The sequence below is a fragment of the Streptomyces sp. NPDC054841 genome, from assembly GCF_053611045.1.
The window spans coordinates 1-43803 of the sequence record NZ_JBSGZO010000024.1 but is presented as its reverse complement, the minus strand read 5'-3'; the positions used below and the strand labels follow the sequence as shown (position 1 = coordinate 43803).

42 protein-coding genes and 3 pseudogenes are annotated in these 43803 nt (G+C 69.2%); 33 read left to right on the top strand and 12 right to left on the bottom strand.

What is annotated here, in order from left to right; all coding sequences use genetic code 11:
• Positions 1-132 precede the first annotated feature (132 nt).
• The 6 genes from ACWGI8_RS05940 to ACWGI8_RS05915 are packed head-to-tail and all read left to right on the top strand — an operon-like array spanning position 133 to position 10356.
• Entirely contained in the window at positions 133-2823 is a 2691-nt protein-coding gene (locus tag ACWGI8_RS05940) for an ATP-binding protein (protein WP_453658880.1), read from the top strand.
• Complete coding sequence (locus tag ACWGI8_RS05935) at positions 2823-3179, top strand: hypothetical protein (RefSeq protein WP_453658879.1); 357 nt, start codon at positions 2823-2825, stop codon at positions 3177-3179. Before ACWGI8_RS05940 ends, ACWGI8_RS05935 begins: the two co-directional genes overlap by 1 nt.
• Before the next feature lies 1 nt (position 3180).
• Positions 3181-5967: a hypothetical protein gene (locus ACWGI8_RS05930; protein ID WP_453658878.1), complete on the top strand. Its 2787-nt coding sequence runs from the start codon at positions 3181-3183 to the stop codon at positions 5965-5967.
• A gap of 38 nt (positions 5968-6005) precedes the next feature.
• On the top strand, positions 6006-7115 hold the full coding sequence (locus ACWGI8_RS05925) for a C40 family peptidase (RefSeq protein WP_453658877.1): 1110 nt from the start codon (positions 6006-6008) through the stop codon (positions 7113-7115).
• Complete coding sequence (locus ACWGI8_RS05920; protein ID WP_453658876.1) at positions 7112-7759, top strand: hypothetical protein; 648 nt, start codon at positions 7112-7114, stop codon at positions 7757-7759. Before ACWGI8_RS05925 ends, ACWGI8_RS05920 begins: the two co-directional genes overlap by 4 nt.
• Positions 7735-10356 carry an ATP/GTP-binding protein gene (locus ACWGI8_RS05915; RefSeq protein WP_453658875.1) on the top strand — a complete coding sequence of 874 codons (2622 nt, stop codon included), beginning with the start codon at positions 7735-7737 and terminating at the stop codon, positions 10354-10356. The genes ACWGI8_RS05920 and ACWGI8_RS05915 overlap by 25 nt, the downstream gene beginning before the upstream one ends.
• A 267-nt stretch (positions 10357-10623) precedes the next feature.
• Here the strand turns inward: ACWGI8_RS05915 and ACWGI8_RS05910 are convergent, their stop codons facing one another.
• The 6 genes from ACWGI8_RS05910 to ACWGI8_RS05885 form a co-directional block, all read right to left on the bottom strand.
• The gene (locus tag ACWGI8_RS05910; RefSeq protein WP_453658874.1) at positions 10624-10860 is read right to left on the bottom strand and encodes a hypothetical protein; all 237 of its coding nucleotides are present in this window, start codon (positions 10858-10860) and stop codon (positions 10624-10626) included.
• Positions 10861-11288: 428 nt separating this feature from the next.
• Positions 11289-12404: a methyltransferase domain-containing protein gene (locus ACWGI8_RS05905; protein ID WP_453658873.1), complete on the bottom strand. Its 1116-nt coding sequence runs from the start codon at positions 12402-12404 to the stop codon at positions 11289-11291.
• Between the two features lie 227 nt (positions 12405-12631).
• Complete coding sequence (locus tag ACWGI8_RS05900) at positions 12632-12793, bottom strand: hypothetical protein (RefSeq protein WP_453658872.1); 162 nt, start codon at positions 12791-12793, stop codon at positions 12632-12634.
• Complete coding sequence (locus ACWGI8_RS05895; protein WP_453658871.1) at positions 12790-13053, bottom strand: DUF7848 domain-containing protein; 264 nt, start codon at positions 13051-13053, stop codon at positions 12790-12792. Before ACWGI8_RS05895 ends, ACWGI8_RS05900 begins: the two co-directional genes overlap by 4 nt.
• A 155-nt stretch (positions 13054-13208) precedes the next feature.
• Positions 13209-14072 (bottom strand): NUDIX domain-containing protein, encoded by an 864-nt coding sequence (locus ACWGI8_RS05890; protein WP_453658870.1) that lies wholly within the window; start codon positions 14070-14072, stop codon positions 13209-13211.
• Between the two features lie 389 nt (positions 14073-14461).
• Complete coding sequence (locus ACWGI8_RS05885) at positions 14462-14860, bottom strand: hypothetical protein (protein ID WP_453658869.1); 399 nt, start codon at positions 14858-14860, stop codon at positions 14462-14464.
• Between the two features lie 194 nt (positions 14861-15054).
• On the opposite strand from ACWGI8_RS05885, the gene ACWGI8_RS05880 reads away from it, so the two are divergent.
• On the top strand, positions 15055-16317 hold the full coding sequence (locus ACWGI8_RS05880; RefSeq protein WP_453658868.1) for an XRE family transcriptional regulator: 1263 nt from the start codon (positions 15055-15057) through the stop codon (positions 16315-16317).
• Positions 16314-16838 (top strand): N-acetyltransferase family protein, encoded by a 525-nt coding sequence (locus tag ACWGI8_RS05875; protein WP_453658867.1) that lies wholly within the window; start codon positions 16314-16316, stop codon positions 16836-16838. The genes ACWGI8_RS05880 and ACWGI8_RS05875 overlap by 4 nt, the downstream gene beginning before the upstream one ends.
• A gap of 331 nt (positions 16839-17169) precedes the next feature.
• On the opposite strand, the pseudogene ACWGI8_RS05870 reads toward ACWGI8_RS05875, so the two are convergent.
• Positions 17170-17490 (bottom strand): annotated as a pseudogene (locus ACWGI8_RS05870) (transposase); the annotation flags it as partial.
• Between ACWGI8_RS05870 and ACWGI8_RS05865 the strand changes: the two are divergent.
• A pseudogene (locus ACWGI8_RS05865) lies at positions 17458-17679 on the top strand (ISAzo13 family transposase); the annotation flags it as partial. The pseudogenes ACWGI8_RS05870 and ACWGI8_RS05865 overlap by 33 nt on opposite strands.
• Positions 17680-18427: 748 nt before the next feature.
• On the opposite strand, the gene ACWGI8_RS05860 reads toward ACWGI8_RS05865, so the two are convergent.
• Positions 18428-19366 carry a PhlD gene (locus ACWGI8_RS05860; RefSeq protein ID WP_453658866.1) on the bottom strand — a complete coding sequence of 313 codons (939 nt, stop codon included), beginning with the start codon at positions 19364-19366 and terminating at the stop codon, positions 18428-18430.
• Positions 19367-19775: 409 nt separating this feature from the next.
• Positions 19776-20438: an MmyB family transcriptional regulator gene (locus ACWGI8_RS05855; protein ID WP_453658865.1), complete on the bottom strand. Its 663-nt coding sequence runs from the start codon at positions 20436-20438 to the stop codon at positions 19776-19778.
• A gap of 782 nt (positions 20439-21220) precedes the next feature.
• On the opposite strand from ACWGI8_RS05855, the gene ACWGI8_RS05850 reads away from it, so the two are divergent.
• From ACWGI8_RS05850 to ACWGI8_RS05765, 18 genes and pseudogenes are all read left to right on the top strand, one after another.
• The gene (locus tag ACWGI8_RS05850; protein WP_453658864.1) at positions 21221-22210 is read left to right on the top strand and encodes a LuxR C-terminal-related transcriptional regulator; all 990 of its coding nucleotides are present in this window, start codon (positions 21221-21223) and stop codon (positions 22208-22210) included.
• A gap of 299 nt (positions 22211-22509) precedes the next feature.
• Positions 22510-22602: pseudogene (locus ACWGI8_RS05845) on the top strand (beta-ketoacyl-ACP reductase); the annotation flags it as partial.
• Between the two features lie 259 nt (positions 22603-22861).
• Complete coding sequence (locus ACWGI8_RS05840) at positions 22862-23008, top strand: hypothetical protein (protein WP_453658863.1); 147 nt, start codon at positions 22862-22864, stop codon at positions 23006-23008.
• Between the two features lie 1030 nt (positions 23009-24038).
• A complete protein-coding gene (locus tag ACWGI8_RS05835; RefSeq protein WP_453658862.1) occupies positions 24039-24593 on the top strand; it encodes a hypothetical protein in 555 nt (184 codons plus the stop codon).
• Positions 24594-24790: 197 nt separating this feature from the next.
• Entirely contained in the window at positions 24791-25126 is a 336-nt protein-coding gene (locus ACWGI8_RS05830; protein ID WP_453658861.1) for an SH3 domain-containing protein, read from the top strand.
• Between the two features lie 267 nt (positions 25127-25393).
• Positions 25394-26656: an MFS transporter gene (locus ACWGI8_RS05825; RefSeq protein WP_453658860.1), complete on the top strand. Its 1263-nt coding sequence runs from the start codon at positions 25394-25396 to the stop codon at positions 26654-26656.
• A 77-nt stretch (positions 26657-26733) separates the two neighbouring features.
• Positions 26734-26949 (top strand): hypothetical protein, encoded by a 216-nt coding sequence (locus ACWGI8_RS05820; RefSeq protein ID WP_453658859.1) that lies wholly within the window; start codon positions 26734-26736, stop codon positions 26947-26949.
• Positions 26950-27056: 107 nt separating this feature from the next.
• Positions 27057-27383, top strand: a complete 327-nt coding sequence (locus ACWGI8_RS05815; RefSeq protein WP_453658858.1) for a hypothetical protein — start codon at positions 27057-27059, stop codon at positions 27381-27383.
• The gene (locus tag ACWGI8_RS05810) at positions 27380-27913 is read left to right on the top strand and encodes a hypothetical protein (protein WP_453658857.1); all 534 of its coding nucleotides are present in this window, start codon (positions 27380-27382) and stop codon (positions 27911-27913) included. The genes ACWGI8_RS05815 and ACWGI8_RS05810 overlap by 4 nt, the downstream gene beginning before the upstream one ends.
• 103 nt (positions 27914-28016) lie before the next feature.
• On the top strand, positions 28017-28349 hold the full coding sequence (locus ACWGI8_RS05805; protein WP_453658856.1) for a hypothetical protein: 333 nt from the start codon (positions 28017-28019) through the stop codon (positions 28347-28349).
• Entirely contained in the window at positions 28346-28933 is a 588-nt protein-coding gene (locus ACWGI8_RS05800; protein WP_453658855.1) for a hypothetical protein, read from the top strand. Before ACWGI8_RS05805 ends, ACWGI8_RS05800 begins: the two co-directional genes overlap by 4 nt.
• Before the next feature lie 2 nt (positions 28934-28935).
• Entirely contained in the window at positions 28936-29508 is a 573-nt protein-coding gene (locus tag ACWGI8_RS05795) for an OmpA family protein (RefSeq protein ID WP_453658854.1), read from the top strand.
• Between the two features lie 183 nt (positions 29509-29691).
• A complete protein-coding gene (locus ACWGI8_RS05790) occupies positions 29692-30300 on the top strand; it encodes a hypothetical protein (protein ID WP_453658853.1) in 609 nt (202 codons plus the stop codon).
• 311 nt (positions 30301-30611) lie between these two features.
• Entirely contained in the window at positions 30612-31136 is a 525-nt protein-coding gene (locus tag ACWGI8_RS05785; protein ID WP_453658852.1) for an ATP/GTP-binding protein, read from the top strand.
• A gap of 14 nt (positions 31137-31150) precedes the next feature.
• Positions 31151-31861, top strand: coding sequence for an SAF domain-containing protein (locus tag ACWGI8_RS05780; RefSeq protein WP_453658851.1), 711 nt, complete (start codon positions 31151-31153; stop codon positions 31859-31861).
• Positions 31861-32694, top strand: coding sequence for a hypothetical protein (locus ACWGI8_RS05775; RefSeq protein ID WP_453658850.1), 834 nt, complete (start codon positions 31861-31863; stop codon positions 32692-32694). The genes ACWGI8_RS05780 and ACWGI8_RS05775 overlap by 1 nt, the downstream gene beginning before the upstream one ends.
• A 115-nt stretch (positions 32695-32809) precedes the next feature.
• Positions 32810-34201: a CpaF family protein gene (locus ACWGI8_RS05770; protein ID WP_453658849.1), complete on the top strand. Its 1392-nt coding sequence runs from the start codon at positions 32810-32812 to the stop codon at positions 34199-34201.
• Positions 34198-35163 (top strand): type II secretion system F family protein, encoded by a 966-nt coding sequence (locus ACWGI8_RS05765; protein ID WP_453658848.1) that lies wholly within the window; start codon positions 34198-34200, stop codon positions 35161-35163. Before ACWGI8_RS05770 ends, ACWGI8_RS05765 begins: the two co-directional genes overlap by 4 nt.
• A gap of 103 nt (positions 35164-35266) precedes the next feature.
• Here ACWGI8_RS05765 and ACWGI8_RS05760 read toward each other — a convergent pair whose 3' ends face one another.
• A complete protein-coding gene (locus tag ACWGI8_RS05760) occupies positions 35267-36427 on the bottom strand; it encodes an RNA-guided endonuclease InsQ/TnpB family protein (protein ID WP_453658847.1) in 1161 nt (386 codons plus the stop codon).
• 142 nt (positions 36428-36569) lie between these two features.
• On the opposite strand from ACWGI8_RS05760, the gene ACWGI8_RS05755 reads away from it, so the two are divergent.
• From ACWGI8_RS05755 to ACWGI8_RS05740, 4 genes are read left to right on the top strand one after another with little or no spacing between them, the layout of a single operon-like run.
• Entirely contained in the window at positions 36570-37460 is an 891-nt protein-coding gene (locus ACWGI8_RS05755) for a type II secretion system F family protein (protein WP_453658846.1), read from the top strand.
• Between the two features lie 30 nt (positions 37461-37490).
• Positions 37491-37706, top strand: coding sequence for a hypothetical protein (locus ACWGI8_RS05750; RefSeq protein ID WP_453658845.1), 216 nt, complete (start codon positions 37491-37493; stop codon positions 37704-37706).
• Positions 37706-38134 (top strand): TadE family protein, encoded by a 429-nt coding sequence (locus ACWGI8_RS05745; protein WP_453658844.1) that lies wholly within the window; start codon positions 37706-37708, stop codon positions 38132-38134. The genes ACWGI8_RS05750 and ACWGI8_RS05745 overlap by 1 nt, the downstream gene beginning before the upstream one ends.
• Before the next feature lie 16 nt (positions 38135-38150).
• Positions 38151-38639, top strand: a complete 489-nt coding sequence (locus tag ACWGI8_RS05740) for a TadE/TadG family type IV pilus assembly protein (protein WP_453658881.1) — start codon at positions 38151-38153, stop codon at positions 38637-38639.
• Between the two features lie 23 nt (positions 38640-38662).
• Here the strand turns inward: ACWGI8_RS05740 and ACWGI8_RS05735 are convergent, their stop codons facing one another.
• Positions 38663-38998 carry a hypothetical protein gene (locus ACWGI8_RS05735; RefSeq protein WP_453658843.1) on the bottom strand — a complete coding sequence of 112 codons (336 nt, stop codon included), beginning with the start codon at positions 38996-38998 and terminating at the stop codon, positions 38663-38665.
• Between the two features lie 36 nt (positions 38999-39034).
• Positions 39035-39568, bottom strand: a complete 534-nt coding sequence (locus ACWGI8_RS05730; RefSeq protein ID WP_453658842.1) for a DUF4262 domain-containing protein — start codon at positions 39566-39568, stop codon at positions 39035-39037.
• Positions 39569-39619: 51 nt separating this feature from the next.
• Here ACWGI8_RS05730 and ACWGI8_RS05725 point away from each other — a divergent pair, with 51 nt between their 5' ends.
• Positions 39620-40072: a pilus assembly protein TadG-related protein gene (locus ACWGI8_RS05725; protein WP_453658841.1), complete on the top strand. Its 453-nt coding sequence runs from the start codon at positions 39620-39622 to the stop codon at positions 40070-40072.
• Positions 40072-43455 (top strand): LysM peptidoglycan-binding domain-containing protein, encoded by a 3384-nt coding sequence (locus ACWGI8_RS05720; RefSeq protein ID WP_453658840.1) that lies wholly within the window; start codon positions 40072-40074, stop codon positions 43453-43455. The genes ACWGI8_RS05725 and ACWGI8_RS05720 overlap by 1 nt, the downstream gene beginning before the upstream one ends.
• Positions 43456-43803 lie beyond the last annotated feature (348 nt).

The window sequence follows — 43803 nt, the reverse complement described above, 5'->3', positions numbered from 1 at the left end:
GCGCCGGACTTGGGCCATGCCGCGCTCGTCCGCCCGCCGGCGCCGGGCGCCGGCTGCTCCCGCGGCGCCGGTGAGGCCGGTGTCGGGTGTGCAGCAGCTGCTCGCGCTCACCGAGCAGGGCGGGGGTGTGCGGTGAGGGTTCCGATTCGTCACATCGCCGGGCACCTGGTCTGGTCGACGCACGGCAGCGTGTGGAGCGTCTACCGACTGCATCCCGGGCCGGACGCGCAGGGCCGTCGCGAGGAGACCGTCCAGGGCACGTACGTGCCGGCGGCGGTCCGCGACGAGCAGCTCGCCAAGATCACCCACCTGATTCGCTCCCTGTCCGGGGCGCCGCGGTTGTTCGGGCTGTGTGCGCAGGTCGATCCAGGAGAGATCGCTCTGCGCATGATCGAGGGCATCGAGCCGGCCGAAACGGGTCCGGGCGAGGGCCCGCATCCGTGGGTGGAGAACGTCGAAGCGACGCTGGATCTTCTGGACGACCAGGAGATGCACCGCCGCACTCTTTGGCTGGCCGTGCCGCTGCAGACCGAGACTGTGGGCCTGCAGGTGTCGGCGTCGCTCGGCGCGGCGTGGGCGGAGCTGTCCCCGATGCTGGGCATGCGGCCGACGGCCGTGGCACGGCGCGAGGTGACCGCCTATCGCGAGCAGGCCTTGCGGGTGGAAGCCGCGCTCGCCGGCGGCATCGCCTTTCGTCCGGCCCGCCCGGCGGAGATCGTGTGGATGATCCAGCACGCCCTCCACCGCGGGCTGCCGGAGCCGCTGCTGGCGGAGGCCGAAGCCAGCGATCTGCTGGGCGGGCGGATCCGTGATGGCGTGCTGCGTTCCCCCAGCTATGCCGACCTCGGTCAAGTACGCCTGCAGGAAGGCGGCATCGGCCCCGCCCTTGACGATGTCGACGAGCTCAAGAACGCAGGCCAGATAACGCGGTCGGGCCGCAAGGCTTGGTGGCGGCTGAAGGCGGCCTCTCCGCTGCGGCGGCGCTGGCTTCAGGTCGAGTCCGACACCGGAGTGGGCTATCAGGCGCAGCTGGCGCTGGCCGAGTGCCCGCCCGCGGTCAGCCAGGGCGCCGCCGACCTGTTCGCCCAGCTGGAGACCCTCGACTTCCCCGTCGACTACGCCGTCGATCTCACCCTGGTAGCGGCTGAGAAGGCGCGGGACCAGGTGCGGCGCAAGAAGAACGAGCTGATCGACCAGGCCGACCAGTACGACGCCCGCCCCACCGGTATGCCTGCCTCGCTCACCGAGGCCGCCCGCGACTTGGGCGAGCTGGACGCACGTCTGTCGCGCACGTCGGTCGAGGTCGAGGTGCAGTCCGTCACCGTGCTGACGGTGTGGGGCCCGACCGCCGCGGTCTGCGACGCGCGGGCGCGTGCCCTGGCCGCGCTGCTCGGGGGCGCCGACTACCGAGCCGTGCGCCCGGCAGGCCTGCAGGAGGCTCTGTTCACTCTCGGGCTGCCCGGCACGGTGCGGCCCGGTGTGGTGCGGGAGTTCACTCAGCACCAGATCTCCGAGGACTGGGCCCTGGGCGGCGCCTTCACCGTGGGCGAGGTCGGAGACCCCAACGGGATGTTCCTCGGCATCGACCTGGACTGCGGCACCACCCGTCCCGTGATGATCAATGTGGCGGATGCGCCCAAGGTGGACGCTTCCGCCTCGATGGGCATCGTCGGGGATCTCGGGGCGGGCAAGAGCGTCCTGCAGAAGCTGATCGCGGAGGCGGTGTGGGCGCGCGGCGGCTGCGCGATCTGTATCGACCGCACCCCCGTACGCGAGTGGGCCACCTTCGCCCGCGCGGCAGCGAAAGGCCGCGTCCAGATCATCGACGCCGCCCGGGCCGAGGTGTCCATCGACCCGCTTCGGATGTTTACCGGCCCCGAAGGCCGCCACTACGCCCTGTCTTACCTCACCCTGCAGCTCGGCATCGGCCCGATGAGCACCAACGGCGAGGTCCTGCACCACGCCGTCGAGCAGGCCGCCGCCGGCGAGCAGCCGTCCATGCACCGCGTGCTGGAGGTCCTCGAGGAGATGGCCACGCGCGAGGTGGGCAAGCGGCAGGACGCGGCCGGCACCCTCGCTGGTCTGATCCGCGTCGTCGCCACCAACTCCCTGGCCCGGATGGTCTTCGACCCGACGCTGCCGCCGGTGCGGCTGGACGCCTCCAGCGCCTCCGACATGATCGTGATCACCACTGCGGGTCTGAAGCTGCCGCCGAAGGCCGCATTCGACAAGCCCGAGGTCCTGCACCAGCAGCCGCTGGAGGCGCTGATCGGCCGCGCGGTGCTCTACCTGATCGCGGCGATCGCCCGGCAGACCGCGTTCGAGGACCCCGAGCGGTTCACCACGGTGGTCGCGGACGAGCTGTACTGGCTGACCTCCTCCGCCGAGGGCACCGCCCTGATCCACGAGATCCTCCACGACGGCCGTAAGCACGGCGCCGGCCTGCTTGCCGCCTCCCACGACGCCGAGGAACTCGGCCCCGACCGCGGCCTGATGGCCTACCGCGCACTCGCCCGCACCGCCGATCGCGAGCGCGCCCGGCGCGGGCTGGAGTTCATCGGACTCGATGCGAACGACCCTGAGCTGCTCCGGCTGGTGACCACCGGCCTGTCCCCGGTGGGAAGACGCGGCCGCGAGGGCGAGTTCCTGCTGGCCTGCCCGCGGCAGAACACCGGCCGGGTCAAGGTCGGCATCCCCCGCATCGAGCGCATCACCACGTCCATCACCACCACACCAGGACGCCGCACGGGCACTGCCTCGCCTTCAGCGTCTGAGCCGCTTGCCGGTGCGGCCGTGAGTGCCCGTCCAAAGGACCACGTCTGATGACCTCTTCTTCCTGGGACCGCTCCCGGCGTGTCGCCGCGGCCGCGAGTGTCCTCACCGTGATCGTCGTCGCCGTCGGCGTGCTCCTCTTGGCACTCGGGGCGAGCGTGCCGGAGGCGTGGTGGCCGCGCGCCGGGCAGGCCTTCGCCGCCGACGCCCGCCCCGCGCACCAGGACCCGTGCGACCTGATCGTGGGCCCGGCCAAGGCGTACTGCGTGAGCGGCACCAGGGCTTCTGCCTCTGCAGAGCGCCCCAGTGCCGATGGAGCGGCGTGGAGGGTGGTGTCGGCCGGCGCGGGCCTGGCTGCCCTCATGGTGTGGCGGCACCGCAGCGCCGCTGGGCAAAGGCGGCGCTGAAATGTTCCGTCCAGACCGCGGCACTCTCCGGTCGGCCGGCTTCATCGTGATGCTCACCGGCGTGTTCGTCATGGTGAACAGCCAGGTCGTGTATGCGGCGAGCAGCAACAGCGAGACCGGAGACCTGCTCGCCCCGCTGAACATCACCTCCTCCGAAGGGGTGCCGATCAACGGGTACGAGCTGAACGCCGAAGGCGGCTCCATCGTCAGCTTCAGGACCCAGTCCCTGGCCTTCGCCCTGTCCGGGCTGTTCACCCTGATCCGGATGATGGTCGGCCTTTCAGGGTGGGCGATCGAGGTGGCCTTCCGGTTCCCGCTGCTGAAGATCCTCACCCGCCCGGCGCAGAAGGTCGCCGACACCTACACCAGCGTGGTCGTCGACACGCTCGGGCTGAAGGGTCTGCTGCTGGCCTGGGCGTTCGTGTTCGCCGGGTTCATGATCGTGCGCGGCCGCGTCGGCCGCGGTCTGGGCGAAATCTTCCTCACCCTGCTCATCGCCGCGTTCGCAGCCTCGGCATTCGTCCGCCCCGACACCCTGCTCTCCCAGGACGGCCCGCTGGGCCAATCCCAGCAGGTGGCTGCCGAGGTCGCCCAGCAGAGCGTCAACTCCTACGACTGGGGCGGCAAGCTCGCCAGCCGCGGACCCTGCTTCAACATGACGGGCGGGGCGGAAAGGGCGTGTCTGGAGCGCGAAGCGAACAAGCCGGTCGACGCCGCCGATGTTGCCCGACCCATCCAGGACTCGGTCACCAACGCGCTCGTCGTCAAGCCGTACATGCTGCTGCAGTACGGGCGCATCCTCGACCCGGCAAAGGCCTCCGACCGCAAGGCCTACGCCGTCCATCTGAGGTGGGTCTCTGGCGGCTACAAGACCAATGCCAAGAAGAATGGTGACGAGGACGCATGCAGCATCGTCAAGGGGCCCGCCAAAGAGTTCTGCCGCAGCGGCGACGACGCCAAGAAAGAGGACGAGAACAAGGACGATCCCTGCAGGCTGCTCCCAGAGCATGCGCAGAAGTACTGCCGCAATGACGCCGGCGCCGTCGACGGAGGTCTGCCTGAGTTCACTCCAGGCGGCGAGCTGCTGGACACCGTCAGCCCCGTGGTCAGCGAGGAGGACAGGGAATTCGCTGCCTTCCTCGCGGATCTCAAGAAGGCCGGGGAGGTAGGCAAGGCCAGCGCCGAGTACGCCAAGAAGCCCACGTGGTGGCGGGTCGGCGGGGTGGCGCTCCTGCTGATCGCCGCGCTGTTCATCTGCGGCATGTTGCTGTCGAGCGCAATCGTCCTGCTCGGCACCCAGGGCATCTGCGCCGGGGCCGCAGCCGCCGGCGGCGTCACCTTCATCGCGGGAATGCTGCCCGGGCCCGCGCGCCAGTCGGTGTGGAAGTGGCTCTCCCTGTGGGGTATCGCCGTTTTGTCCGTGGTCGGAATCTCCGCCTTCGTGCCGTTCTTCGGCATCGCCGTCGACGCCACCATCACCAACGGGCCCGACCTGATGGTGGAGCGAATCCTCCTGATCGACGTCCTCGCCATCGCCGGCGCGGCCGGGCACCGCAGACTCCTGACCGGCATCACCTCCTTCGGCCGGCGCATGGCCATGCGGATGCGCTACGCCAAGGTCGGCGGTACCCATATGCCCGGCGACACGTCCGAGCTCGGCGCCGCGCTCGCCATGAACTCCCCTGCAGCGATGGGCGGTTTCGGCGGCGGACTGCGCGCCTTCACCGGCGGCGGTGGCGGCCGGTTCGGGATGCTCGGCACCCGCCAGCGGCTGATGGGCGCGCTCACCTCGATGTTCGACGGCGCAGGCATGCCGGTAGACACCGGCCGGATCCTCGCCGACGCCACCGCCGAAGCCGGACGCGGTCTGGCCCCACTCACCGCGGCCGCGGCCGTGGGCGGGCTGGGAGCACGCCTCGGCGCGAAGGGCGCGCACTGGCTGCTGATCGGCCGCCGGCCGGACAAGGAACAGTTGGCCAAGTGGCGCAAGGTCACCGCCGACGGCGACCCGGACACAGGCGGCCCGTCGGGTAGCGGAGACGGCGGCACGGGGCCGCGTCGGCCCGGGGGCCCGGCCGACCGGTACCGCAACGAGGACGGGCAGGTCGTCGACCGCAATTCCGGCCGTGTACTGCACGACCAGAACACCGACCGCACGCTGCTGTCGACGCGCGCCCACAACCGGCTGGTCCGCTTCCGCGGGTACCGCATCCTCCACCGGGGCGGCAGGACCGCGTACGGGGCGACTGTCGGCTTGCCGGCCAACGTCCGCCGGGCACGGTCGGGCAGCTCGCGCTACTCCCAGGACGCCCGCCAGCAGGTGCGGGTGTGGGGCAACACGGTCCGCGAGGATGGCCGGGCCTGGGCGGACACGGGGCGTCATGTGTCCCAGGTCCTGCGGGAGAACACCGATGACAGCGGCGGGCGCGGCCCCTTCGTCAGCCGTCGCCTGCCGACCCGGCCCACGCCAGCTCACCGTCCGACCGGTTCCTCCAGTTCCACGGCCCGTACGCGGCCGGCCTCCGATCGGCCCAGCGCGCCGACTCCGGCCGCAGGCAGCACCGCGCCGACGTCCCCGACGCGGCTCGGGGGCGGTGCGCCCGGGCGTCCGGCAAGCCCCACGCCGACTGGGCCCGGGCCGACCTTGCCCGGAGGCGGCAGCACGAGCAGCAGCACCCGTGACGAGGCGCGAGCACGGTTCCAGGAGCTGATGCGCCGGACCGCAGCCGACGCTGAGCGACTGCGCCGGGAGCGGAATCGCCATCCGGAGGGCGGTGAGGGCGAGTGAGGCCGGCCCGGCGCCGCATGGCGCGGTGGGGGTGTGTGGTGGTGGTGTTGCTGTTCGCCGCCGTGTGTTGTGCCGCGCCGGTGGGGAACGCGATCAGCGCGTACGTCGCGATGAAGACGGGTGCCAAGGACGACGGAGGGATCGCCGAGGGTGGCACGGCTGCGGACATTCCGCCTCGGATGCTGCGCGCCTACAAGAACGCCGTCCAGCAGGTCGGAAAGCATGTGCCGAAGTGTCAGGGCATGCGCTGGCCGATCCTCGCAGGGATCGCCAGGGTCGAGTCCCATCACGCCGTCGGCCGCAACATCGCCGACAACGGGGACATTCGTCCACGCATCTACGGGGTGCTCCTCAATGGCTCCGGTGCCGGGGGCAACACCACCGTCTTCCCGGACACCGACAACGGCCGGTGGGACGGCACCGCGAACGGGGAGCGCGCTGTCGGCCCTTTCCAGTTTCTGCCCGCCACCTGGGAGGGCGTCGGAAAGGACGCAGGCGCCGACAAGACTGCTGACCCGCACAACGCCGACGACGCAGCGCTCGGCGCGGCGATCTACCTGTGCGGCGACGGCCGTGACCTGACCAAGCGCGCCCAGCTCAAGGCCGCGATCTGGCAGTACAACCACTCCAATGAGTACGTCACCAACGTGCTGGGCTGGATCGACCAGTACACGGCGGCCGCGAAGGACCCGAACCTGACGAGCGTCTCCGGGACGGTCCGCACGGTGATCGAGGCCGCGCTCTCCCAGCGGGGGGTGCCGTACTCCTGGGGTGGCGGCAACGCCAAAGGCAAGTCGTACGGCATCTGCTGCTCGCCGAGCGGGAAGAGCGGCGCGAGTATCAAGGGCTTCGACTGTTCGGGGCTGACCTTGTACGCCTACGCCAAGGCCGGCATCCAGCTGCCGCGTACGGCGGCCGCGCAGGCTGGGGTGGGCCAGCGGATCCCCGCCAGCCTCGGCAAGAGCGCCCTCAAGCCCGGTGACCTCGTCTTCTACGCCTATGCCCTGGGCCGCGACTCGACGATCCACCACGTCGGGATCTACGTCGGCGGCGGCCAGATGATCAACGCCGCCCGGCCCGGAACTGTCATACGCCTGGACGCGGTCGACGCGATGTCCGGCTTCGCGGGAGGAGCACGACTGCTATGACGCCGTCCCTGCCCAGGCCGCCGCGTCTGCTGCTGATCACCACCGTTGTCCTGGCCGTGACGGGGATGGCCTTGCTGTCCTTGCCTGCCGACGGCTCAAGTTCCTCCGCTGCCCCATCCGACCCGGTCGCGACCGTCCCAGCGACACGCTCAGCGATCGCTGCGGGCGCGCACCCGACGGAGGCGGACCCGCCCGCAGCCACCGCCGTCGCCTCGCCGACGGGGTTGGTCAGTGCATCGGCGCTGCCGCCGCACGGGGAGGGCGTTGCCGGTGACCAGGAGATTCAAAGAGCGCTGGAGGCGGCCTGGCCCGCCGACCTCGCCGCTGAAGACGAGCGGTATCTGCTCGCAGCTGGCCGTGAGCTTCTGCGAGCGGATGCCACCGGGATCGGCCGCGCGAAGTGGCCGGGATTCTTCGGCGACCCGGACCAGGCCATCGCGCCGGCATTCGCCTCCGCCCGCTTCCGCATCCAGGCCGCCATCGCCCGCCGCGAGGGTCGGGGCGACCGGGCGGTGGTGCACCTGGTGTGGGCGGGCGCCGACCGGGGCGGCACCTTCACCGACGGCCGCATCACCGACCTCTACTTCACCCGCACGACTTTGAAGAAGGGAGCCACTACGTGGACTTTGCTGCCCCGGCCTTGACCGACCGGGCCGATGAGACAGCGGCCAGTCAGGTGTTCGGCCTGTTCACCGACCTGGCAGGCGCCGTCTACTGGCTCTACGACCACTGGTATCTGCTCGCCCTGGCCGTCGCCGTGACCTGGGGCGTGGGCGAAGCGGTGGTCCGCCGGCTCGCGACGCGGGCCTCGGCCGAGCGGATGGCCCTGGAGCTCGTCCCCGTCCGGCACTTCGCCCCGGGCCTGGAGGAGATCTTCCGCCGCGGTGTACAGCTCGCCCGGGCGTCCACGGCCATGCCCTGGTGGGCGCCGCGCAGGGCGAAGGCGGTGCAGATCCGGCTTCGCGCGGACGGCTCCAGCCCGCTGCGCTACCGCATCGAAGGCCCGGCGGGGGGTGAACGGCTGTTGTCGATCACCCCCTTCGGGCCAGACGTCACCGTCAACCGGGTCCGGCCGATCGTCGACGAGCCGCGTCAGCACACCGTGAGGGCCGAGTTCATCCTGCGGGGCAAGCTCACCTCACCACTGCGAGAAGTGCCCCTCAACCCCGACCCGCTCCAGCCGCTCGTCGACGCCGTGTCGGACCTGCGCGCGGAGCTGGGTGATCTCGCCGAGGTCCGGCTCGACATCCAGCGCGCCCCCAAGTGGGCGCTGCGGGCGCGCCGCCTTCAGTTGATGGGCGCCGCGCGCCGCAGAGAGCGGCGGGAAGCCCAGCGCGCCGCCCGCTGGCTGCGGCGGGACGCAAGCGGAATTGAGGATTCCCTGGGCTGGCATTTGCAGCAGCTGTTCAAGGACAGGCCCGACGGAGGAGGAGCAGGGCGGCGGCTGGTCATGCCTCCGGTGCCGCGTCGGGTGGAGCCGGCTGAGGCGCTGGGCAAGCTCGCCGATGACGACCACCTCGTGCGGGTGCAGCTGCTCGTGATGTGCGCGTCGAACACCGAAGGCCGCGCGCAGGCGCGGCTCGCCCAACTCCAGGCCGCCTTCGACGTATTCGGCGGCCGCTCACGGTGGGCCATGCGGGGGTGGCGCCTGGGACCGTGGCGGGTGGGCGCTGACCACTGGCCCACGCGCCGTGGCTTCGAGCGCCGCTGGAATCTGGGGCACTGCCAGCCGCCGCGCGCGAACTGGGTCCGGCTGGAAGAGCTGACCGGCCTGCTCAAGCCTCCCACCACGCACTGCCGGATGCCGCTGCTCGCCGGCGACCTGCCCACCTTCGCCTACGGCGACCCTCAGTTGCTGCTGCAGGGCATCTACCGCGGCCCGGACGGCCGCAAGCGCCTGATCGCCACGTACGCCGAGGAGACGCTGTTCGAGGTCGGAGTCGGCAAAGCGGGCGGCGGCAAGACGGAGCGGGCCCTGGCACAGGCGATCGGCTGGGCGCATGCCGGCGGAGGGCTGATGTTCCTCGACCCCCACCGCGACTCCTGGCCGCGCGCCACCACGTTCCTGGCGCACGAGACCCTCATGCCCCGGATCGCGCTGATCGACCTCAACGGCCTCGGCCCCTCCGCGCGGGTGAGTTCGTGGAATCCCCTCGGCATGCACCAGGGCCAGGCGGCGCACGAGGTCGTCGAAGCGATCGCCGACGCCTACGCCTCCGCGCTGGGCTGGGACGATGCGACCGCCCCGCGCGCGATCACCATCCTGACCGCCGCGCTGGCCGTCCTGGCGGCGGTCAACGAGGCCGCCTGCCAGGCCGGCCGTGCCGAGGACCAGGCCACAATCTTCCACGTGCGGGCCCTGCTCAGCGATGCCGCCTTCCGCAAGGCAGCGCTCGCGGCGGTGGCGGGTCGGCTGGATGAGGAGACCCGCTCCTGGTGGCAGGTGGTGTTCCCCACCTTGCCGCCCGACGCATTCGCTGTCGTCGTCAACCCCATCGCCCGGCTGGCCGCCAACCCGGTGACCCGGGCGTTCCTCGGGCAGCCGGTCGGGGTCTACAACATCCGCGCGGCGATGGACTCCAGGATGATCGTGTGGGTGTGCCCGGGCGGGAACGGGCCCACCGACCGGCTGCTCACCGCGCTGCTCGCCCGCGACCTGCTGCGGGCGGTGCGTTCGCGCCGCGACACCCCAGAGGACCAGCGGGTGCCGTTCCGCCCGTACTTCGACGAACTGATCACGCTGACCGGGGCGGCCCCGGAGACCATCGCCGCCATGTTCGAGGACTTCCGCAAGTACAAATGCCAGGTCCACGGCATGACGCAGCTGCTGGCCCGCCTGCCCACGCCGGTGCGGCTGTCCCTGGTGCAGAACGCCTCCACACTCGCCACCACCGCCGGGTCGAAGTCCGCGATCGCGCCCATCACCGCCGAGTGGGGGGACAACCCCAGCCCCGACCGGGTCGCCACCATGGAGCGTTTCGAGCACTACGTCTCCCTGAACGTGCACGGTCGCCGTGTCGGGCCGGTGCAGCTGCGCGGTCCGCATCTCGACGAGGTCTTCGCCGCTCAGGCCCGCCCACAGAAGGTCGGCGCGCTGGAGCAGGCCGCCCAAGCGAACGCCAGGGCACTCCCCCTTAGCCAGCTCACCAACCGCGTCGCCGAACAACTCGGCCGCGTCGTCTCCTTCCTCGCCGAGCACAGCCACGCCGACCCCGCCCCCACTCTGGAGGAGTACGAATGACCAGCGCCTCGAAAGCCCGTACGGAGGCGGGTACGACGCCCGCGAAGCACATAGCCCTACCGGGATGCGGGTGCCACTGGCCGGCTGGGAGTGAACTGGCCGAAGCGGTCAGGCTCACAAGAAACCACCGAGGGATCGAGCTCCTTGCCCGCCGCGCACCAGGCCTGACCCGAGCCCTGCGCGAGGCCCTGCTTGGGTGGGTGGGTTCGGCGGCTTGGCTCGCGAGCCTTCGATTCCAAGGTGAGGCAGGCCTGAGCGCGCCATAGGTCAGAGGGGCGGCGGGTTCGTCCACACCTCCGGGCCATCTCGCAGCCAGTCGACGAATTCGGCGTTGGCGAGTTCCGTACCGTCCGCATGCAGGCCCGCCCGGCGCAGGAACTCCACCAGGTCGTCCATCCCGTGCGCGATCCCCATGGTCAGGTCCTCGCCGTGGATGTGGGCGGTGACCCGCCGACCGCCGATCGGCGACACGGGATGCACGACTATGTGGACACGATCGGCCATGTCGCCAGCGTGGCATCGGGCTGGTCCGGACGCATTTCAGGGTCAGTCGGGGGCGGCCCATGCGTCGAGGCCGCCTCCGCGCCACTCCACGAACGCCGAGTCGGTGAGATCGACCGTATCCGGCTCCAGCCCTGCCCGACGGGCTGAACGCGCGGCCCATGATCAGGCCGTCGATGCGGACCCGTCGGGAGCCCTGGTCATCCGGTGGGTACACGATCACGAGCGGAGGGATCACGATTCCAGGGTGCCTCCGGCCCGATCCGTGCGCACTCGGGCAAGGCGCAGCCGCCCGCCGGTCGGGGTGCAATAGAAGCGAGCCCCCGCCCGCGTTGCGCACACCTCCCGGGACGGGCTCCGTCGCGCGTTCAGATGACACGAAAAAGCCCCGGCCAGCCGCGGGGGATCGGCGGGCCGGGGCGGTCTTGGGGCTACTTCGACCCAAGCGGGTCGAGTATCGGCGCGATCACCTGGCCGGGGCCGCGTAGCCACAGGTGCTCGCCCTCGGCGCTCACCGTGAGCCCGAACTGATCGGCGTCGGGCGAGCCGAGGGCGACATAGTCGCGGTACGTGCGCTCAATCTCGGCCCACAAATCACGCGGGCCGTACTCCCACACATCACCCGCGACCGCGGTCGCCGCCGAGCCGTCCGGGTGCTGCGCCCACACCTGCACGCCGGCCTGCCCCGTGGCATGCCACAGCTTCACGCTGGGCAGTCGGGCGCCGGCGTACAGGGCGAACCCGAGGTGCAGGATCGCGGGCATGGCGAGAGCAGTCCGGCGGATGCGGACGGTCGAGCTGTCGACCGGGGCGCCCTCGACGGCGCGGTGCGACCGCATCGGCATGTACGACGCGCCGCCATAGAAGCGGCCGGCCGCGGTGCCATCGTGCTGCACCGTGAGCTGCACCAGGGCGCCGCTCCAGAACTCGCGGGCGAGCGGGGCGACGATGACCCCGCCGGGCTGCACCTGGTCGACGTACGTGCGCGGGACGTGTCGCAGTGCGCAGGTGGCGATGATGCCGTCGAACGGGGCTGCCTTGGGCCACCCTTGCTCGCCGTCTCCACAGCGCAGGTTCGGCCGGTAGCCGGCGCCGTGCAGCGCTGCCTCGGCGTGCGCGGCGAGCGTGGGATCGAGCTCGATGCTGAACACCCGCTCGACGCCGAGCCGCTCGGATAGCAGCGCGGCGACGTGCCCCGAGGCGGTGCCGATCTCCAGCACGCGGGCGCCGTCGTCGACCTGCAGCAGCCCGAGCGAGCGGGCGACCATGCTCGGCTGGGAGTTCGACGACGTCGCGATGCCGGGCCCGCCGTCGACGCCGTCGTCGAGCTGAATCACGACTGGCTCGTCGTTGTGGATGAGCGCGAGCCGCTCGGCGGGCGAGGTGAGCGGCGCGCAGTGGTCGGGTTCCTGCCGCCATGCGCGGGCGGGGATGAACGGTTCGCGCGGTACGGCCTCCCACACCTTCCGCCATGTGTCGTCGAGCAGTCCCCGCTCGTGCAGTTGCTGTACGAGCGCGGCGTGCCCGCCCAGTTGGGCAGTTGTCACGTGATCAGTCCTCCGTGACCTTGCCGGCCCCGCTGCCGTCGGGCGACGGCGGGGTCGGCGGCGGCGTCCACGGCTTGTCACTCGGCGGACCCGCGTGCTTGCCGTTGTCGCTCATGATCTGACCTCCTGTAGTGGTGGGATCGTGCATGGATCGGCGGATGTGGTGCAGTTTGCCTGCCCGCACGGTCCGCCGGTACTGGCGGGCAGAGTTGGGGGCACCGATCCGGTCATCGGGCGGCGCGCCGGGCCTGATCGCGGATCGCCGCCGCGAGGGCGTCGAGGTCGCTGCAGAGAAAGAGCAGTTCGAGCTCGCGCTCGGTGACGTCGAGCGTTCTCGGCTGCTCGGCGGGGCGCTGCTCGCCGGTTTGCTGCTGCTGCGGGCCGTTCATGACGCGTCACCCCGGTACGGGTTGCCCGGCGCTGGGGTGACGCGCCAATGCGACGTTTGCACGGCCTGGTACATGCGGTGTGAGGGATGCCGGCCGGTGTGCTTCAACGCCCACAGCTCGGCGGGCAGTCGCTCGCCCTCGGCTGCTCCGGATGTTTCGCCGCACGTTCTGCAGTGCGCCTCGTACTGCTGCGCGGAGGGGCCGCCTGGTTCGGTGTCGACACCGAGGATCGACTCGGCCGCCGTGATCAGCGTGCTCACGATGCACGCTCCGGGGTGTCGGTACGTGAACAGGGGGGTGACGCCGCGCTTTGCTGCGCAGCGGCGGTGTGCGTACACCGAGAACCCGGGGCCTGATGCTGCCGGATAGTCCCGGATACACACGTCGGCGTCGGGCTCCGGGCAGAACGCGCAGTTCATGCGGCGTTGTGCAGGTCGTCGCTGGTGGCCCAGCCGGGAAGCATCAGTGCGGCCATCTGGCTGTGTGGGAGGGACTCACGGGCGGTGGCGAGCATCTCGTGGTCGCTGATTTTGCTGTGGCCGTCCTGGTGGGGGGAGGCGCCCAGCCCGTTGCCGTGCCCGATCGATGAACCATCCAGAGTGGCGAGGTCGGCCTCCGACCGGATGAAGTCGATCCGGTCCAGTTCGGGGACGCGGCCCTGCTCGATCTCACGTGAGGCGAGCGCCGCGTAGGCGTCCTTGAGCGTGTCGGCCGGCCGGGCAGGCGCCCGGAAGTGGATGCCGATGTTTTCCCAGTTCCCGCGGGTCACCGCCCACAACTCCAGGCTGCGGTGCGGGACTCCGACTCCGGTCTCCTCGGCGAGCTCGCGAGCGGCATGCCGGGCCAGAGCATTAACGTCCAACCTGGCGTTGCCCGTGGGCGGCTCGACCGTGCCGCCGGGCAGCTGCCAGCGCCCGGAGCCGATGGTTGACGCCGTCATACGCCCCACCAGCAGGTGATCGTCGTTCGTGGGACGGGCGACAGAGACGAACACCGAGGGCACCGACACACCGTGGTCGGGGTCCAGGCGCAGGACGAGGAGCCGGTATGTGGCGCGGCACCACGAAATGAGCAACGTCTGTGAGTCCTTCCACTCCACTCCGGTGCACACCACCACCGGCCCGTCGAACAGCGTTGGGTTGGCCGCGACCATCTCCTCCCACCTGTTGTTCATCGCAGCCATCTGGACGTCCGTGAGTTCAGGCGGCGCCGTCTCCACCAGGTGGAGGTGGCGGGCGCCGAGGAGCTCGACGGCGGGATTGGACGGATAGGCGATCACTATGACCTCCAGTTCGAGCCCGCAGGAGCGGGCTGTTCAATCGCTCTCGGCGGCGTGGGCGCCGGCCAGATGAGGCGCGGAGCCCGGCAGCTACTGCTCCACAGCGGTGGCGGCTCACGGCCGCGTCCCGCACCTGCATGCGCGGGCGGCGACGTCCGGCCAAGTGGTGGTCGACGTCGGGTCAGCCCAGGAGTCCGCGACACGCTCCGACGTCTCGACGTCGTGGCGGTCCAAGGCGCGCGCGTCCGTCGCCACCACACCAGCGGCGAGCGACGCCACCGGCAACATGAGGAGTAGACGCAGCCGGTCACCGAGGCCGAGTGATGGGGGCTTTGCGTGCCGAGGGGCAACTACGACCGGCTCAGCAATCCCGGCCCACCGCGCGCCGGTCATCGCCCAACCGACCCGTTAGCCAGTGGCGGCCAGGAGAACAGCACTCGGGCCCCGGACTCTTCAAGAGCGGCGGCCTCCGAGGCCCGGAAGTCGCAACGGGGGCTGATCGAGCTGGGCCACCTGACGATGACGGTGGTGATCTCGCCCCGGGCGGCCATGCCGCGTACGCGCTGCCAGCCCTCGCGCTGCTGAGGGTCAGCCGTCCCGTACGGGTCCGTGATCACGTCCACGAGGGTCAGGCCACAGGTCTCGGCGAGCCCACGTCCCTCCGCTTCGGCACGCTCAGCTGCCAGGGTCAGGGCGGAAGGCCTCCGCTCGGCACAGACGTACAGCACAGCGCCGGCTGGCGCGTGGGGAGTGCGGGGCTTCTCCTGGGGTGTGCTCGTCGTGGGCATAGCGGCCTCGTCGTGGTCGGGGACGGAGGTGCGGACCGCCCCTCTCACAGGACGGAGGGGCGGGCCGCTCACGTCCAGTCCAACGGCCGCGCGGCAGAAACAGGGAGGTAAAACCGGGTGCTGGTGGTCGCAGGCACCCGGAAATTTCCGCCCGCCACGCTCCACGCCGCATGCTGGCTGGCTACCGTGAGTGCGTGGCCGATAATTTCCGACTGAAGATCGCGATGACCGAACGCGGCTTCTCACAGCGCGAGTTAGCCAACGCTGTCAACGCGGCACTAAGCGACGCGGGCGAGCGGGACAGCGTGGCAGAGCGGACGGTGCGCACGTGGCTGACCGGAAAATCCCGCTGGCCCCACCGTGCCAAGCGGCAGGCGTTAGAGGCAGTATTCGGATGCACCGCAGAGGACTTGGGCTTCAATCCCCCGGACTCACCCGCACCGCCACAGGAGGACCCCGACGTGATCCGCCGCAAGTTCCTCGCTGGCGCTGGGGGTGCCGCCGCTGCCGCCACTGTCCCCCTCCTCGCCACCCGCCCAGCCGTCGGCACCTCCGACGTGATCAAGCTGCGAGCCCAGCTCGACACCCTCACCGCACTTGACGCCGAGCGCGGCGGACACGCCGCCCTCGAAAGAGCTGCTCTCGCCAGCGCGCGAGAAGCGGTCGAGCTACAGAAACGGTCCACGACTCAGCGCATTCGCCAGCGGCTGTTCAGCATCGCGGCCGACTTCACCGCCATCGCCGCATGGTCCTGTATCGACGCCCGGCAACTCGCCCAGGCGGACGTCCACCTCGACCGCGCCGTGTCCCTGGCCGGACTCTCCCAGAACTCATCCGTACTCATGCAGGCGTGGAACCTACGCGCGCTCCACGCCCGCCAGCGCAAGGAGTACGGCGAGGCAATCGCCGCCGCTCAGGCCGCCCAGTCCACGGCCATCACCCGCCGCGACCCGCTCTACGCCTCCCTCGCCCACGCTCGCACCGCGATCGGCCACGCCAACAACCAGGGCGACCGGCGCGCAGCACTGCGGTCGCTCGGCTACGCAGAGGAGGCCCTTGGCAAAGCCGACCAGGAGCAGCCCCGCCCGTCCTGGATCGCCTTCTATGGTCCCGCCGAGCTGTACGCAATCACCGCCATCGTTCGAGACCGGCTCGGCAATGCTGCGGACGCCGAAGCCGCCTCGTACAAGGCGCTCGCGACGCTGCCCAAGACCTACCGCCGGAACCGGGCGATGGCCACAGCCCGCCTCGCGCTCGCCCAACTCCACCAGGGCGACCTGGAACAGGCGTGTGCCACCACCGCGGACGTCTTCTCCATCATGGACGGCGACTCGCTCCCCGGACGCATCCGCTCACTTCTCGGCGACTTTCACCGAGACCTCATCACCCTCGCGCCCACCGCCAACGTGGCACGAGACTGGGCCGACCGATACCGGACCCGATGGAGCCCCGCATGACCACCGCAACCGGCCTGCGGCACTATTCCCACGACGACCTCCCCGCCATCCGGCAAACGCTGCTGGACGTGCACGCCGACGCCTACGCGCACGCGATGAGCGACCTCTTCACTCAGAGGTTCCCCTGGTTCGTCGACCACTGGGGCGGCCGCGAAGGGTTCGCATGCGTCATCGGCTACGACGGCACCGAACCGGTCGGCTTCGCCTACGGAGCCCCGGCCACACCGGGGCACGAGTGGTGGCGTGAGCACGTTGCCGATCCGCCCTCAGATACCTCGACGTTCTCCGTGTCGGAGCTGATGGTGCGGCCGAAATGGCGCAAGACCGGCGCCGCTGAGCGGCTGCACGCCGCCCTCCTGGAGGTCCGGCCGGAGGCCCTGGCGGTGCTGCTGGTCGACCGCGAGCATCCGAGAGTCCAAGCTCTGTACGAATCGTGGGGATACCGGAAGGTCGGCGAGCGCCAGCCGTTCCCGGACTCGCCTCGCTTCGCGGTGATGCTTCAACAGCTCGGCCCGGCGTAGCCACACCGCCCTCCGGCCTTCGAACATCTCTGACTGGAGGCCGCCCATCGCGGCGTCCAGTCCGGGCAGCACGACCATGGGGCCGTCGACCTGACGGTGGTCGTTCGACGTTGCCGTGATCAGTGGCTGCGACGGTTGATGTCGGCCTCATGACGCAGCGCCGAGGGTCGTTACACGGCAACTCGCCCCCGCAGAGAAACCGTCACCCGACTGCGGAAGCAGTACGCAGAGAGGGGAGCGACAGCGGCCAACTGGTGCTGAGCGTGGCCATCTATCGCTGAATGCCCTGTGCCATGAGGAATAGTCAAATCCTGGTGGATCGTGGGGTAGTTCAGGCTGCGTGAGCTTCGGGGCGTTCGACGAGTTCGCCTCGTTCGAAGCGGGCCCCTGCTCTTACGAGGGCGACGAGGTGGGGTGCGTTCACGGCTCGCCAGCGGGCCTGGGCGGACTCGACGAGCTTGAAAACCATCGCCAGGGCGGCGGCCCGGGAGCCAGCCCCCTTGGTGACCTTGGTCCGCAGACGGACGGTCGCGAAGGTCGACTCGATGGGGTTGGTTGTCCGCAGGTGGATCCAGTGCTCGGCGGGGAAGTCGTAGAACGCCAGCAGCTCGTCCTCGTCATCGACGATCTTCTTGACGGCCTTGGGGAACTTTCCCAACTCCAGTGCAGGTTCTCGGTGTTGTTGCCGCACTTGAACGAGCGGCAGCGGCGGCTGGCCCTGGCTACCGAGGCCCGGCTACTCGGGCACGGCGGCATACGGGCGGTAGCGCGGATCGCGCAGGTCAGCGAGACGACCGTGCGTCGTGGAGTATCGGAGCTGGAAGCGGGGGCCGGACCTCTGCCGGACGGCGCGACGAGGCCGTCGAGGTAGGCGTCGAAGTCGTCAGCGACTTTGGTGAAGACCCCCTTCGACAGGTATCCGGGGTGAGGGATGCCATGCACGAAGGCGTGGAGCTGGCCATACGTGGCCGGGTTCAGGTCCAGGAACAGGGTGTCGCTACCGCCGTTGCGGGCGATCGGGAGAAGGCCGGCCAGCGAGACCTCATTGGCAAGCCAGCCATCACGGCTGCGGCGGTACTCGCCGAGCAAGGTGCCCCAGCCGTATTCGCCATCGTCGTCGCGGCCGAGCTGGTAGAGGTCGTCGAAACTCTGGAAAGGCTCCGGTTCACAAGCAGGCAAACGTATGGAGTACGGGAGGCTCCCCCGCCCGCTGTCTCCAGGAACAAGCGGTACGAAGCAGGCAGCGGCAGCCCGATCTCCCGTTCGAGAACTTCAAGCTCACTGGCCTCGAACGGCCTGAACGGTCCCACGACCAGACGGCCCCGATACCACCGCGACAACTCCTCAGACACGGCCAGATTGTCGCACCCGGCAGCACCCCGAGGCCCTCCCAGCCCTCACACGCGGACAACTGCCTCAGCGGTGGGTTCGGAACACCCGACGATGACGACTACGTGATCGAGCGGCGCGGCCACAAGGTTTCTCGTGAGTATCTGGGCTACACAGAGACGGCTCGCCAGCTGGAGATACGCCTCTCGCGCTGCCACCCCACGAACCGTCCTGTGCGGCGGACCGGCACCAGGAGGGGATCACGTGCCGGCCGCCCATCGAGTGCGGGAGGCGGCGGCGCTGAAGCCGGGTCCGACCCCGAAGAGGAGCCCTTCGGCTCCCTTGGGTGGCGGGTCGTCGTGGGTGCGTGCCAGGATTCGTAGAACGGCCGGCCCGCCGGTGTTCCCGTCTTCCTCCAGGCAGGTGCGTGAGTGTCGCAGCGCCTGCTCGGAGCAGGCACCGGTCGCCACGATCAGATCCATGATCTTGGGGCTGCCGGGGTGTATGACGGCGAAGTCGGGGTCCCAGAGGTCGTCGCCCTGTCCCCAGGGGAGCATCGGCACCACCTTCGAGACGGCTTTGACCGCGGTGGGGGTGGAGTCGAAGTGGTAACCGGTGTGGTCGGCGCGGAGCTTGTAGTAGTCGACGGTGTCCCGTCCGTTGTCGCGGTGGAGGTAAGTCCAGGTGCTTTCGATAAACAGGCCGGGCTGCAGCAGCGGTTCCGTGCTGACGACGGCGGCCGCTCCGCCGTCACCGAACAGCATCTTGTAGATCATGGCTGGCAGCCCTGTGTCGGTGTGCTGGTAGACGCTGCTGAGGGCCTCCGCGCCGACAACCAGGACGTGCTGCCCGGGCTTGGCGAAGTCGGCGGCCATCCCCAGGGCATGTGCCCCTCCCGCGCAGGCCAGCTGGGTCATGGGGATGCGCATGACGGTCGCAGGCAGGCCGAGAGCGTTGGTGAGATGGACATCGAGCCCTGGGATCGCCAGCCCTGTGGCGTGGAAGGTGATGAGCGTGCCGATGTCCCTGGCTTGAATGCCCGCCTCGTCCAGAGCCCTTCGGGCCGCGCGCTCTCCCAGGGCACTGACGTCCGCGAACGTTCGCTCGTTGCGGTCCTTGAAGTGTTCGGTGCGGGACACCTCCTCCAGGGGCCGGACGAATCGTCTTCGCTTGACACCAACGGTCTTTGCGATTCGCATGATGGAAGCCATCTTCGGGTGCCCAGGATGAGCCCTTCTGATGTCGTCTGCTATCTCGTCGGTCGAGACCTGATATGCCGCGTCGACGATCCCTGGACGGTTGACGAATGCCACCGCGCCCCCCTCGTTGGTCTGCAATTTGAACGACCACCCCGAATTCCCGGGAGCGGACCGAACCCATCCTCTATGTCCGTCATCTCTCTGCACAATGAGCCCCAACTGACCGTCAGGAAAGAGACCTGTCCATATGGCCCGTCACGCGGAAGATAACGACATTGACGTGAAGGATCGCCTGAGACGCCACATCCCTGCAGCGCCACCAAAGCCGTGGCCGACGACGCTCCGAGCCCATCCCGCAAAGCATGGCAAGGAACTGCCCGGCGCCGGGCCTGGCGACGCTGACCGGACATCAGGCCGCTGCGGCCTGCCCTGGGTCGAACAGGATCGTCATGGACCGCGCTCCCGGTGAGCTGAGCGGCTGCGCAGCGATCATCGTCGCGAAGCCACGTCCACGTCGTGCGTGGTGCAGTGGCCTGCGGTCACCGTCCGGGTGGATGTAGGCGTCCTCCCCCCGCTCGTACAGTCGCCGTACCCGCTTGTCCTTCAGGATCCGTTCGTGGATGCCGTTGAGGACCGGGTCGTCGGAGTGGGCGGCGAGGGCGGCACGGAACTGGGGGATGACACGGGGCCCCCATTCGGTGTCCCAGTCCTCCAGGCAGAAGTCCCTCGCCTCGTCGGACAGGAGCATCCACTCCATGGTGTTCGACGGGGGTTCGCCGCTGGGGAACATCTCCGCGAACGCCGCGTTGTAGAGGTGGAGGTCGTAGCGCCGGTCGTTGACGTATGCCATCTCCCTCTGCCCTTCCAACGCTCGCTGCCATGCCGGCGGGACCGTCAGACCGGCGTCGGGGTTGAGCGGCAGAACCGGTTCGGTCCCGAGGAACGCCAGGTGGGCGTAGTTGTACTCGTTGTCCCCGAACCGGAGCACTCTCGCCAGTTCCAGTACGTATTCCGACGAGGGGCGCAGCGTGCGCGACTCGACCTTCTGGTACGTGCCGACGCCCCTGGCCATCAGGAGATCGACGTCGGTCTGGGTAAGGCCGGCGACTCTCGGCCCGCGGCGGCCGTTGGACGGTCGCGGCGGCAAGCCCACGTCTTCCGGCGCAATGGCCCGCCTGCGAGCCCGCAGCATCTGCTGCAGCACATCACCGTCACGCTGCACAACACGTCCCCCGTCCCTCTTGTTTCGTACATCCGGCGCCACAGGCTGCGCACGTGTCGGCGTCCGGCTTTGACTCCCCAAGCTCGTTGATAAGTTCATGACAGTTCCCCGTTGGTGTGGCTACGTCGGAGCCAGCCGCTCGGGGAGGGGGCGGCTCCCGAGCGGCCGACACGTTGATGCGATGTGGAGGTCGTCAGCCCCAGTTCGGATCCTCAGGAGCCGATGCCGGAGCCACGCCCCAGTTCGGGTCCTGCGGCGCGGCGACAACCTGCCCTGCCGGCACCTTGCCCCAGTTCGGATCCGCCAGGACTGCCGTGCTGCCCCCAGCGGCGCCCAACAGGACGGCGGCGGCCGCGGCTGATCCCGTGACACTCGCTAGTGCTCTGTGGAATCTCTTCATGGGTTCCCTCTCGTCGAAGCCCTCGTGCGGAACGTGCGCGATCTGCCTGGTCGACGCACCGCGCCGACCCCCCTGCTTCGCGCACACGACCGCACCTGGTAGCGCTGCAGCCCAACTTTGCCCTCGTGAGCTGCGAGAACGCCCCCATGTGTAGCTTCCATGGTCACCACGCCGGGAACAAGGTAAAACCGTTGCGTGCAAGCGAAGTTCGCCAACACGCAGGGGGTAAAACGTGTCGGATGGTACTGAAACGACGGATGCTCACGGGCCGACAAGGCTCTCCGACGCCGCGCGCGCCCTCTATGAGCGCGGCCGGCTCGAGCAAGGCAACCTTCACGCCGACCCGGGTGAACCCGGTCTGGACGAGCTGCTCGAATCGGGCTTTGCGATACCGAACATATGGGGCGAGAACCAGTACCTCCTGCAGGGCCCGCACCAGGTGTGGAGGGGCCGCGTGCACCGCGAGGTGGAGTCCATAGGCGAGGCCGTGAGGCGTATCCAGCGGCTGGGCGACCTCGTCGACACCATGCCCGACTGGGCCGTGGCCGGCGAGAGCGGCTTGCAGTTCCTGGACAACGTCGACCTGGCCAACGCGGAAATTCAGCGGGCGCTCAACGAGGCTCGCACGGAGGTATGGACGTCCCACCCGCATGACCGCGACGAGAAGACCATGACCGAGTCGCTGCCAGGGGACCTGAAACGCCTCGACCGGGGCATCGGGCTGCGGACGATCTACCTGGACAGGGCGCGATCACGGAAGGTACAGGCGGACTGGGCCGCAGAAGTGACCAGGCACGGCGCGGAGGTACGCACCCTGCCAGGAGGGTTCTTCCGAGTGGTCGGAGTCGATGACGCGTTCGCGGTCATCCCCGATCACAGGCCCGGACGCCTCAGCCGGACGACGGCATGGAAAGTCACCAACCCGGGCATGGTCGCCGCTCTGCGAGAGTTCTACAGCCAGCAGTGGTCGCAGGCCGAGCCGTGGATGGGCGGTCATGTGCGGCCGACGCAGGACACCGTGACCACGGCGATGCAGCGCAGGATCCTGCGTGACATGAGCGCCGGCAAGTCCCAGTCGCAGATCGCTGACCGCCTGCGCGTCAACGTGAAGACCGTGCAGAACCACCTCCGCCCGCTTTACGACACCCTCGGAATCGCCTCGGGCGACGCGTTTCGGCTCGGGGAGTTCTGGCGGGATACCGAAGAGCGTTTCCTCCCTTAGCCGCCAGACAGGGCATGGCCACTGGATGGGGGCAAAGTCAGCCTGCCCTACCTTTTAGGCGCCACCGATCAGTTGAAGGTTTAACATCAGGACCTGAATTACCGGAGATTAAGTTCCCGTTGTTAATGCTCACCGCGTCCGAAAGGATGACTTCCCGTACGCGAATACGATCATCCGAATGACGGGTGCAAACGCGGGCACGCTGCCTGCTGCAACCGTGCGCGACACAGCACGGGGGACCGAAGGGGCCTTCGTAGGGAGACGTGATGACACAGGCTCAGGGCAGCTCGGTCCTGGTAGAGATCGCCGCTGCCGTGTGCTTCATCGCTGACCAGCCCTACATCACCGGTGCTGTCATCCCTGTGGACGGCGGTGTTGCCATGGGGCACTGAACCGGTCGCCCCGGGGCTGGAAAGGCCCCGCCGGCGATCAACCAGCAGTGGCCGCCCCATGACGAGACGGCCACCGGTGACTCAGTCAAGCGAGTCAAGCCCACCAGCGACAGAACCATCCAACTCTGGGGCGCTCAACAAGGCGTGACGCAACCACGCCTTGCACAGGATAGGCATGCTCCGATCCACACGGCACCGCCTTACGTGAATCGGCTGCATCCTGAACGCAGCAGCTCCCCATGTCCGAGGGGAACTAACCATGCTTTCTCGACACCACGCCATCGCAGCTGCCGGCATCAGCCCGGCAGAGGCCGCCGCCCTCGCCGCCCCGGGCTCCGAGTCGGTCAAGAGGGACCCGACATGGCACGACGAGGACGACGTCACCAGCGGTCCCACCTGGGCCTAGCACAGGCGACGGCTGGGTGAGCCTGGGCGACTTCTCCGCTCAGATCGACCCATCCTGATACCGCCACCATGCTGGTTCGCCCCACCACAGCGCGGGGCGCCTACAGCCTCGCGGCACACCGGCGGGGGAGGCCCTCCCCCGCGGGTTGCACGCGAGCCTGGCCGAGAGGCCGCCGCCGTTCATCCCTCTCGAACGTGCCATCGGTACAGCCCGTCCTCCATCCCCCTGCAGACGGGCACTCGGCCCAGCGGGGGTGCCGCACCCTGCCGCGGCACCCCCGCTCAATTCGAAGCAACAAGGACTGGAGGGTTAGGGCGAGCCGCGAAGCTCGCCACTGGACCTCCCGGCTCCCGACAGCTGTTGCGACCAGCTCCGGAAGCCGAGCACCACCGACCAAACAACTGATGACCGTCCCTCTCGCAGGAGGAACGGCCACCAAAGCCTCGCCCGGAGGCAATGCACAACCCGGTGATCAAGGACCAACTCGACACTGGGGTGCTCCAGCTGGTGTGTGCGACCACGCCGGCCGCGTACAGGATAGACCTGCCCACCGCCGGGCCGATAGATCTCCCGGCAGTTGGACTGGCTTGTCATGGACGGCACAGGGGCTCCCCGTTTCCCGAGGGGAGCCCCCTTTCGTGCTTTCTCTGTGCCGCCCCGCACTCACCGCAGGCCTGACCGCGGTCAGCGCTGCCGTCGCCCTCACCTGCACGGCCACACCATCCACAGCCCTTGGGCATCAGCCCGCGCTGAAATCTTCCGCTACATCAGCGCAGGCGTCTCCGACATCGACTCAGGCACTGCCAGGCCCTCGCGCTCGACGTTCGCTTCTGGATCCGCCAGCGCGCTGAACCGGGACACCGCGGTCAACGACCCCGGCTGGGACTAGCGCTCACTGCCCCGCTGCGCGCCACTGAGGCGCCGACGACCCGATCACACCTCAACGCCGCAGAAGCGCTGCGACATGGCGCCCATCAGCACGCCTTCGCGCGCCCTATATGCGCTGAATCCACCGAAAGGCTTCCCTGGCATGTCCAATTTCACCCGCACCGTCGCCATGGCACTCGGCACCGCAACCGTCGCCAGCGTCACCCTGGCCACCGCAGCCCCTGCCCAGGCCGCGACCCCGGCCAAGCAGTGCAAGACATCCACCCGGTCCTTCGCACTGCCCGGAAAGCCGTACGTGACCGTGAAGGCCACCATCTGCATGCAGCGCACCGCCATATCCGGGCGCTACCGCTACTACGAGACCTGGCTGAGCGCAATCAGCTGGGACGGCACAAGCGGCTTCATCGGCGGCAAGCGGTTCAACAGCCTCGAGGTCCTCTCCCGCGCCGAGCACGGCCGGACCATCGTCAAGCCCTGCTCATACGGCACCTGCGAGTGGCGCGACATCGCCTCGTACATCAACAACTCCGAGAAGGGCAGCAAGACCTTCCCTCGAGGCGCGTCCGGCTACGGCGTCGTCTTCGTCAAGACCAAGGCCCCGAACTGGACCGGGGACGCGACGGCCAGCTGGGACGTCGCCGACGACGGCATCGCCACCAAGAACTGGGACCTGGCCGACACCCGCGCCGTGTACTAACCCGCCGCCAGATCACGGTTCAAAGCCCTCCAGCCGAGCCACTTCCCTCTGCTGGCCGACGCGGCCAGTCGAGATCGCCAGCGCCGCGACCTCCTGATGTCCAGGCACGGCAGCCGCAAACGGGAGGCGTCGCCCGACGACCCTCCGTCCCGGCCACGGGCCGGGCATCACCCGACCCAACTCATCAAGGAAGACACATGCGACGTCTGATGCGCAGGGCCGCCACTGCAACCGCCGCCACGGCGCTCCTCCTCGGCGGAGGAGCTATGGCCGCATCCCCAGCCAGCGCCGTGGGCTCCTGCACCAAAGAGATGGCCGACTACACCGGCTGGGCCTCCACCACCGTCAACCTCCGGTCCGGGCCGGGCACCGGCTACGCCTCCCTCGGTCTGCTGCAGGAGGACACCAAGCTCACGGTGCGCTGCTGGCGGTCGAACACGTGGGCCTACGTACAGGTCAGGAGCGGAGCCAATGCCGGCAAGTACGGATGGGTGAGCCTCCGCTACATCGCCGTCCAGATGAACCCCTCCTAGGTCGCCGTCAGCGTGCGGCCGACCTCCAACGGAGGGCGGCCACGAGGTCCGGCTGGCTTGAGGGGCTTCCCCGCCTCCGCCAGTCGGTCACCGGCCGAGACGCGGTGAGCCGTTCAATCCCCCTCCTTCCTCGCCCTCTTCGGGCGGCCACTCGGCACTTCGGGGGTGCCGTGGTCCCCCCGGCACCCCCGATGACCCCGGCGCCCGTACTGGTCAGACGCCGAGGCCGCACCACTGAAGACCGCCGACCTCTTCCTGGAGCGCCCCGTGTCCACCACCGCTCTGCCCGTGACACTGCCCGCCGTACCTGATCGCTCGCCCCGTACTTGGCCGCGCTCGATCTGGGGCCTGCTCGCCGTTTCGTTCCTGGTGCGCGGCTGCGGCTACGTGTATCCCTTTCTGGCGTATCACGTGTCGGACCTCGGCTTTTCGACCGCCGAGGTCGCCCGCGTGCTCGCCGCCTTCGGTGTCGGATGGCTGTTGGGGCAGCCGGCATGCGGCTGGCTGGCGGACCGGTTCGGCCGCCGGGCGACTCTCGTCGGAGCGATGGCCACGGCGACGCTCACGCTGCCGTTCCTCGCACATGCCGCGTCCGCGCCGACGGTTCTCGCCTGCGCTGCAATCGCCGGGGCCGTCTACGATGCGCCCCGGCCGATCGTGACAGCGCTCCTCTCCGACCTGATCCCCACAGACGAGGGCCGGGCCGCCGTCGACGGGCTGCGGAACTTCGTCATCAACGCTGCGGCAGCGGGGACGGGGTTCGCCGGCGGACTGCTCGCCGGACGAACCGGTGTTGCTCCGCTGATCTGGCTCAACGCGGTGGCGTGCGCGCTGTGCGCCGTGATCGCCTGGCGGTTCCTGGACGACGCTCGGCCGGCCCGCGACACGTCCGCCGCCCGGCCCAGCCACCGGGTCGCGCTTGGGGATGTGCGGCTGTGGCTGCTGACACTGGCCAGCCTCGCCGCCCTGATCCCGGCCGCCGGAATGTTCCAGTCGCTTCCCCTGCTCATGTCCGCCGACGGTCTGGATGAGGCGGCGTATGGATGGACGCAGCTCGCCAACGGGCTTGCGGTGCTTCTCTGCACCCCGATCCTGACTCCCTGGCTCAGCCGCAAGGCGGCCCTCGGCCCGATGCTCGCGCCGCTCGCCAGCAGCGCCGTGGCTCTCAGCACGGGAATGACGGTCGCCGGATACGCCTCCACCACTCTCGGATACAGCGTGACGGCCGCGCTGTTGGTGCCCGGAGAGATCGTGTTGTTCGTGGCCGCGGGCAACGTCCTTGTGTACCTGGCACCCACGGATGCACGCGCCACCTACGCCGGGGTCTGGGGGGCCACGCTCGCCGCGGCGGTGATCCTCGCCCCGCTGTTGACCGGCTGGGCGCTCGGCCAAGGCGGGGGCCGGTTTGCCGCGGTCGTCACGGGAGCGACGGGCCTGCTCGGCGCCGCGCTGATCCTTCCGCTGGCCGCACTGATGCACCGCCCACTTGTGCAGCCAGGCCCCCAACGCCTTCCCCAGCCCGCTACCTGAACCGCCTCAGCACCCCCGGCCCCCTGCACGTCGCTCGACTCTCAGGACTCACCCGCACAGGAGTGCCCCTCATAGCCATGCTCACCACCCCCGTGGTGCTGTTGCCCCGTTCGTTTCGGACCAGTCTTGTCGCCGTCGTCGCGCCGGACGACGACACCGTCCGCGGCCTCATGCCGGGCGGGCTGCTCCTCATGACCTGCAAGGCGAAGTACAAGGCGGACATCCCCGGCGGCTACACGGTCCACAAGGGGCCGGTCGAGGGCTGCTTCTCCACCAACTTCATCCCTTCCTGATCCGATCCCCGATTCCGCCCCAGATCCACGACCGCGAGAAGGAATCCGATGCCCCTACGCCGCAACCAGCCCCCAACTCAATCTCATCCGTCACGAGGGGGCGGAGGGTGAGCTCCACCGTCATCCGTCTGCCGACAGCGGACCAGGCTCTGTGCGGTTTTCTCCGTAAGCGGATCGCCGAGGCCGATGCCTGCGGCTGCCCGGCCGAGCAGAAGGCCTTCGCCGGCGTCGCGGACGTCCTGACCGAGTTCGAGGAGAAGCACCCGCGAGTGGCTCAGATGGGCCACGACGATTTCTTCGTCGCGCAGATCGACACCCTTCGCTGGGTGCTGCCCTGCATCGCCGCCGAGGCGTTCTCCGCACACGCCGACTTCAAGCCCATCTTCCGCCCGTACGCACCGATACCGGCCCACAGCCAGGAGGCCCGCTCATGACCGCTCAGCCCTTCCCTTCCCAGTACCCGACCCATGCCGGGCCCTGCGGCTCCGCGTCCACGCATCCAGCCGGACAGCCCGGCCCACCTCAGCACGGCCACGTACAAGCTGGCCTGCCCAGCTACCCGGCCGCCGCGCCGGGGTGCCGGGTATGCGGGGCACTGGACATCGCAGACGTCACCGTCCGTGCCCACCAGGGCCTGCTCGTCCTGATGCGGTTCCACAAGATGGAGGGCCCGTTCTGCCGTTCTTGCGGGCGGGCGGTCGTCCGTCAGATGACGGTGCAGACGCTCTGCCTGGGCTGGTTTAGCCCACTCTCGCTTGTCGCGTTCACGCCCTTCACGCTGGTGTGGAACCTGATCGCCCACCGGAAGTACAGCAAGCTGCCCGCCTCCGTACCCGCGCCGGGACAGCACTCACTGCCGGAGGGCGCGCCAGTGCACCAACGGCCGTTGGCGTACGTGGCGCTCGTACCTCTCGGGTGGGCGGTGTGGTTCACGCACGGGATGGTCACGCACTATGCGGGCTGACCCACGCCCGAGGGCTGGCGCGCGCGAACAGACGGTTGGCGCGCGCCGCTCCGGGGAGGCCTGCGGGCCGGTTCCGGCAACTTTCCCGGAAGCTGTCCTGCCCGTGCACACCCAACAGGTGGACGACCACCGCCTCCTGATCCGCCTGCACGGCTCGTTCACCGAGGACGACCTGGTGGAGCTGCGATCCGTGCTGCCGCACCTGCAATTCACCCGGGACGGCAGCGTCATCACCATCTGGCCCCCCGGCACCCACGCAGTGACCACTCACACCGACGGCGCCGCGCTCCTGCAAGGCCTCTTCGACCAGGCCGCCGTGGACGCGATCCGGGCCGCGTACCCCCATCAGGCAGTCACCCACGACGGGGACACGGTCACCATCTGGCCCATCACCGTCGACCCCAACCACCTCATGCTCAACGGGAGTCCCGAATGACCACCCGAACACGAACACACCGGATCCGCCGGACCCTGCTCGCTGCCGCGGCCGCGGCCCTCACTCTCACCGCGGCCGGCTGCTCCCTCGTCACCGACAAGCCGGCTCCCGCCAGACCCGCTCAGCCCAGCACCTCGGCTGTCCCGGCCGAGAGCACCGGCCCGACACCTCAGAGCGACGGGCGCGTACTGGCCCAGGTCGACGGCGAGGGCGATCTGACGCTGCGCATCACCTCCGCCGAACGCAGCCACGGCGGCACGTGGCTGACCGTGCGCGGCAGTATCACTAACAACGGCACCAAGAACTTCTACGGCACGAACGCCTGGCGGGGTGACTTCCGCGACATGCCCAAGAGCCCCGGGTCCGTCTCCGGCGCGGCCCTAGTCGACGAGGCGAGCATGAAGCGCTACTACGTGCTGCGCGACACCACCGGCCTGTGCCTGTGCACCACCCGCATCAACCAGATCAACGTCGGTAAGAGCATGGCCTTCGCCGCCCAGTTCCCCGCCCCGCCCGCCAGTAGCACGCGGCTCGGCTTCGAGCTACCCACATTTCCCGTCGCGAGCCTCGTGCTAGGTGGATGACCATGGCCTCGATCACCCGTATGGCTACCCTCGCCGCAGCCGCCCTGGTCGCGCTCACCGCGAGCGTCGCGTCGGCCTACGCCGATGAGACCCCCTCTGGGGACCCGCACCTTGTGCCGGGGGCCACGCTCGCCGCTCCGGTCATCACAGACCTGCGGACCGTCACCGCCGACATCGTCACCGTCTCCGGTACCGGCGACGAACGCCGCGAGGACACCACGGGCCGCACCACCATCGCCATCGGTGCCAAGGTGTTGTTCGGCAAGGACAGCGCAAAGCTGACCCCGACTGCCCGGGCGCGCATTTGGGACGTGGCCCGCGAGATCCGCAGCCGGCGCGCGACGAAAGCCACCATCGCCGGATACACCGACGACCTCGGCTCAGCAGCCCACGGCCTGACCCTGTCCCGTCAGCGCGCCGAAGCCGTACGCGACGCCCTCCGTCAGGTACTCGGCGCCAATGTCACCTACATCGTCCAAGGCTTCGGCGAATCCAACCCGGTCTCTGACAACGGAACCGAGTCCGGCAGGGAGAAGAACCGGCGCGTCACCATCACCTTCCCCCGACAGCAATGAGCAGCATCACCGCGAGTCAGCGCAGTTAGGGCCGGTGCGAATCAGAACACAACAAACAACTGCTACAACGACGCCAGATCTTGACAGAGAGACGCATAACGCACGCGGAAGCGCGTAACGGAATTCGCCTGCAGGCGACGTGACTTGGAGTTCGGCAACACCGGCGCCATACGAGGAGGATCCATGACCACCGCACTGTTCCATAGCCGACGTCGTCCCTCGCACGGGGTGGCAGGCATCGCCGCTGTCACGCTCTGCTCGCTGGCGGTACTGACCAGCTGCAGCAACCACGACGGCTCCCGCGATGCCAGCAGGCCATCGGCCGGCTTTTCGCCGACGAGTTCGTCAACGCCCTCTCCTTCATCGAGCCAGACGGCTGATCCGCACGCCCAAGCCGTACTGGCCAGCTACAACCACTACTGGGACGCCAAGGCCGCGGCCTACGCCAAAGCTTCGGTGGCCGGCTCGGATCTGGAGAGGTACGCAGTCGGTGAAGCCCGCACGGCAGTCGAGTACGAGGTCAAGGGCCTGGCGGAGAAGGGCTTTGTGACCACGGGGGAACCCAGCCGCTCTCCTTCTGTCATGAAGATCGACATGTCGAGGAGGGTCCCCACAGCCACCCTGCGGGACTGCGTCGATGTGTCCTCCTGGAAGCTGGTCGAGCGCAAATCCGGGCGCGTTGTGAAACTCCCCGAGGAGCGGCGCACCAAGTACATCAGCATCGTCACTGCCGAGAGGTGGAATGGGCAGTGGGTGATCCTGCGGGCTCAGCAGAAGGACCAGGGATGCTGAGTCCGAGCGTGGCTGCGCTGGTGCTGCCGCTGGCCTTGGCAGTCGGCCCGATGGCTGGGGATCCGACCGTTGATGCCGGCGGGTGTGACCTCGAGTCCTTCTGTGTGGGCATCGGGGTCGACGGCAGCGGGGGCGGGAGTTCGGGTAGCAAGGACAAGCCTGCTGCATCAAGTGGCAGTAAGGCTCCCGTGTGCACGGTCAGGAGACTGGATCCGCAGCCACCAGTCGGAGGCGCACTCTGGGGGGACAAGTCCCCGAGCGACGGAGCAGTGTACGAACGTGTCTGCCTGACAGGGCCCGGTGGCACGCCCGTGATCAATACGTTCGTCGCCGACGGTTCCGCCGGTGTGCCCGCTGTCGACCCGGCTGTGGTCGCGCAGCAGGCCGTGGACAAGATGCGGCTGTCAGGCCCCGACATCGCAAGTCCGCGTCCAGCCGGCAAGTACATCGTGGGTGTCCCGGTGTGGATATGGGTGAACCAGAGCCCCACCACGTTCGGGCCTAATACCGCCAGCGCGACGGCCGACGGGGTCACCGTCACGGCAACGGCCAAGGTCACCAAGATTGTCTGGAAGATGGGCGATGGCTCAACGGTGACCTGCACGGGGCCGGGCACGCCGTACAAGGCGTCCTTTGGGAAGCAGGAATCGCCGTCCTGCGGCCACACCTACCTGCGCACGTCGGCCTCGCAGAACGGCGGCAAGTACACCCTCACCGCGACGTCGACGTGGACCGTGGACTGGCAGGTGTCCGGGGGCGGCGAGGCGGGACAGCTGACGGAGATCAGGGAGTCCCAGGAACAAGTGGCGATCGGCGAGCTGCAGGTCGTCGGGTAGAGCTCCCGGAGGGAATGAGCGTGAGCAGGACCAAGGAAGCCGCGCACACGGCCGCCGCGACGAATGGAGTGCCGTCTCAGGGGCGGGCAGCGGACCCGGTGGCGCCACCGCGAGTCTCGGCGCGCAGGCGTCGCCCGGGCGTGATTGCCCTGTCGCTGGCCCTCATCGCGGCTGGTGGTGCCGGTGTGGCAGTTCTTCTTCTCCAGGCCGGCCACCGTACACAGGTGGTGACCGTCGTGCGCGACGTCCAGGTCGGTCAAGTCCTCACCGAGCAGGACCTGGGAAAGGCATCGGTGGCCCTGGACCCGGCGGTTAGAGCAGTGCGCGCCGACGAGCTGGAGACGGTTGTGGGCAAGCGAGCGGCGGTCGAGCTCAGGCCCGGCTCGCTTCTGTCCCCGTCGCAGGTGACGAAGGATTCGCTGGTCAAGCCGGGCGAGCAGCTGGTCCCGATCGGGCTCAAGCCTGAGCAGGTACCGGCCACCGCGCTGGTGCCCGGACAGCGGGTGCGGCTGGTACGCGTCCCGGCGCAGGGCGAGGAGCTCCCCAAGGATCCGGCCACGGCGCCCCCGATCGCCGGACGCGTGGTGAAGGCTTCCAAAGCCGCGCCGGGCACCGGGATTGTGGTCGTGGATGTGGCCACGTCGGCCGGCGACGGCCCGACCGTTGCGGCATGGGTTGCCACCGGCACCTTCCGACTCATTCTCGATGCGCAGGACGGTAGCTGATGGCTGTGATCGCGCTGGCTGGCTGCAGCGGCGCGCCCGGGGTGACCACCAGCGCTTTGGCGCTGCTGCTGATGTGGCCGATCGAGGCGGGCAGGCGGATGATCCTGGCCGAATGCGATCCGGACGGCGGGGCGGTGCTGCACGGCTTGCTGCAGGGCACGCTCGGTGACCGGTACGGCCTGCGGAACCTCTCGGTGGCCGCCCGCAAAGGCGAGCTGAAGGACGCCTTCTGGCGGCAGCTGGTGGATCTCAGCAGCGAGGACGGGAAGCAGGAGTCTCCGCGTGACCGGCTTCTGCTGCCGGGGGTGACCGACCCGGCCCAGGCGGCCGGACTCGGGCCGGTGTGGGAACCGCTGGCCGACATGTTCCGCGGCATCGACGCACTGCCCGCGGACGGCCACGATGTGCTGATCGACCTGGGGCGCAGCGGTGCGTTCGGGCCGTCGGCGGTGCTCGCGCAGCGTGCGGACGCTCTGATCGTCGTCGTGCGGAACACGCTGCGGTGTCTGCAGGCCGCGCAGGCGCGTATCGAAGCGCTGGAGGAGCGGGTGGGCAACATCGGGCTGCTCATGGTCGACGAGGGCCCCTACCCGGCTGGGGAAGTACAGCGTGTGCTGCGGGTGCCGGTGGTGGCAACGCTGCCGTATGCGCCGAAGGAGGCGCGGGTGTTGTCCGACGGGGCGGAGCAGCCGCGTCATTTCACGAGGTCGGCGTTGATGAAGGCGGCCCGGACGGCGAGCACGGTGCTGGTGCAGCGGGCCGTGCTGCGTAGGTCTTGGCTGGCCCCGCGCATGGCTGGTCCCGACGAGGGGCAGGTGGCGTATGCGCGGTAGGCCTCTTCACCCTGATCCGACCGTTCGCCCGCCCGTGAACGGCCGCCCTGTGCACAAGCAGTGGCCTTCTCAGGCCACAGGCACCGCCGTGGAAGGCAGGGCAGCGGACCCGTACATGGTGGGCACGCCAGTTCCGCACGTCCAGGTCGACTACAAGATCGCCCGCCACATCGCGAGGCAAGTCTCCAAGCAGCGCGAGGAGTTACTGAAGACCGACCCTTCGCTGGACCGCGCCACCGAGGAGCAGCACTGCCTGCGCTGGATCAATGACGCGGTCGCCCTGTGGTCGGACGCGCAAGCCGTCGAGCGGAGCGTGAACCCCACTGCGCAGGAGGACGACGCCCTGCGGCGCGCGGTCTACGACCTGCTCTATCGGGCAGGCCGACTCCAGCCGTATCTGGATGACCCTCGAGTCGAGGACATCATCATCCAGGGCCACGACGAGGTGTGGCTGGACTATGGCGACGGACAGCGCCGCCTGGTCGGCCCGGTGGCTGACTCGGAAGAGGAGCTGCTGGAGCTGCTGCGCGAGCTGGCGCGGGACTCCGGGCACAGCGAGCGGACGATCTCCACGGCGAACCCGATGCTGGCGCTGGCGTTGAAAGACGGATCTCGGCTCCAGGCCATCACCGCGCTGGGTCCGAAGACGTATGCGGTGATCCGCCGCCACCGAGTCAAGCACGCCGACCTGGACGACATGGTCGCGTTGGGCACCATCGACCCGATCATCAAGGAGTTCCTGGCGGCCTGCGTACGCGCAGAGAAGAACGTCATGATCGCCGGGAAGCAGAAGGTCGGAAAGACCAGCTTGATGCGGGCGATGCTCAGGGAGGTCGATCCGGAGACCAGGTTCGCCACGATCCAGACCGAGGACGAGCTCCACGCGGACACCAACGGCTACCACCGCCAGGTCGTCTCCCTCATGGGACGCGAATCCAACGGCGAGAAGGACGCCTCCGGGCGCGGCGTCGGCGAGATCACGCTGCTGGACCTGATTCACCCGTCGCTGCGGATGTCGCTGGACCGGATCGTCGTCGGCGAGGTCCGCGGTCCCGAAATCATCGCCATGATGCAGGCCCTGACCAATGGCGCGGGCGGCACCCTGTGCACCATCCACGCCCGGCGCCCTGACATCGTCTTCGACCGGATCGCCGAGCTGTACGCGCTCGCCTGGAGCAATTTGTCCGAGCAGCTCGCTTACCGGCAGATCGCCAACGGCCTGGACTTCGTCGTCTACGTATCCATGATCGATGAGACGCAGGTCGGCGGCCGTCGGCACCGGTTCGTCTCCCACATCATGGAGGTCACCGGTATGGGCGAGTTGGGCCGCCCCGCGGCCAATGAGATCTTCTCCCCCGGGCTTGAGTTCGGTGAGCAGCGCGCAGTGCCGCGGATGGACCCGTCGTGCATCGACGATCTCAGGCGCGTCGGGTTCGACTCGGCGCTGCTGCAACACTCTCTTGGCGCCTGGCAGGCTCCCCTGCCGCTGAAGGTGGAGGCCCAGTGACGTTGCTGTGGGCGCTGCTGAGCGGCATGGCCGTAATGGCCGGGCTGATCGGTGTGGTGGTCGGTGTCATCGGCACCGACGCCCCGCGCAGGGCCCCGCTGCGGCAGCGGTGGCGAGCATCGAGGACGGGGCCGGGGCAGTCGCAGGACGTACAGCTGCGGCGCCGGACGCTCGTGGTCGGGGCGGTTGTGCTGGGCCTGGGTGTGTGGCTGGCCTCCGGGAACTTTGTGGCCGGAGTGCTGCTCGGCTCGGCCGTGATCGGTGTGCCGTGGCTGATCGCCCCGGCTCAGGCCGCGCAGGGCCGCATCGGCCAACTGGAGGGCTTGAGTGAGTGGACTCAGCGGCTGGCTGGCCTGCTTCGTCTCGGTATGGGCCTGGAACAGGCAATGATCACGAGCCGGAAGGGGGCTCCGGAGGAGCTCACCGAGCAGATCGTCAACCTGTCCGAGCGGCTTCGCCTGGGATGGCGTCCTGAGGAGGCGCTGCGTGCCTTCGCCGACGAGCTGGACGACGTCACGGCCGACAAGGTGATCGCTGCGCTCATCCTGTCGGTCAACGACCGCGGTCCAGGCCTGGCCCAGGCGCTGGAGGACCTTGCGGCCACGGTCCGCGAGGAGGTCGGCAAGAAGCGCGGCATCGAGGCAGACCGGGCCAAGCCCCGAATCACGGTGCGGTGGATGACGTTCATCACCGTCGGGATCATCGTCGCGGGGTTCTTCGTGCCGTCCTATACCGCCCCGTACTCCACGCTGCTCGGCCAGCTCGTTCTGGCCTTCCTGACCGCTGGGTTCGTCGGCACGCTCGCCCTGATGCGCCAGCTGGGCGCCTTCCGCCGCATCCCGCGCTTTCTGGTGCCCGACGCGCGCAGCACCGTCCGGTTGCCCGTTGTCGCTGCCGATTCATCTGCGCAGCCGATCGGGCGCGAGCTGGAGGGGGTCCAGCGGTCAACTTCTCGGCCGTAAGCGACCGAGCTTGTTGACTCAGTCGTCTTACGCCTTGTCGCGCTCCCGACTGTCCCCTACGGCAGGACGGCCACGGGTCGCATCTACCAGCGAAAGGAGGTGTTCAGGTCCTTTGTGGTACGGGTCCGTTGACGAGAACCCACGCCGAGCGTGCGCGGTTGCGTACGTTGACCCCGGCGACGTGGTCGGCGGGGCCAGCGAGCCCGCACCGACGACGGGAGAAGGTGTCCCGGGTGGGACGGTTGTGCCTCGCCGTATGCCCGCATCTGGGACACATCTGCGAGGTGTAGTGGGCGTCCACCAAGATCACCGGCACCCCGGCCCGCTGGGCCTTGTACCGGATATGTTCTTCGAGCTGGTGGAATGGCCAGGAGGAGAGCGCGGCCCGCTGGTCGCGGAAGGGCCGTACCCGGTCACGGATGCCACCCAGTTCTTCGAGGGCGATACCGCGTCCGGTGCGTTGTGCGACGGCCACGATCTCCTTGCTGATTTTGTGGTTGACGTGGGCGGCGTGCCGGGCTTCTCTCTTCGCCCGGCGCTTGGTCTGCCGGGTCGCGGAGCGGGTCTGCTTCGCCTGGAGTTCAGCCCGCTTGCGGGCGTGCCAGCGCCGGTACCGGCCAAGACGGCGGCCCTGATAGTTGTCCCCATCGGACGTAGTGGCGAGGTTGGCAATCCCCCGGTCCACACCGATCCAATCCACAGGCTCGGTGTGGAGCGGTGCTTCGGGGACCTCGCAGGTAGCGACCAGGAACCACATGCCGTCACGGTGCACGAGATCCGATTCGCCCTTGCGGTACTTCGCCAGCATCGCCAACTGGCCAGGGTGCCCGGTGTACCGGACGTTCTTGATCCGCCCGGCCACGGTCCAGATGCTGACCCTCTGCGCGTCGTGCCGCCACGACAGAATCCGGTCGTCATACGGCTGGGCCGCATCGGAGCGGAAGACGATCGGCTTCGACTCCGCACGGCTGCGCCGCCTCGAGGTGGCCGGGCCCAGGTTCCCCGCCCGGATGTTCGCACGCAACGTGGCATAAGCGTCCACGACCTTCTTCACCACCCGCACAGCTGGCTGGGCAGCCAGCCCGAACTCGGCCTTGAGGCGGGCGTAGACCAGCCTTTGCAACTCGTTACGAGACGTGATGCCCCTCTCGTACGCGACCACAGACGTGGCGTCAGCCGCCCGGTTGCACACGGGCAGGGTCGCCGCCAAAGCCGCCGCCACCTCAGGCGACGGCAGCAGCTTCACCTGCACCACAACCTTCACCCGAACAACATAACCGTCACCACTGACAACAGCCGAAATCACAGGTCACGACAGATACGAAGGGAACTGGGCCGCTCCGCGGCTCCAATCCAAGGACCATTCCTCCCCGGCCTGAAGGCCGGGGCATCCTGGGAGAAATCAGGTGAACGTGTTTCCCATGGTGCTCACAGGCGGCACTATCGGTGCCGGTCTTGCGCTCCTGGTCCGCGAACTGCTGCGGTCTCAGCCCGCCTTGGCTGTCGCGCTGGAGCGCACCGCACCCGGCCGGCTGACCTTGCCTGGGGCTGAGCCTGAGCTGAGCCGGGACGAGGTGTGGGGCAGGTGGCTGCTGGCCCGTCTCGGGCGCCTGCCGGGCGTGCGTATCCCTGCTAAGAACCTGGCTCTGCTCGGTCAGGGCTCCGGGCAGTTCATGTTGAAGAAGACCGCGCTCGCAGGCTTTGGCCTGCTGTGTCCGGTGCTGGTGACGATCCCCTGGATCGTCGCGGGCGTCTCTGTCCCGTTCTACGTGCCCGCGGTCGTCGGACTCGCCATCGCTGGGCTGCTGTTCATCACGCCGGACCTGGCGGTGCGCGACCAGGCGAAGCGGGCGCGGGAGGAGTTCGCGCACGCGCTGGCCGCCTATCTCGACCTGGTGGCACTCAAGCGGGCTGCGGACGCCGGCCCGGCAGAGGCCCTGGAGAAGGCCGCCGCAGTCAGCCGCGGCTGGCCCTTCCTTTACCTGCAGGGGGCGCTGCGGCGGGCACGGCTGGAGAAGATCCCGCCGTGGCAGGCCCTGGAGGACCTCAAGCACCAGTACGACCTGCCTGCTCTGGACGACGTCGCGGACATCATGCGTGGCTCGGCCACCGACGGCGCCGCCGTCTACATGGCGCTGCGGGCGCGCACCGCGGCGCTGAACACCGAGCTGCTTGCTTCCCAGGCCGCCGAGGCGAACACCGTCAGCGAGAAGATGACCGCCCCGGGCGCTCTGCTCGCGGTGCTCGTGATGCTCCTGATGGCGTTCCCCGCGGTGATCCGCATGCTCACCGTCTGACTTGACCACCGAAATTTGGAGAGTGACCTGATGAAGTACACCGCTGCCCGTACCTACCGCGCTGTGCACTGGCTGGCCACGCGCTTGGAGGCGCGCCTCACGGAGGCGGGCAGGCGTCCGGACCGCGGCGACATCAGCATCACCACGGTCATCATCTGGGTGGCCGCCGTCACCGGCGCCCTGGTGATCGCCGGGACCATCGCCGCCGTCATCGCCAGGTACAACGGCAGCCTGTCCGGCATCTGATGGCCCGACTGGTGCGGCTTCGGGCCTGGTGGCTGAGACGCAGATGGCGTGAGGAGCGTGGGGAGGCGTCGATCCAGATGGCGATCGTCTTCCCGTTCGTGCTGCTCGCCACCGTCGCCGTCGTTCAGGCCTCGATGTGGTTCTACGCGCGGCAGATCGCGCTGACCGCCGCGCGCGAGGGCCTTTCCGCGGCCCGCACGTACCAGGCCACTCCGGCCGCCGGCGCGGCCAGGGCCCGGGAGGTGCTGGGGCGCACGGCAGGCGACAGCCTCCAGGGGGCCAGCGTGTCCACGGCCGGCAGCAGCGCCGAGCGGGTGCGGATAGAGGTGTCCGGCACGGCGCTGTCGATGATCCCGGGCATTCCGGGTCTTCGGATCACGCAGTCGGCCTCGGGCGCCGTAGAGCGTTGGACTGTCCCAGGAGAGTGAAACCGTGCTGAGAAGGATGCGGCGTTCTGCCCGTGAGGATGAGGGCAGTGTCGCGATCGAGTCCGCCATCATCATCCCGCCGCTGATCATGTTCGTGTGTCTGGCGATCGCCGGCGGCCGCCTGGTCATGTCCGGCTCGAAGATCGACGCCGCAGCCGAAGACGCCGCCCGGGAGGCATCCATTCACCGCACCGCAGGCGCTGCCTCAGACGCGGCCTACGCGGCAGCCTCCGAATCGCTGGACGACCAGGGCATCACGTGTGCATCGAGCAGCGTGAACGTGAACGCGAGCGGGCTGAACGTGCCGGTAGGACAGGTGGCGACCGTGACAGTGACCGTGCGCTGCACCGTGAACCTCTCGGATCTCCTGCTGCCCGGCGTTCCCGGGGCCCGCACCTTGGAATCAACCGCGACGTCGGTGGTGGACCAGTACAGGCAGAGGGGCGATGGGTTCACGAATTCCGAAGGCTTCTCGGGCTCGAACCCAGGGGGTGAGGGGTCGTGAGGCGGGGGTCATGGCCCTTGGGTTCACGCTTCGTGCGTCGAGCGTGCTCGAGCTCTTGCTTGGCAGGTTGCTCGTGCTGTGAGCCAGACGGTCTCAAATTCTCCGGCGGTGAGGTCTTGCGGCTCGTGTGCGTCCCACTCATGCACAGGAACCTCTGCCGTGGCACCGAACGTCGCTTCGTAGTCGGCGAGGGTTCCAGCCTGCTGGGCAGCTTCCCATTCGGTCGACGAGGCTGCGGCGATGGGCTTCTCGAGTGGTCCTTGGAGTTCAACCTGGCGGGTGACCCAGCCGTCGGCGTCGACCTCGAAGTAGAACCAGGTGTCTTCCTCGGCCCAGTAGCTGCGGAACCAGCGCGTCATGAGGTCATTGTCCGCGACGGCGTGTCGGTCGCCTCTTCACAGGTCCTGCGTCCAGACCCCGACGGGGTGTTCGTCGGGACGCAGCGACAACCAGGGTTCGCGGTCCAGGAGGTCTTCTCCACCGGGCTGCCAGGGGAAGGCTCCGTCACGGTTGGGCCACACGACCTGGAGGAACGGAAACGGCGGCTTGCGGTAGTAGCCGATCGCGGTACCGAAGAACGCCTTGTACCAGCGATAGTCGACGCCCTTGAGGACGACCGGGACGTTCGCGATGTCGTGCAGCTCCTGGTCGGCTTCCAAGAGTTGTCCCTCGACAGCCCGTCGGGCGAGGTCATTGAGGAGCGTCTGCATCCGCGAAATGTCCAGGCCGAACATCGCCAGCTCGGGTATCCGGTGCCGGTGCCACAGGCCGATGGTGTAGGCCCAGCCCGGTCCCAGGTCGTCGGCGGGAATCATCATGACCTGCCAGCCGTGCTGATGGATGGTGTCGACGCTCGACTGGGTACGGGTGTCCAGGTCGTTGATGGCCTGGCAGACGACGCAGTGGCAGGCGGTGTGACCGGTGGGCATAGCCGTGAGGCTACGGGGGCGCGTTGGCCGCAAGCTCGGCGGGAGGGCTAGATGGTCACTCACCAGATGCGCCGTGGGCGAGACCGGTTGAACGACCGTGGTGGGGTCACCGTGTTCGTTGCCGTGTGCGTCGTCGCGCTGATCGGCATCATCGGCCTGGCCGTCGACGGCGGCGGGAAACTGCGCGCCACCGAGCGCGCCGACTACATCGCCACCGAGGCCGCCCGGGCGGGCGGGCAGGCCATCGACCCCGCCCAGGCCATCTCCGGCCAGGCCATCACCGTCGACCCGCAGGCCGCCCAGGCAGCGGCCCAGGCCTATCTAGGCTCCGCCGGCGTCGCGGGCACCGTCGCAGTGTCCGCCGACGGCAAAACGCTCACCGTCACCACAACCGACTCCTACGCCACCAAGTTCCTGCCCGTGGTCGGCATCGGCTCACTGTCGGTGTCGGGCCAGGGCACGGCCACGCTCCTGCACGGTGTCACTGCTCCCGAAGGACCCTGATGCGCACCAGCCAGACTCCCGCCGCCACGGCCGGCCGCACCGTGATGAAGATGCTCAAGGCCGTGCTCAGCCTTCTCGTCCTGGCCGGCGCGGTCGCCGGGCTGCCCCTGCTGCTGGCCTGGGCCACCCCCGTGGTCTGGGCGACCAGCCGCGACGACCTGATGCATCTGCTGGACCGGCAAGACACCGGCGCCGCGTTCCTCGTGCTGCTCGTTGCCGTCGGCTGGATCGGCTGGGCCCAGTTCACCTTCTGCGCCATAAGGGAGCTGGTCGCCCAGCTCCGCGGCCGGACCTGGCATGCGCCGCGTGGGCTGGGTGCGTCACAGCGCGCGGCGGCCGCGCTGATCGGCAGCATCCTGGTGCTGCTGCCCGCGGGTTCGGCGCTGGCAACGCCTGCTCAGGCTGCTCCCGCCGTAACAGCTGCCCGCTTGCCTCAGCAGGCTGCCCCGGCTTCGCCGGCCCCAGCAAGCCAGGCGACGCCCGACACCGAGGCAGGGATGTACACGGTTCGGGACGTGCGGCCGGCGGAGAGCCTGTGGAGCATCGCTGAGCGGGAGTTGGGCGACGGCGAACGGTGGCGGGACATCGCCGCCCTGAACGAGGGCCGGTCCATGGCCGATGGCCAGGTGTTCAAGGCCAACAGCTTTCTGCAGCCCGGCTGGCGATTGCAGCTGCCCGCAGACGCGGGCCACAAGACCGCGCACGCTGCTGTCCAGGATGACGGCGTACAGACCCAGCTCGCCGCAAGCGGCCCCGCCGGGGGCGAGGAAAACGAGCAGGTGGTCACCGTGAAATCCGGCGACTACCTGTCCAAGATCGCTGAGGAGCGGCTCGGTGACGGCCGGCAGTGGCCCGAGCTGTTCGAAGCCAGCCGGGGCAAGCCGCAGCCGGACGGCCTGCCTCAGATCACCGACCCTGATGTGATCTACGCAGGCCAGCAAGTCACCGTGCCCGGCGCCCAGGTCGAGGACGACACTTCACAGGAGGACGCCGCAGGAGACCAGCCGGCTGGCGAGCAGCAGTCTCCCCCGGCAGCCCAGGACCCGGACGGTGACACGCGCGCCGCTCCCCCACCCGCGCCGAACCACTCCAGCCCCGCGCCGCCGGAGACCTCCAGGCCCGATGAGCACGCCTCCCAGCCTGCCCAGCAGCCAGCCGGCCAGGAAGCCCCATCCGCGACACCACAGCCCAACAGCAGCGCCTCTCCCGCATCCCCGCAAACCTCCGACACGCTCCCCTCCCCCACCACAGCAACGCCGGAAGAGTCGGCACCGGTCGGTCATCCGCTGCAGCTCCGGACCGTCCTGGGCGCCGGTGCGCTCCTTGCCGCCGCCATCACCGGCGCGCTCGCGCTGCGCAGGCTGCTGCAGCGCCGACGCCGCAAGCCCGGAGAGAAGATCGCGATCGCTCCCGAGACCTCTGCGTCCGAGGCCCAGCTGGCCGCGGCCGCCGAGCCGGCCGGCGCAGCCCACCTGGACATGGCCCTGCGCACCCTGGCCCATCACGTGGCTGCCGACGCCGACGGACGGCCGCCCAAGCTGCGGGCCGCGCGAATCGGCACGCGCTCGCTCGAGGTCCTGCCCGACGACCTCGCGCAGAAGCCGCAGGCACCGTTCACGGCCGGGCGCGGCGGCTGGTGGGTGCTGCCCGCGAGCGCGGAACTCCTGAGCGAGGAAGCAGCACGCGAGGTACCTGCCCCGTATCCGGGACTGGTCACCGTGGGCAGCACCGAATCCGGCGAGCTGCTGCTGCTCAACCTCACCGATTTGCCGGCGCTGCTGCTGGACGGCAACACGGTGCACATCACCGAGGTGTGCACCTCGCTCGCCCTGGAACTGGGAATGAGCCCATGGGCGGCCGAGGTCGAGGTCGTCACCGTCGGATTCGGCGACGATCTGCCGCAGTTGCTGCCCACCTCCCGGATCGCGCACATGCGTCAGCCCGCGCACGCTCTGCGGGATCTCACCGAACGACTGCTGGAGGCCCACCAGCTGCCCGAGTCTAGCCACCAGCCCTACGTGCTGCTCTGCGCAACCACGCTGGACTCCGACCTGGCCTGGCAGGTCGCCGAACTCATAGACAAGGCCGATCGTGTTCCCGTCGCCCTAGTGGCCCCTGCGAGCGGAGCGGCCCCGCACTTCCCCGACGCGGAGATCCTGGGCGCCTCACTCGACGAGCCCCAGCAACTCGAGCACGCCGGCACCTCGATCACGCTGCAACGCCTGGAGCACGCCGCCTACCAGCAGATCACCACGGCCTTGGCCGTCTCCGGGCAGAGCGCCGACCCCGCGGAGGGCCCGTGGCAGGACGTGCCCGACGAACCCGGCCCCGAGCCGGACTGTAAGGCGCTGACTCCAACCGAACCGGTATCGCCCGCCGACAACAAGCAGAACGTGGCGCCGGCAGCCCCAGCAGACGCCTCCGACACAGACGTGTTCCCGGCGTTGCTGGCCGCGTCGACCGATCCTTCAGGGCTGCGTCTGCTGCCCACTCCCGAAATGCCCGCGGACCCTCACACCGAGCTGGTCGAGGAACCCGCCGCGGACACACCGAAAGCCCCGGCAGCGGAGGTCCCTGTCCCCGGGGAAGACGTGGAGCCTGTCGCCGACGAGGGCGAGGAAGCCGAAGCGCAGGACCTGCACGCGCCGGAGATCCGGGTTCTGGGCCCGGTAGAGGTAACCGGCGTCGCCAGCACCGGCCACGGTCCCCGCCAGGCTCAGCTTGCCGCCCTGCTGTACTTCCGCCCGGGCCGCAGCGCTGACATTCTGTGCGCCGACATGGACCCAGTCAGCCCCTGGTCCAAGGACACCCTCAACGCCCGCTTGCAGGGACTGCGACGTGCCCTCGGCAACGACCCGTCGGGCAAGCCGTACGTGCCACGGCGGCATTCCGGTGACGACCCCTACAGCATCTCCGGGGCCGTACGGTGCGACTGGACACGCTTCACCCAACTCGCCGAGCGCGCCCTGCCCCTGGGCCCGGCCGGTCTCCCGGACTTGGAGAAGGCACTCGGCCTGGTACGAGGCCGCCCCTTCGGTACCCGCCCGCTCCCCTGGGCCGAGCCCTACCAGCAGGAAATGACGACCCGGATCCTCGACATCGCCCACACCGTGGCCACATACCGCACCGCGCCGGGACCGCACCACGACCTCGCAGCGGCCCGGCAGGCCATAGCGGCCGGTCTTGACGTCGACGACAGTGCCGAGCTGCTCTACCGCGACTGGATGCGCATCGAGCACGCCGCCGGCAACCGCTCCGGACTGCACACCGCCATCACCCGGCTCCAACAGATCAACCGAGCCCTCGACTGCTCGCTGGAGATCGAGACCGAGCAGCTCATCAACGACCTGCTGAACGAATCCGCGATGCGCCAGGCTCTGTAACTGGGACGCGCACAGGGGCGCCTTGCCACCTACTGGCTGGAAGCGATACCGCCGGCCGCATAGGCCGAGAAGACCATCGACTGCTGCTGTCCGACCGACCCGCCCACGCCAACCGGGCTGACACAACGAAAACCGGCGCCAAACCGCGACCGAAGAGCCCACGAAAGCACACGCATGGCCCGACAAAGGCGAGTACAGCTCAATGGGAGGGCAGGGAACTGTGGAGTCAGCGGAGCCGAGGCGCCCTGTGCACCTGACACGCACGCACCGCATACTCATCGGCGTCGTCGTGGCCGGAGCGGTGGTCATCGCCGCGATCGGCTTCGCCGGGTCGTACGCCGCCGTACG

Bases quoted from the DNA above. Each gene is read 5' to 3' on its own strand.
- ACWGI8_RS05935 (WP_453658879.1), top strand. From the start codon at position 2,823: ATGACCTCTTCTTCCTGGGACCGCTCCCGGCGTGTCGCCGCGGCCGCG.
- ACWGI8_RS05930 (WP_453658878.1), top strand. From the start codon at position 3,181: ATGTTCCGTCCAGACCGCGGCACTCTCCGGTCGGCCGGCTTCATCGTG.
- ACWGI8_RS05920 (WP_453658876.1), top strand. From the start codon at position 7,112: ATGACGCCGTCCCTGCCCAGGCCGCCGCGTCTGCTGCTGATCACCACC.
- ACWGI8_RS05910 (WP_453658874.1), bottom strand. From the start codon at position 10,860: ATGGCCGATCGTGTCCACATAGTCGTGCATCCCGTGTCGCCGATCGGC.
- ACWGI8_RS05900 (WP_453658872.1), bottom strand. From the start codon at position 12,793: ATGAACGGCCCGCAGCAGCAGCAAACCGGCGAGCAGCGCCCCGCCGAG.
- ACWGI8_RS05885 (WP_453658869.1), bottom strand. From the start codon at position 14,860: ATGCCCACGACGAGCACACCCCAGGAGAAGCCCCGCACTCCCCACGCG.
- ACWGI8_RS05875 (WP_453658867.1), top strand. From the start codon at position 16,314: ATGACCACCGCAACCGGCCTGCGGCACTATTCCCACGACGACCTCCCC.
- ACWGI8_RS05860 (WP_453658866.1), bottom strand. From the start codon at position 19,366: ATGCGAATCGCAAAGACCGTTGGTGTCAAGCGAAGACGATTCGTCCGG.
- ACWGI8_RS05855 (WP_453658865.1), bottom strand. From the start codon at position 20,438: ATGGCCAGGGGCGTCGGCACGTACCAGAAGGTCGAGTCGCGCACGCTG.
- ACWGI8_RS05840 (WP_453658863.1), top strand. From the start codon at position 22,862: ATGCTTTCTCGACACCACGCCATCGCAGCTGCCGGCATCAGCCCGGCA.
- ACWGI8_RS05835 (WP_453658862.1), top strand. From the start codon at position 24,039: ATGTCCAATTTCACCCGCACCGTCGCCATGGCACTCGGCACCGCAACC.
- ACWGI8_RS05830 (WP_453658861.1), top strand. From the start codon at position 24,791: ATGCGACGTCTGATGCGCAGGGCCGCCACTGCAACCGCCGCCACGGCG.
- ACWGI8_RS05820 (WP_453658859.1), top strand. From the start codon at position 26,734: ATGCTCACCACCCCCGTGGTGCTGTTGCCCCGTTCGTTTCGGACCAGT.
- ACWGI8_RS05810 (WP_453658857.1), top strand. From the start codon at position 27,380: ATGACCGCTCAGCCCTTCCCTTCCCAGTACCCGACCCATGCCGGGCCC.
- ACWGI8_RS05800 (WP_453658855.1), top strand. From the start codon at position 28,346: ATGACCACCCGAACACGAACACACCGGATCCGCCGGACCCTGCTCGCT.
- ACWGI8_RS05795 (WP_453658854.1), top strand. From the start codon at position 28,936: ATGGCCTCGATCACCCGTATGGCTACCCTCGCCGCAGCCGCCCTGGTC.
- ACWGI8_RS05790 (WP_453658853.1), top strand. From the start codon at position 29,692: ATGACCACCGCACTGTTCCATAGCCGACGTCGTCCCTCGCACGGGGTG.
- ACWGI8_RS05780 (WP_453658851.1), top strand. From the start codon at position 31,151: ATGAGCGTGAGCAGGACCAAGGAAGCCGCGCACACGGCCGCCGCGACG.
- ACWGI8_RS05775 (WP_453658850.1), top strand. From the start codon at position 31,861: ATGGCTGTGATCGCGCTGGCTGGCTGCAGCGGCGCGCCCGGGGTGACC.
- ACWGI8_RS05770 (WP_453658849.1), top strand. From the start codon at position 32,810: ATGGTGGGCACGCCAGTTCCGCACGTCCAGGTCGACTACAAGATCGCC.
- ACWGI8_RS05750 (WP_453658845.1), top strand. From the start codon at position 37,491: ATGAAGTACACCGCTGCCCGTACCTACCGCGCTGTGCACTGGCTGGCC.
- ACWGI8_RS05745 (WP_453658844.1), top strand. From the start codon at position 37,706: ATGGCCCGACTGGTGCGGCTTCGGGCCTGGTGGCTGAGACGCAGATGG.
- ACWGI8_RS05740 (WP_453658881.1), top strand. From the start codon at position 38,151: ATGCGGCGTTCTGCCCGTGAGGATGAGGGCAGTGTCGCGATCGAGTCC.
- ACWGI8_RS05735 (WP_453658843.1), bottom strand. From the start codon at position 38,998: ATGACGCGCTGGTTCCGCAGCTACTGGGCCGAGGAAGACACCTGGTTC.
- ACWGI8_RS05730 (WP_453658842.1), bottom strand. From the start codon at position 39,568: ATGCCCACCGGTCACACCGCCTGCCACTGCGTCGTCTGCCAGGCCATC.
- ACWGI8_RS05725 (WP_453658841.1), top strand. From the start codon at position 39,620: ATGGTCACTCACCAGATGCGCCGTGGGCGAGACCGGTTGAACGACCGT.
- ACWGI8_RS05720 (WP_453658840.1), top strand. From the start codon at position 40,072: ATGCGCACCAGCCAGACTCCCGCCGCCACGGCCGGCCGCACCGTGATG.